55 protein-coding genes and 1 tRNA gene (1 of these 56 only partly in view) are annotated in these 55,907 nt (G+C 68.0%); 12 read left to right on the forward strand and 44 right to left on the reverse strand.

What is annotated here, in order from left to right:
* Positions 1-218: 218 nt before the first annotated feature.
* The gene (locus ASE28_RS20035; protein WP_162262268.1) at positions 219-1,694 is read right to left on the reverse strand and encodes an amidase; all 1,476 of its coding nucleotides are present in this window, start codon (positions 1,692-1,694) and stop codon (positions 219-221) included.
* A gap of 218 nt (positions 1,695-1,912) precedes the next feature.
* On the opposite strand from ASE28_RS20035, the gene ASE28_RS20040 reads away from it, so the two are divergent.
* Positions 1,913-2,857, forward strand: a complete 945-nt coding sequence (locus ASE28_RS20040; protein ID WP_082608171.1) for a LysR family transcriptional regulator — start codon at positions 1,913-1,915, stop codon at positions 2,855-2,857.
* A gap of 286 nt (positions 2,858-3,143) precedes the next feature.
* Here ASE28_RS20040 and ybaL read toward each other — a convergent pair whose 3' ends face one another.
* Entirely contained in the window at positions 3,144-4,883 is a 1,740-nt protein-coding gene (gene ybaL, locus ASE28_RS20045; protein ID WP_057268207.1) for a YbaL family putative K(+) efflux transporter, read from the reverse strand.
* A gap of 156 nt (positions 4,884-5,039) precedes the next feature.
* On the opposite strand from ybaL, the gene ASE28_RS20050 reads away from it, so the two are divergent.
* Positions 5,040-5,609: a hypothetical protein gene (locus ASE28_RS20050; protein ID WP_157422061.1), complete on the forward strand. Its 570-nt coding sequence runs from the start codon at positions 5,040-5,042 to the stop codon at positions 5,607-5,609.
* A gap of 13 nt (positions 5,610-5,622) precedes the next feature.
* Here ASE28_RS20050 and ASE28_RS20055 read toward each other — a convergent pair whose 3' ends face one another.
* Positions 5,623-6,087, reverse strand: coding sequence for a hypothetical protein (locus ASE28_RS20055; protein WP_057268209.1), 465 nt, complete (start codon positions 6,085-6,087; stop codon positions 5,623-5,625).
* Positions 6,088-6,266: 179 nt separating this feature from the next.
* Here ASE28_RS20055 and ASE28_RS20060 point away from each other — a divergent pair.
* Positions 6,267-6,343, forward strand: a tRNA-Arg gene (locus ASE28_RS20060).
* 87 nt (positions 6,344-6,430) lie between these two features.
* On the opposite strand, the gene ASE28_RS20065 is transcribed toward ASE28_RS20060, so the two are convergent.
* The 33 genes from ASE28_RS20065 to ASE28_RS20225 all read right to left on the reverse strand — a co-directional run bounded on the left by ASE28_RS20065 (position 6,431) and on the right by ASE28_RS20225 (position 36,652).
* Complete coding sequence (locus ASE28_RS20065; RefSeq protein WP_057268210.1) at positions 6,431-7,204, reverse strand: 4'-phosphopantetheinyl transferase superfamily protein; 774 nt, start codon at positions 7,202-7,204, stop codon at positions 6,431-6,433.
* The gene (locus tag ASE28_RS20070; protein WP_057268211.1) at positions 7,201-7,641 is read right to left on the reverse strand and encodes a hypothetical protein; all 441 of its coding nucleotides are present in this window, start codon (positions 7,639-7,641) and stop codon (positions 7,201-7,203) included. Before ASE28_RS20070 ends, ASE28_RS20065 begins: the two co-directional genes overlap by 4 nt.
* A gap of 97 nt (positions 7,642-7,738) precedes the next feature.
* Positions 7,739-8,167: a hypothetical protein gene (locus ASE28_RS20075; RefSeq protein ID WP_057268212.1), complete on the reverse strand. Its 429-nt coding sequence runs from the start codon at positions 8,165-8,167 to the stop codon at positions 7,739-7,741.
* Between the two features lie 84 nt (positions 8,168-8,251).
* A complete protein-coding gene (locus ASE28_RS20080; protein WP_057268213.1) occupies positions 8,252-8,674 on the reverse strand; it encodes a hypothetical protein in 423 nt (140 codons plus the stop codon).
* Positions 8,675-8,677: 3 nt separating this feature from the next.
* On the reverse strand, positions 8,678-9,931 hold the full coding sequence (locus tag ASE28_RS20085; RefSeq protein WP_057268214.1) for a beta-ketoacyl-ACP synthase: 1,254 nt from the start codon (positions 9,929-9,931) through the stop codon (positions 8,678-8,680).
* A complete protein-coding gene (locus ASE28_RS20090) occupies positions 9,928-10,698 on the reverse strand; it encodes a 3-ketoacyl-ACP reductase FabG2 (protein ID WP_057268215.1) in 771 nt (256 codons plus the stop codon). Before ASE28_RS20090 ends, ASE28_RS20085 begins: the two co-directional genes overlap by 4 nt.
* A gap of 212 nt (positions 10,699-10,910) precedes the next feature.
* On the reverse strand, positions 10,911-11,393 hold the full coding sequence (locus ASE28_RS20095) for a dehydratase (protein ID WP_057268216.1): 483 nt from the start codon (positions 11,391-11,393) through the stop codon (positions 10,911-10,913).
* 18 nt (positions 11,394-11,411) lie between these two features.
* Complete coding sequence (locus ASE28_RS20100) at positions 11,412-12,611, reverse strand: beta-ketoacyl-ACP synthase (RefSeq protein WP_057268262.1); 1,200 nt, start codon at positions 12,609-12,611, stop codon at positions 11,412-11,414.
* Complete coding sequence (locus ASE28_RS20105; RefSeq protein WP_057268217.1) at positions 12,608-13,192, reverse strand: DUF3261 domain-containing protein; 585 nt, start codon at positions 13,190-13,192, stop codon at positions 12,608-12,610. The genes ASE28_RS20100 and ASE28_RS20105 overlap by 4 nt, the downstream gene beginning before the upstream one ends.
* Complete coding sequence (locus ASE28_RS20110) at positions 13,189-14,466, reverse strand: NAD(P)/FAD-dependent oxidoreductase (RefSeq protein ID WP_057268218.1); 1,278 nt, start codon at positions 14,464-14,466, stop codon at positions 13,189-13,191. Before ASE28_RS20110 ends, ASE28_RS20105 begins: the two co-directional genes overlap by 4 nt.
* Positions 14,466-16,817, reverse strand: coding sequence for an MMPL family transporter (locus ASE28_RS20115; RefSeq protein ID WP_057268219.1), 2,352 nt, complete (start codon positions 16,815-16,817; stop codon positions 14,466-14,468). Before ASE28_RS20115 ends, ASE28_RS20110 begins: the two co-directional genes overlap by 1 nt.
* On the reverse strand, positions 16,814-17,467 hold the full coding sequence (locus tag ASE28_RS20120; protein WP_057268220.1) for an outer membrane lipoprotein carrier protein LolA: 654 nt from the start codon (positions 17,465-17,467) through the stop codon (positions 16,814-16,816). Before ASE28_RS20120 ends, ASE28_RS20115 begins: the two co-directional genes overlap by 4 nt.
* A complete protein-coding gene (locus ASE28_RS20125; RefSeq protein ID WP_057268221.1) occupies positions 17,464-17,904 on the reverse strand; it encodes a thioesterase family protein in 441 nt (146 codons plus the stop codon). Before ASE28_RS20125 ends, ASE28_RS20120 begins: the two co-directional genes overlap by 4 nt.
* Positions 17,905-17,955: 51 nt before the next feature.
* Positions 17,956-18,948, reverse strand: a complete 993-nt coding sequence (locus ASE28_RS20130) for an acyltransferase (protein ID WP_057268222.1) — start codon at positions 18,946-18,948, stop codon at positions 17,956-17,958.
* Positions 18,945-19,721, reverse strand: a complete 777-nt coding sequence (locus ASE28_RS20135; protein ID WP_057268223.1) for a glycosyltransferase family 2 protein — start codon at positions 19,719-19,721, stop codon at positions 18,945-18,947. Before ASE28_RS20135 ends, ASE28_RS20130 begins: the two co-directional genes overlap by 4 nt.
* Positions 19,718-21,430, reverse strand: coding sequence for an AMP-binding protein (locus tag ASE28_RS20140; RefSeq protein WP_057268224.1), 1,713 nt, complete (start codon positions 21,428-21,430; stop codon positions 19,718-19,720). The genes ASE28_RS20135 and ASE28_RS20140 overlap by 4 nt, the downstream gene beginning before the upstream one ends.
* A 54-nt stretch (positions 21,431-21,484) precedes the next feature.
* A complete protein-coding gene (locus ASE28_RS20145; RefSeq protein ID WP_057203375.1) occupies positions 21,485-22,036 on the reverse strand; it encodes a hypothetical protein in 552 nt (183 codons plus the stop codon).
* Between the two features lie 31 nt (positions 22,037-22,067).
* Positions 22,068-22,328 carry an acyl carrier protein gene (locus ASE28_RS20150; protein ID WP_057268225.1) on the reverse strand — a complete coding sequence of 87 codons (261 nt, stop codon included), beginning with the start codon at positions 22,326-22,328 and terminating at the stop codon, positions 22,068-22,070.
* Between the two features lie 29 nt (positions 22,329-22,357).
* Entirely contained in the window at positions 22,358-22,618 is a 261-nt protein-coding gene (locus tag ASE28_RS20155) for a phosphopantetheine-binding protein (protein ID WP_007855388.1), read from the reverse strand.
* Positions 22,605-23,381, reverse strand: a complete 777-nt coding sequence (locus tag ASE28_RS20160) for a 1-acyl-sn-glycerol-3-phosphate acyltransferase (RefSeq protein WP_057268226.1) — start codon at positions 23,379-23,381, stop codon at positions 22,605-22,607. The genes ASE28_RS20155 and ASE28_RS20160 overlap by 14 nt, the downstream gene beginning before the upstream one ends.
* Positions 23,374-24,135: a beta-ketoacyl synthase chain length factor gene (locus tag ASE28_RS20165; RefSeq protein ID WP_082608173.1), complete on the reverse strand. Its 762-nt coding sequence runs from the start codon at positions 24,133-24,135 to the stop codon at positions 23,374-23,376. The genes ASE28_RS20160 and ASE28_RS20165 overlap by 8 nt, the downstream gene beginning before the upstream one ends.
* Before the next feature lie 240 nt (positions 24,136-24,375).
* Complete coding sequence (locus ASE28_RS20170; protein ID WP_057203445.1) at positions 24,376-24,684, reverse strand: hypothetical protein; 309 nt, start codon at positions 24,682-24,684, stop codon at positions 24,376-24,378.
* 5 nt (positions 24,685-24,689) lie between these two features.
* Entirely contained in the window at positions 24,690-25,133 is a 444-nt protein-coding gene (locus tag ASE28_RS20175) for a hypothetical protein (protein WP_057268228.1), read from the reverse strand.
* Positions 25,134-25,154: 21 nt separating this feature from the next.
* Entirely contained in the window at positions 25,155-27,185 is a 2,031-nt protein-coding gene (locus ASE28_RS20180) for a hypothetical protein (protein WP_162262269.1), read from the reverse strand.
* Positions 27,186-27,199: 14 nt separating this feature from the next.
* Positions 27,200-27,898 (reverse strand): hypothetical protein, encoded by a 699-nt coding sequence (locus ASE28_RS20185; protein ID WP_057203382.1) that lies wholly within the window; start codon positions 27,896-27,898, stop codon positions 27,200-27,202.
* An 18-nt stretch (positions 27,899-27,916) separates the two neighbouring features.
* On the reverse strand, positions 27,917-28,258 hold the full coding sequence (locus ASE28_RS20190; RefSeq protein WP_057203383.1) for a hypothetical protein: 342 nt from the start codon (positions 28,256-28,258) through the stop codon (positions 27,917-27,919).
* Between the two features lie 67 nt (positions 28,259-28,325).
* Positions 28,326-29,318: a N4-gp56 family major capsid protein gene (locus tag ASE28_RS20195; protein ID WP_057268230.1), complete on the reverse strand. Its 993-nt coding sequence runs from the start codon at positions 29,316-29,318 to the stop codon at positions 28,326-28,328.
* A gap of 87 nt (positions 29,319-29,405) precedes the next feature.
* Positions 29,406-30,503 carry a hypothetical protein gene (locus ASE28_RS20200; RefSeq protein ID WP_057268231.1) on the reverse strand — a complete coding sequence of 366 codons (1,098 nt, stop codon included), beginning with the start codon at positions 30,501-30,503 and terminating at the stop codon, positions 29,406-29,408.
* A 243-nt stretch (positions 30,504-30,746) separates the two neighbouring features.
* Positions 30,747-31,055, reverse strand: a complete 309-nt coding sequence (locus ASE28_RS20205; protein WP_057203386.1) for a hypothetical protein — start codon at positions 31,053-31,055, stop codon at positions 30,747-30,749.
* A gap of 59 nt (positions 31,056-31,114) precedes the next feature.
* Entirely contained in the window at positions 31,115-33,805 is a 2,691-nt protein-coding gene (locus tag ASE28_RS20210) for a hypothetical protein (RefSeq protein WP_057268232.1), read from the reverse strand.
* A 198-nt stretch (positions 33,806-34,003) separates the two neighbouring features.
* Positions 34,004-34,516, reverse strand: a complete 513-nt coding sequence (locus ASE28_RS20215; protein ID WP_057268233.1) for a hypothetical protein — start codon at positions 34,514-34,516, stop codon at positions 34,004-34,006.
* A 175-nt stretch (positions 34,517-34,691) separates the two neighbouring features.
* Positions 34,692-35,504, reverse strand: coding sequence for an SHOCT domain-containing protein (locus ASE28_RS20220; RefSeq protein WP_157422062.1), 813 nt, complete (start codon positions 35,502-35,504; stop codon positions 34,692-34,694).
* Between the two features lie 173 nt (positions 35,505-35,677).
* Positions 35,678-36,652, reverse strand: coding sequence for a LysR family transcriptional regulator (locus ASE28_RS20225; RefSeq protein ID WP_235516179.1), 975 nt, complete (start codon positions 36,650-36,652; stop codon positions 35,678-35,680).
* A 300-nt stretch (positions 36,653-36,952) separates the two neighbouring features.
* Between ASE28_RS20225 and ASE28_RS20230 the strand changes: the two genes are divergently transcribed.
* From ASE28_RS20230 to ASE28_RS20240, 3 genes are read left to right on the forward strand one after another with little or no spacing between them, the layout of a single operon-like run.
* Positions 36,953-38,098 (forward strand): M20 aminoacylase family protein, encoded by a 1,146-nt coding sequence (locus tag ASE28_RS20230; RefSeq protein ID WP_200963978.1) that lies wholly within the window; start codon positions 36,953-36,955, stop codon positions 38,096-38,098.
* A gap of 60 nt (positions 38,099-38,158) precedes the next feature.
* Complete coding sequence (locus tag ASE28_RS20235) at positions 38,159-39,190, forward strand: tripartite tricarboxylate transporter substrate binding protein (RefSeq protein WP_082608174.1); 1,032 nt, start codon at positions 38,159-38,161, stop codon at positions 39,188-39,190.
* Positions 39,191-39,250: 60 nt separating this feature from the next.
* Positions 39,251-39,643 carry a hypothetical protein gene (locus ASE28_RS20240; protein WP_057268236.1) on the forward strand — a complete coding sequence of 131 codons (393 nt, stop codon included), beginning with the start codon at positions 39,251-39,253 and terminating at the stop codon, positions 39,641-39,643.
* Between the two features lie 41 nt (positions 39,644-39,684).
* On the opposite strand, the gene ASE28_RS20245 is transcribed toward ASE28_RS20240, so the two are convergent.
* Together ASE28_RS20245 and ASE28_RS20250 are read right to left on the reverse strand one after the other, a co-directional pair.
* Complete coding sequence (locus tag ASE28_RS20245; protein WP_057268237.1) at positions 39,685-40,080, reverse strand: VOC family protein; 396 nt, start codon at positions 40,078-40,080, stop codon at positions 39,685-39,687.
* Between the two features lie 13 nt (positions 40,081-40,093).
* A complete protein-coding gene (locus tag ASE28_RS20250) occupies positions 40,094-40,816 on the reverse strand; it encodes a class I SAM-dependent methyltransferase (protein WP_057268238.1) in 723 nt (240 codons plus the stop codon).
* Between the two features lie 217 nt (positions 40,817-41,033).
* Here ASE28_RS20250 and ASE28_RS20255 point away from each other — a divergent pair, with 217 nt between their 5' ends.
* A complete protein-coding gene (locus ASE28_RS20255) occupies positions 41,034-41,483 on the forward strand; it encodes a MarR family winged helix-turn-helix transcriptional regulator (protein WP_057268265.1) in 450 nt (149 codons plus the stop codon).
* A gap of 120 nt (positions 41,484-41,603) precedes the next feature.
* A complete protein-coding gene (locus tag ASE28_RS20260; RefSeq protein ID WP_082608176.1) occupies positions 41,604-42,716 on the forward strand; it encodes an FUSC family protein in 1,113 nt (370 codons plus the stop codon).
* A 15-nt stretch (positions 42,717-42,731) separates the two neighbouring features.
* Here the strand turns inward: ASE28_RS20260 and ASE28_RS20265 are convergent, their stop codons facing one another.
* Both ASE28_RS20265 and ASE28_RS20270 read right to left on the reverse strand, forming a co-directional pair.
* The gene (locus ASE28_RS20265) at positions 42,732-43,241 is read right to left on the reverse strand and encodes a hypothetical protein (protein ID WP_057268239.1); all 510 of its coding nucleotides are present in this window, start codon (positions 43,239-43,241) and stop codon (positions 42,732-42,734) included.
* A 1-nt stretch (position 43,242) separates the two neighbouring features.
* Complete coding sequence (locus tag ASE28_RS20270) at positions 43,243-44,244, reverse strand: alpha/beta hydrolase (protein ID WP_057268240.1); 1,002 nt, start codon at positions 44,242-44,244, stop codon at positions 43,243-43,245.
* Positions 44,245-44,528: 284 nt separating this feature from the next.
* Here ASE28_RS20270 and ASE28_RS20275 point away from each other — a divergent pair, with 284 nt between their 5' ends.
* The gene (locus ASE28_RS20275) at positions 44,529-46,376 is read left to right on the forward strand and encodes a hypothetical protein (RefSeq protein ID WP_082608177.1); all 1,848 of its coding nucleotides are present in this window, start codon (positions 44,529-44,531) and stop codon (positions 46,374-46,376) included.
* A gap of 74 nt (positions 46,377-46,450) precedes the next feature.
* Complete coding sequence (locus ASE28_RS20280) at positions 46,451-48,268, forward strand: hypothetical protein (protein ID WP_082608178.1); 1,818 nt, start codon at positions 46,451-46,453, stop codon at positions 48,266-48,268.
* 60 nt (positions 48,269-48,328) lie between these two features.
* On the opposite strand, the gene ASE28_RS20285 is transcribed toward ASE28_RS20280, so the two are convergent.
* The 3 genes from ASE28_RS20285 to ASE28_RS20295 all read right to left on the reverse strand — a co-directional run bounded on the left by ASE28_RS20285 (position 48,329) and on the right by ASE28_RS20295 (position 50,896).
* A complete protein-coding gene (locus tag ASE28_RS20285) occupies positions 48,329-49,039 on the reverse strand; it encodes a hypothetical protein (protein ID WP_235516180.1) in 711 nt (236 codons plus the stop codon).
* Between the two features lie 194 nt (positions 49,040-49,233).
* On the reverse strand, positions 49,234-50,271 hold the full coding sequence (locus ASE28_RS20290) for a hypothetical protein (RefSeq protein WP_157422063.1): 1,038 nt from the start codon (positions 50,269-50,271) through the stop codon (positions 49,234-49,236).
* Positions 50,261-50,896 carry a hypothetical protein gene (locus ASE28_RS20295; protein ID WP_057268245.1) on the reverse strand — a complete coding sequence of 212 codons (636 nt, stop codon included), beginning with the start codon at positions 50,894-50,896 and terminating at the stop codon, positions 50,261-50,263. Before ASE28_RS20295 ends, ASE28_RS20290 begins: the two co-directional genes overlap by 11 nt.
* Before the next feature lie 424 nt (positions 50,897-51,320).
* Here ASE28_RS20295 and ASE28_RS20300 point away from each other — a divergent pair, with 424 nt between their 5' ends.
* Complete coding sequence (locus ASE28_RS20300; protein WP_057203408.1) at positions 51,321-52,157, forward strand: dienelactone hydrolase family protein; 837 nt, start codon at positions 51,321-51,323, stop codon at positions 52,155-52,157.
* 81 nt (positions 52,158-52,238) lie between these two features.
* Here ASE28_RS20300 and ASE28_RS20305 read toward each other — a convergent pair whose 3' ends face one another.
* Positions 52,239-54,275 carry a tetratricopeptide repeat protein gene (locus ASE28_RS20305; RefSeq protein ID WP_057268246.1) on the reverse strand — a complete coding sequence of 679 codons (2,037 nt, stop codon included), beginning with the start codon at positions 54,273-54,275 and terminating at the stop codon, positions 52,239-52,241.
* Between the two features lie 263 nt (positions 54,276-54,538).
* Between ASE28_RS20305 and ASE28_RS20310 the strand changes: the two genes are divergently transcribed.
* Positions 54,539-55,907 carry the 5' portion of a hypothetical protein gene (locus ASE28_RS20310; RefSeq protein WP_057268247.1) on the forward strand. 473 nt of this gene lie beyond the right edge of the window, so only the first 1,369 of its 1,842 coding nucleotides appear in the window; it begins with the start codon at positions 54,539-54,541; the stop codon falls past the right edge of the window.

Genomic DNA, 55,907 nt, shown 5'->3' on the forward strand with positions numbered 1-55,907 from the left:
GCGATGATAGATGGTGCCTCTCGTGCCGCACTGGACGAATTGTCCAGTGGCGCATGCCCATGGGCCCTATGCGGTCTGGGCAGCAGCGCGACCGGAGGCCGTGATGCCCGGGTGCGGCCAGGGCGGTGGCTTTGCACTGGCCCTGAGCCTGATCGTGATGCGCAGCGGCAATGCGCAGGTCACGGCCCAATTGTCGGCCACGGCCAGAGTTCAGCTATTCATTCATTTATCGCCGCGCCGAGTGCGCCAATGCCGTTGGCTCCACGGTTGGGCCGCAATCTTGCCAGCAGTGGCTCCATTGCTTTGGCGACAGACAGCAAATGCCAGTCGTCAAAGCGGCGGCCGACCAACTGAAGGCCGACGGGCAAACCTTGTGCGGTCTGAGATGCGGGTATGGAGACCACGGGGCCCTCTGTGACACTGAACAATGTCGTGTAGGACTGCGTGACGTTGTAGTACGGCACAGCCTTGCCATCCACTGACAGCGGCTCATCGTACACATTGAAGATTCCGAATGTCCGGCTGTGCTTGTGGTGCGCAAAAGCGGGCACCGGCGAGACAGGGACGATCCATGCGTCATAGCCAATGAGGAATCGCTCCATTGCATTGGTTTGCTGCGCCTGCTCTGTCAGCGCTCGCATGTAGCTTTCAACGGAGATCGGGTCGAGGATCCTGCGCTGGTGGGGGATATCTTTTACCGATTTTCCTGCAAACATGCGCCCGATGCGGCGTGCAAGGTTCGAGCGCTCATAGCCGCCTTGCATCCCTACAAGTGCCCCCCAGGTTTCCCAGGTGCGTTGGTACGAAAAGCCTTGGGGTTCGGCCTTTTCGACAATTGCGCCTGCTGCGCGCAGCGCGTCCACCACCTGTTCAATGGCCTTCTTGACGTCCACACCGACAGGCATTCCCCCCAACTCGACCGCATAGGCAATCTTCAGACCTGTCAACGCTACCGGTTGGGCGGATCGAGGATGCAGCGGAGCGACCGTTGCGTCTTCGGGCGAGGTTCGCGCCAGCACCGACAAGGCCAGTTCGAGATCCTCGACACTATTGGCCAAAGGCCCCAACACAGCCATGGTCCTGATGCCGTCCACCTCGTCGGGCTTGGGTGGGATATGGCCAAGCATCGACACAACACCATGGGTTGGCCGCAAGCCCCAGACACCGGTGTAAGCGGCGGGAAGGCGGATCGAGCCCGCCAAGTCGGAGCCGAAGGAAAGAGGCGACATGTGCGAGGCGACCGCGGCAGCGCACCCACCGCTGCTACCGCCTGTGGTCAGTTTCACATTCCAGGGGTTGTTGGTGGTTCCAAACAGGGTGTTGGTCGTCTGCATATCCATCGCCAGCGTTGCGGCATTGGTTTTGGCCAGGACAATGGCCCCCGCCTGGCGCAAAAGAGCCACCGCAACGGCGTCATTTTCGGGAACGTAGTTGGCCAGATCAGATGAGCCGGCAGTCGTGCGCAGCCCGCGTGTTGCATAGGTATCCTTCACCGTCACGGGAACTCCATGCAACGGGCCCCAGATCTCACCGCGCCCCAACGCCTGGTCCGCAGCCTGTGCACGTTCCATTGCGGCGTTCAGATCCAGCACGACGATAGCGTTGAAATCTTCGTTGTAACGCGCGATCTGGCTGACAAACGCCCGCACCACCTGAACAGAACTGAGCTCCCGTGCCTGGATCTTGCGTGCCAAGTCAGACGCCGTCAGTGTCACGATCTGTGTGTCCTGCTCAGAAACAGGCCAACTGTCGCTGGAGGGTATTGCGCGATGGGGTCCGGGCATTGAATTGCCCGATGCATTGGGTGTCAGTGCTGCTGTTAGGACGGAAGATCCCGGCAAGGTGTGTTTGAGAGTGTTCACGAAGGAGGTTCATCAGTGCTTGATGGCTCAATCATCAAGATCTAGAATCAATGCGTCTATTGCATATTTCAGATGAACCCATTCAGAATATGAAACTGTCAGGACTGGACCTGGATCTGCTGATTGCACTGGATGCGCTTTTGGACACCGGTTCTGTAAGCGCAGCCGCAGGAAGGCTCCATCGGTCCCAACCAGCGGTGAGCAGGATGTTGGGGCGGCTGCGGGAATGCTTTGATGACCCGCTGTTTGTTCCCCATGGGCGAGGACTCGCGCCCACCCCGCGTGCAATCGCGTTGCGTGGGCCGTTGAAATTGAGTTTGAGCGAAGTTCAGCAGTTGTTCAACCCACCGCGTGCGTTCGATCCGTTGCGGGACAAGGCGCATTTCCGCATTGTGAGTTCGGACTACGCAGCGGTCGCGCTGATGGGCTCCATCGTCAGCTGGCTGCACGACCATGCACCCCATGTGCATATTTCTCTGCTCCCTGTTACGGGCAATCCCGAGAACCTGCTTGCCAGTGGCGAGGCCGAAATCATGTTCGGTCCACAAGAGTTCTGTCCTGGGTGGTGTGCGAGTACCCCTTTTATCGAGGACTCCTGGATGTGCGTGCGGCGAAAAGGCGAACCGCTGCCGACCACTTTGAAGGAGTACCTGCAAATGGCACATGTGGCAGTTCACATCGAACGCGCCTTTGGCAATCAGGTGGATGAAGCGTTGCGCAAGCGGGGACGGGCAACGCGCCGGGTACAAGTCACGGTGCCCGATTTTGCGGCAGCTGTTTTTATCACCGCCAACAGCCCACTGCTGGCCACGTTGCCCAGCCCGGTGGCGCGCGCTGCATCGAACCTGCTGTCAATGGAGTTGGGTGAAGTGCCACTGCGCGTGCGCGGATCGTCCGTGTCCATGATCTGGCCACGCCGTCTGGAACGCGATCCGCCTCATGTATGGCTGCGCCAAGCTGTCCTTGACAGTGCAGGCTTGTCTTTCCGGGGCTGAGCGCGTCGCTGTTGCATTGACCGGGTGACGCAACTTGTCTGGGTCAGGGCCAGCAATGGGTTTCAGCGCTTTCATTCTCTGTGCCAACGGTCACGCTGAAAACACGCGAAAGACGCTCGATGTTCCGACGTGCTCAAAGATCGACGTCTGGCGGCCCACAGCGCATGATCTCGGTGCGGGCAATGGTTGAGGTATCCCCTCAAGAGGGGGTGAACTATCGAACGACAGCTCCTGGCCGAAACCTGCCATCCATCACTGGATCGCGCAACAGCACCAGAACAGCCCCTCACCCCGACCCATGCAAGCGCGCCGGCGTCGTCGCCGTCCCATGCCGCGCCATGTCGTTCGCGCGGTCGATCACATGCCGCACCATGGCCTGGGCCAGGGCCTCTTCGGCCAGGAAGACGGTGCTGCCATTCTCTTCCTCCAGCAGGCGCGCCTCCTGCTCGCTGTGGCTGCGGATGACGGTTTCGATCATGGGGTTGAGCAGCTTGGCGGTGGCGATCATCTGGCGCACCTTCAAGGTGTCGGGCGTGGCGATGACCAGCATGGCGGCGCGGGCGATGTGGGCCTGGATGAGCACGGCGGGCTCCACCGCGTCGCCGAACACAGCGGCGATGCCCTTGGCGCGCAGGGCTTCGACCAGCTCGCGGTTTTGCTCGGCGACCACGAAGGGCACGTCGTTGGCGGCCAATGCGGCGGCCAGGCGGCGGCCGACCTTGCCGTAGCCCACCAGCACCACCTGGTGCGCGAGGAACTTGGCGTGCGTGGTCATGGGCAGCTCGGCCAGGGGGTCGTCGCGCTCTTCGAGCCGGCGCGCCAGGGCCGAGCGCGTGCGCAGCCAGCCCTGCAGCGGCGCAATCGCGTGGAACAGCATGGGGTTGAGCGCCATGGAGATCAGCGCGCCGGCCAGCACCAGGCTCGTGCCCTCGGCCGGCAGCAGGCCCAGCGACGCGCCCAGGCCCACCAGGATGAACGAGAACTCCCCTATCTGCGCCAGGCTGGCCGAGACGGTGAGCGCGGTGTTGAGCGGGTAGCGGAACGACAGCACCAGGGCTGCGGCCGCGAGGGTCTTGCCGACCATGATGATGGCCACCACGGCCAGCACCTGCAGGGGGCGGTCCCACAGCACGGCGGGGTTGAAGAGCATGCCCACGGAGACGAAGAACAGCACGGCAAAGGCGTCGCGCAGGGGCAAGGATTCCTGCGCGGCGCGGTGGCTGAACTCCGACTCGCGCATCACCATGCCCGCGAAGAAGGCCCCCAGCGCGAACGACACGCCGAACAGCGCGGCCGAGCCGAAGGCGATGCCCACGGCCGCGGCCACCACGCACAGCGTGAACAGCTCGCGCGAGCCGGTGCGGGCCACTTGCCACAGCACCCAGGGAAACACGCGGCGCCCCACCACCAGCATCAGCACCACGAAGCCGCCCACCTGCAGCAGGGTGAGCCCCAGGGTCCTGGCCAGGTCCGAGGCATCTGCACTGGCCCCGTTGCCGCCCAGCACGCCGGCCAGCGGCGGCAGCAGCACGAGCACCAGCACCATGACCAGGTCTTCGACCACCAGCCAGCCGACCGCGATGCGGCCGGTGTACGTCTCGAGGATGCCCAGGGTTTCGAGCGCGCGCAGCAGCACCACTGTGCTGGCCACCGATAGCGACAGGCCGAACACCAGCGCCCCGCCCAGGCCCCAGCCCCACCAGTAAGCCAGGCCCATGCCCATGAGCGTGGCCACCATGATCTGCACCACGGCCCCCGGCACGGCGATCTTGCGCACCGCCAGCAGGTCACCGAGAGAAAAGTGCAGCCCCACGCCGAACATCAGCAGCATCACGCCGATCTCGGCCAGTTGGCTGGCCATGGCCGCATCGGCCACGAAGCCCGGCGTGAACGGCCCGATCACCACCCCGGCCAGCAGGTAGCCCACCAGCGCCGGCAGGCGCAGCCGCGTGGCGACAAACCCCAGCGCCAGCGCCAGCCCGAGCGCGGCTGCGATGGTGTGGATGAGGTTGACGCTGTGGGGCATGGTGGTGAAAGGCGGTGGAAAAAACTGGGCGGGTGCTTGCCTGGAACACGCAGGCAAATAGCGTGCCTTAGTTCACACAAGCGGTCAGCAATCTTATAACCGCAAGCACGCGCGGTGCAAAAATCAAGGGCAATGCTGCGCCCTGAAATTCACCCCATGCTCCCACTCACCACCACCCCCCTGCCCTTCCCCGCCGGGCATGCCGCAGGCCCCCTCTCCCGCCACCCTCATGGATTCCTGGCCATGGCCGGTCTCGCGCTGGCGCTGGTGCTGGCATCGCCCGCACCGTGCTGGGCCCAGCAGGCGGCGGCACCGGCAGCCAAGGCTGCGCCCAAGCTCACCCAGAGCTACCATGATCGCGTGGAGGAACTGCAGGACCAGGTGAACGAGGGCAAGCTCGCTGAAATCCGCGCTCGCATCGTCCCCACCACCGAGCGCAAGGTCTTCGACGTGGACGATGTGAACGACTCGCAGACCTGGTGGCAGTACGAGGACGACACTACCTTCGTCCACATCGAGAACGGCACCGGCCGCACGATCACGGGCCTGGTGCTGGACTTCTGGGTCGACAGCTGTTCACAAAAGGCGAAGCCCCCCAATACCGTGCATGTTCTGCTCAAGAAGCCCCTGCGCAAGAACGCCCAGGCGGTGGTGGTGGTACCGCCGAGCAAGCTGCTGCACACCAAGAACGAGGTGAGCTGCCTGAGTGTGCGGGGCGGATGGTAGCGCGGCGGATCGGTTAGGGCTTGCGCCCCCAACGGGCTTCGTAGTCGCGCTCCATCTTTTCGCAGGCGCCCGCAACGAACCACGCCGTCGACGCGTCCAGGGATTTGCGGCCCTGCTCGCTCCAACACAGTTTGATGGCGTCCTGCGCCCGCCAGCGCGCATCACGTTCCGGGTTGTCGGGCATCAGGGCCCCGATCAGCATGAGGCCCCCGATGGCGATCACCGGGGCGAGCAGGACCCAGCCCCACCAGGGCAACAGCCGCTTCTTGCGGGGCTTGGCGGCTGGCGGCTCTTCTGCAGCCGCCGTAGCGGATGGCGGCGTGCCGCCCGCCACCTTGGCCCGCATGTAGGCCGCCTTGGCGCGCTGCTCGTCGCCTTCGCTTTCGGCAAAGCACTTGGCCCACAGCGCCGGGTCCCGGTCCTCGGGAGACTCCGCCTCTTTCATGGCCGCCGCCCAGCTGTCTTCCGATCCTTGCATGCACCCTCCTTCAATCAATCATTCAATGTTCTTGCGGATTGGGCAGCGCAGCACGGCCTGCCGTTTGGCCAATCCAGCCCGCCCGAACAGGTATCATTCGGTACCTGCACAGCTTGGATTCGCGGATCGCCCCGCGAACACCATCAAAATAATAGCGCCAAACGCAACGTTGGCGCTGTCTGCCCGTAGCTCAACTGGATAGAGCAATAGCCTTCTAAGCTATAGGTCGGGGGTTCGAGTCCCTCCGGGCAGGCCACATTCCCCCTATGAAAAATCGCTCGTCGGCAATTCCTGGGGAAACTCCAGGGAAGTAACCGCCTACAGCTTGACGCCGGCCACCGGCTCAGCCCGGCAACGCCACCAGAAGCCAGTCGCCGTCGCCCTGCCATGCGACGTCCGCATCGACCTGCAGGGAACACGGCGGCAAGCCCCCGGCCCCCAGCACGCACACCGACAACAGCACCGCATGGCCGCCCGCCGTGGCTCCGTGCCATGCCCTGGCATGCGCCAGAACCTGGCCCTGGCTTGGCAGGCCCGCAGGCTGGCACACGATGCGCCGGATCGCCGCGAAATCCACGCCCGTCCCCGTGCATTTGAAATAGGCCTCCTTGAGGCTCCAGATCTGCAGGAAGTGGCGCTGGCGTGCAGGGCCATCGTCCAGCGCCTGCAGCTGCGCCAACTCCCCTGGCGTGCAGGCCATGCCGGCCAGGGCGAGCACATCGCGCCGGCTGGCGTGCAGGTCTTTCACCTCCAGGTCGATACCCACCGGGTGCGGGGCCGCCGCGCAGGCAAGCCAGGCGCCGCTGTGCGACAGGGACAAGTGGGTGGCGGCTGCTGCTTCATCGCCATGGTGCTGCGCGTTCAGGTGCGGCGCCCTGCCCTCGGGCGCGTCCAGCCGCCAGTGGTCGGGGGTGGTGCCGCGGGCCATGGCCAGCTGGTGGCGCAGGGCGTAACGGCAGGCGATGAACTCCTGGCGCCGGGCCGGGTGTTGCATGCCGGCCAGCCGGGCCGTTTCACTCTCCGTCAGCCACTCCGGTGCGTTTTGCTGCTGCGCGCGGGCCGCCAAAGGGGCCTGTGCGGCGAGCAGCAGTTGCAGCGCCGGGGTGGTAGTCGTCACTGCCCGAAACGGACGTAGGTGCCCTTGAAGGTCACGCCCGTGAGCATGCTGCCCGCGTGGCATTCGTAGTTGACCGGGTCCTTGTAGACCTTGCCCTTGAAGGTGCTGTGCAGGTCCACCACGGCGTTGGCGCCGCGCTTCTTGGCGAATTCTTCGAGCGAGATCAGCGTGGACAGGGCCACCCAGTGGCAGGCCTCTTCCTTGGTCCGGCCGCCGGAGGATGTCTTGCGGTTGGCGGTTTCTTCACCGATGGCGGTGCCGCCCTCGGGCGTGGGCGCACCCGACAGGTAGAACTTGACGCTGCCGTCGAGCTTCTTGAGCTCCAGGCCCAGTTGCACGGCCTCTTCCAGGGGCAGCAGCAGTACCTTTTCTGCGTGGGCGGCCATGCTTGCGCCAGCCAGTAGGGCCAGTGCAAGGATCGTTTTCTTGATGGTCATGCTTTGCTTCCCTCTTTTCGATCTCTTTGTTTTGATGGATGGATGGATGGCCGGGGCGCGCGCGGGCCCGGGCGGCAAGGCCACCCGGCGGGTGGCTTCACACCTTGGCGAATGTGCCCTTGAGCGTCACGCCGATCACGACCGCGCCGGCATGGCACTGGTAGCTGACCGGGTCCTTGACGGTGGCGCGCTTGTAGTAGCTGTGCAGGTCCACCACCGCGTTGGCGCCCTTTTGTTTGGCCGATTCCTGGAAAGCGATCAGCGCCGACAGCGCCGCCCACTTGCAGCCATAGGCATCGTCCTTGCCCACGCCGTTGGTCTTCTTGTTGGCGATGTCTTCGCCCAGGCGGGCGCTGACCCGGGGCGTTTTGGCGCCCGAGAGGTAGAACTTGACGCTGCCGTCAAGCTTGCCCTGCTCCACGCCCATGCGCACCACCTCGTCCAGGGGCAGTGTCAGAACGGTATTGCGGGCGTGCACCGCGCCCAGGGCCGACAGCGCGGCCAGTGCCACGATCCATTGCTTCATGCGGATTCTCCTGTGGTGCCTCTCCGCGTGGGAGGGGCGGTTTCGAATGGTTTGTTTGCGTGCCCCGGCGCTGCGCGCCGGGATTCAGGCACCGCCGCTGATGCGCTGCATGAGGTTGCGGATCCAGCGGTTGTAGTTGGGGTGGATCAGGCGACCATTTCCCCCCTCGGCGTAGTTGAGGTTGTAGCTGTTCAGGTAGTCGATCTTGTAGCCCGTGTGGTCGTAGCGCACCACGATGGCTGCCATGTGCTTGCCGTTCTTGTCGTACTGCAGCTCCACCGTGCCCGGGGTTTCGCGGGTCACCGCCCAGCCCAGCGACTGGCCGGCCAGGATGATGCGGTCGCGCACCTGCGCCGGGGTGGGCACGTAGGCGCTGGTGAAGACGACCTGCGGTGCATCGACAAGTGCCTCGGCGCGCGCATGCACACCGCCGCTGTGCAAAGCCAGCGCCAGCACGGCGCCGATGGCCAGGGCGCTGCCCCGGGCGAAGGATTTCTCAGTTCCCATTACTTACTCCCTCCAACGTTTGAAAATCAAGGATGTGTTGATGCCGCCGAATGCAAAATTGTTGCTCATCACCACGTCGGTCTGCCGCTGGCGCGCCTGGCCCATGATGAAGTCCACCGCGCCGCAGCGCGGGTCGGGCTCGGTGAGGTTGGCGTTCTGGGCGAACCAGCCTTCGCGCATCATCTCCAGCGTCATCCAGGCCTCCAGTGCGCCGCAGGCGCCCAGAGTGTGGCCCATGTAGCCCTTGAGGGTGCTCACGGGCACTGCGCCGCCAAACACCGCGTGCGTGGCGGTGGTTTCGGCGATGTCGCCCTGGTCGGTGGCCGTGCCGTGGGCATTGATGTAGCCGATGGCCTCGGGCGCCAGGCCGGCATCGGCCAGTGCCATGCGCATGGCCTGGGCCATGGTGACCGGGTTGGGGTGGGTGACGTGGGTGCCGTCGGAGTTGGTGGCAAAACCGATGATCTCGCCCAGAATCTGCGCGCCGCGCGCCTGGGCATGTTCGAGCTCTTCGAGCACGAAGGTGCAGGCGCCCTCGCCCAGCACCAGGCCGTCGCGGTGGGCGTCAAAAGGCCGGGGCGTGAGCTCGGGCGTGCCGTTCTTGGTGCTGGTGGCGAACAGGGTGTCGAACACTGCAGCCTGGGTGGCGTCGAGCTCTTCGGCGCCACCGGCCAGCATGGCCAGTTGCTTGCCGCTCTGGATGGCCTCGTAGGCATAGCCCAGGCCCTGGCTGCCCGAGGTGCAGGCGCTGGACGTGGGGATGACGCGGCCTGTGGCGCCGAAGAACACGCCCATGTTCACCGCAGCCGTGTGCGACATCATCTTGATGTAGGTGTTGGCGTTGATGCCTTCGGTGCTCTTCTCGGCCATCATGCGGCCGAAGTCGCCGATGGCGGCCGGCGTGCCGGCCGACGAGCCGTACGAGACGCCCATGTGCCCGCTCTTGACGAAGGGGTCGCCCAGCAGGCCGGCGTTCTCCAGCGCGATCTCGGTGGCGCGGGTGGCCATCAGCGCCACGCGGCCCATGCTGCGCATGGTCTTGCGGTTGTAGTGCGCGGGCAGCTCGAAGGGCGCCACGGTGCAGCCCAACTGGGTGCTCAGGCCCTCGTAGCCTTCCCACTCGTGCATCACGCGGATCACGTTGCGGCCACTGAGCAGTTGGCTGCGCACCGTGGCCCAGTCGTTGCCCAGCGGGCTCAGGGCACCGATGCCGGTGACGACCACGCGCTTCTTGCCTGTTGTTGTTGAAGTGCTCATCCGACCATCCCCCCATTGACCGAGATCACCTGGCGCGTGATGTACGAGGCCTCGGGGCCCAGCAGGAAGGCGACCACGCCGGCCACCTCGTCCACCGTGCCCATGCGGCGCATGGGAATCATCGCCAGGGCGTGCTCCAGCACCTCTTCGCTGACCATTTCGGTGTCGATCAGGCCCGGGGCCACGCAGTTGACGGTGATGTCGCGCTTGGCCAGCTCGATGGCCAGCGACTTGGTGGCGGCGATCACGCCGGCCTTGGCCGCGCTGTAGTTGGCCTGGCCCCGGTTGCCCATGAGCGCCGAGACCGATGCCAGTGTGACGATGCGCCCGGGCTTGCGCCGGCGCACCATGGGCATCACCAGCGGGTGCAGCACGTTGTAGAAGGCGTCGAGGTTGGTGTGCACCACGCGGTCCCACTCCTCGCCGGTCATGGCGGGGAAGGCGTTGTCCATGGCGATGCCGGCATTGCAGACCACGCCGTAGTAGGCGCCGTTGGCTTCGATGTCGGCCTCCAGCACTGCGGCGCAGGCGACGCGGTCGGCCACGTCGAACTGCAGCACGCGCGCACTGCGGCCCAGGGCCTGTATCTCGGCCACGGCGCTGTGTGCCTGGTCCAGGCCGCTCCTGCAGTGCACCACGATGTCATGGCCGTCACGCGCCAGGCGCAGGGCGATGGCCCGGCCTATGCCGCGGCTGGAGCCCGTCACCAACACGGTGGTGGCAGCAGTGGGCGTTGGTGGTGGGGTTGTCTTCGTCAGCTCGTTCATTCTCGGTATCGATGGCCTGTTGTCTGTGTGGGGTGGGCTTGCCTGGGGTCTGGCGGCCCGGTCACCAGTGTCCCGTCCCGCAAATAAATTCCAATAAAGCCGCGTCTTTCACACCAGGGCCGCGTTGCAAATCCTCGCGATAGCTACGGCTATCGCTGCGGTTTGCGCCTTGCCCTGGCACGAAATCCATCGGCTTTATTTTTGGCATCTGTTTACGGGACGGAACACTGGCCCGTGGCGGGCGATGGTGGAATATAGGCGTTCCCGTCGACCGGCTCAAAGACGGAAATGCGCGCGGTTGCCAACTCTTTCGCACCATCGGCTTCGATCCGGCAGTCGAACATGCTCAGGCCGTTGTCGCCCAGCAGCTCGCAGCGCACGCTGACGGTGAGGCGGGTACCGGGCGAAAAAAAGGGCTGCGCGGTCTCGTACCGGCGCGAGCCGAGCAGAAAACCGATCTGTACCGCCCTGCCCTTTTGCAGCGCACGCCAGCCGGCCCAGGCCGCCACCGTCTGCGCCATGTACTCGATGCCCACCCACGAGGGCATGCCGGCGTCGTGCATGAAAAGCCCGTCGCGCGGCACCGTGACCTCGGCAACGGCGCTCTCTTCGTCGGCGGCCAGCAGGCGGTCCAGCAGCAGCATGGCGCTGCGGTGGGGCACGTAGTTCTCTATGGGTAGAAGTTCACTGCTCATCGGCTTGTCGTCACTCTATCAAGCGGCCTCGAACAGCAAGGTGCTGTTGCTGCCGCCAAAGGCAAAGGAGTTGCTCATCACCACGCGCGCCGCGCGCCCCAGCTGCATGCCGGGCGCCACGGCGGCCAGGGCCGGCATGGTGGGGTCGGCTGCGCCATCCCACCAGTGCACGGGCAACACGCCCTGCGGATTGTGCTGCAGCACGTGCCAGGCCACGGCGGCCTCCAGCGCGCCGGCGGCGGCCAGGGCATGGCCGGTGAGCGGCTTGGTGGAGCTTACCGCGACATCCAGGCCCAGAACGGCCTGCACCGCCCGGCTCTCCATGGCGTCGTTGTGCGGCGTGGCCGTGCCGTGCAGGTTGACATAGTCCACGGCGGCCGGCTGCATGCCCGCGCGCGCCAGCGCCTGCTGCATGGCCGCCACGGCGCCCTGGCCGGTGGGGTCGGGGGCGGACATGTGGTGCGCGTCCTGCGACTCGCCCCAGCCGGCCAGGCGCACGGGGCCCGCGTCGCGGCTCAGCACGAAGAAGGCCGCCGCCTCGCCCAGGTTGATGCCCCGGCGGTTGGCCGACAGGGGGTTGCAGCGCTCGGCAGACACCGCCTCCAGCGCGCTGAAGCCGCCCACGGTGAAGCGGCCCAGCGCATCGACGGCTCCGGCCACCACCGCATCGGCCATGCCGGACTGCAGCAGCCGCGCGGCCGAGGCCAGGGCCTTGGCGCCCGAGGAGCAGGCGGTGGAGATGGTGTGCGCAGGCCCGCGGATGCCCAGGTGCTGGGCCAGGAATGCGGCCACGTTGCCCATCTCCTGCACGGGGTACTCGAAGCCGGGGGGAAAGCACCCTTCGCGCGCCAGGTGGCGGGCTGCCGCCTCACCCTCTTCGATGCCCGCCGTGCTGGTGCCCACCACCAGGGCCACGCGCGTGGGGCCACAGCGGGCAATGGCCTGCTGCACCGGGCCCTGCAGCGCCTGCAGGGCGCCCCAGGCCAGCGCATTGTTGCGCGAGCGCTGGTGCGGCGGCGCAAAGGCCAGGTCAGGCAGCACCGCGCCCTCGGGCAGGCAACCCAGCGGCAGGGTGCGGCCGGGGGAGTAGCGGTCGGTTCGCTGCAGGGTCTCAGGGTCGGTGGCGGACAAGAGGTTGGCGCGCATCGCTTGCGCGCTGACGCCCAGCGCGCTGTACGCCGACGCGGCGTTCAAATAGACATGCGGGCGGGTGGTCACGAAGGCTCCTGCGCCGGGGCGCACAGTTGGGAGCCCCCGGGCGATTCGACGCGCAAGGTGAAGGGCCCGCCGGGGTAGATGATCTCGACGGCAGAGTTGCCGATGAACTGCACGCGCACCTGCTCGCGGCCGTCGCGCAGCAGGCGGCGCCCAGTGGGGCCTGCTTCCACGCTCCAGGGCGGCTGCACGGCGCGCTGCACGGCGCGTGCGGGCCAGAAGGCGAGCTGCAGGTCGCTGAGCACCTGCTCGGGGGCGAGCTGCGCGGGCCAGTAACGCGAGAGCTGCTTGTCCCACTGCCAGCCGTCCCACACCAGGGTGCCCATGCCCTGCCCCATCACGAAGAAGGCCAGGCGCACGGCCTCGGCATCCACTTCGAGCAGGGCTTCGAGCTGCTGCGCGGGCCGGCCGGGCACCTCCACGGTGAGGCGCTGCTGCACAGCGACCTCGCAGCGCAGGGCTGCGGGTGCCAGGGCCAGCAAGGGGCTGCGCGTGGCATCGGGGGCGCCCAGCGATGCACAGCCTGCGAGCAGCACGGCACACACCGCAGCGGCCAGGCCACCAGGAATTCGCGCGAGGTTCATGCAGGCACAGCCCCCTGGCCTGGCGCCTGCCGCTGCTGCCGGCACACCTCGCCCAGCACCTGCAGGCGGCGCTGCGGCTCGGCGACATAGGGGTTCTTTGCGTCCCAGGCGTAGCCCGCGAGGATGGAGGAAATCATGCGCCGAATCTCGGGGTTGCTGTGCTGCTCGTGGAAGATCACGTCCTGAAAGCCCCCGTCGTACCAGCCCTGCACGAAGGCGCGAAAGGTGTTCACCCCTGCCTGCAGCGGCACGGCATAGTCCTGCTGCCAGTCCACCGCCTCGCCGCGCCAGGCACGCGCGATGCAGCGCGCGGCCAGGCTGGCCGAGGTGACGGCGATGGTCACGCCGCTGGAGAACACCGGGTCCAGAAACTCGCCCGCATTGCCCAAGAGCGCAAAGCCCTTGCCCCACAGCGCGGTGACGTTGGCTGCATAGCCGGTGATGGAGCGGCCCGGCGTGTCCCACACGGCGTTGCGCAGCACGTGGGCCAGGCTCGGCGTCTCGGCAATGATGGCGCGCAGGCGCTCGACCTCGCTGCCCTCATACCGCGCCAGGAACTCGGGTGTGGCCACCACGCCCTGCGAGCAGCGGCCGCCGGCAAAGGGGATGGTCCAGAACCAGACCTCGTGGTGCACCGGGTGCACCGTGATCAAAATCTTGCTGCGGTCCATGTCGCCATGGGCGATGCCGTCCTGTATGTGGGTGAACAGCGCCCCGCGCACCGGGAAGTCCGACGGGCGCTCCAGCCGCAGCAGGCGCGGCAGGATGCGCGCGAAGCCGCTGGCGTCGAGCAGGAAGCGCGCCTGCACGGTGTATTCCTCGCCCTCGGGCGAGGTGACCGACACCTCGGGCCGCTCGCCCGACACGTCCACGGCGGTCACCGTGTGGCGGTAGCGCACCTCGGCACCGGCCTTGGCGGCGGCATCGGCCAGCACCTTGTCGAAGTCGCCGCGCTGCACCTGGTAGGTGGTGCCCCAGCCGGGCGAGAACTTGTCGCGAAAATCGAAGTCGGTGCGCAGGTCGCCCTTGGCGAAGGCCGCGCCGTTCTTGTACTGGAAGCCCGCCTCCACCACGTCCTGCAGCATGCCGGCCTCTTCGATATAGGCCATGCTTTGCGGCAGCAGGCTCTCGCCGATGGAAAAGCGCGGAAACGTCTCCTTTTCGAGCACCAGCACCTGGCGGCCCTGCTTGCGCAGCAGGCCGGCAGCCACGGCGCCCGAGGGGCCCGCGCCCACGATCAGCACCTCGGTCTGTTCCAGTCGGCGTTGTTGCATCAATGTTCCTTGTTGTCCGTGGCGCCGCGAAACAGCGGCGCCAGCACCAGCACCAGCGGCAGGCCGAGCATGAGTGTGAGGCCAAAGGCCTTGAGTGCCGGCGTGGCCGACAGCCCCAGCAGCCCGAACGACAGCCAGGTGCTGCCGGCGCCGATGACCACCGCCAGCCAGGCATGGGGGTCGTCCTCGTGCTCTTGCAGGAAGATACCGTAGTCGATGCCCACGCCCAGCAGCAGCATCAGCGCCAGCACGTTGAACAGTTGCCAGGGCGCGCCAAAGGCGGTGAGCACGCCCACCACCACCAGGCTGGCCAGCACCGTAGGCATCCAGGCGCGCCAGGCCTTGCGGCCAAAGCGCAGCCACAGGGCGGCCAGCACCAGCACGTGGCCCAGCAGCAGCAGCTCGGTCATGGAGATGCGGTAGCGCTGCAGCAGGGCGGATATCTCGGCCGGCTTGTCGACCCAGGCCACGCCTTCCAGGCCCTCGGCAGCGCCGGCCAGCTCGGGCAGCGATGCGAGGTCCCGCACGCCGCGCAGCATCAGCAGGCTGCGGTAGCTGCCGTCGCGCTCGCCCAGCCACAGCGGCCGCGCGGCGGCCGAGATGGGCTGCGCCAGCCAGGCCTGCACTGTGATGGGCGTAGGCGGCGGCATGGCGGGCCGGGCAAAGCTTTCGCCGAGCTCGGCGTTCACGCCCTTGAACACGGCCTCGTGTGCGCGCGCCACCAATTGGGCATCGCTGTCCTGGCGCCGGGCCGAGGGCACCCAGTCGGACACGCCGCTGTAGCCCACCAGCAGCTGGCGCGCCACCAGGGCGTCGAGCCGGTCCTTGAGTTCTTCCTCGCGCTGCAGCACCTGCTCGGGCGTGTTGCCCTGCACCAGGTAGAACTGCGCGGGGCTGGGCAGGCCCAGGACCTCGCCCACCTGGCGCTGCTGGGCAACGAGCGGGGTGGATGCGTTCTGCAGCTGGCGCACGTCGTCCTGCGCACGCAGGCCGCCCAGCAGCCACAAGAGCAGCGCCATGGCCACGCACACCGCCACCGAGCCGGGCAGCGCATGGCGCCAGCGCGGCCAGGCCATCAGCGTCTGGCCGATGCGCTGGGCCAGGGGGCTGTGCGGCATGGTGCCCCGGTCGAGCCAGGGGAACCAGCAGACCACGGTGAGCATGGCGGCCGTGAGCCCCACCACCGAGAACACCGCCATCTGCCGCAGGCCCGGGAAGGCCGCCGCGCCCAGCGCCAGGTAGGCGATGGCGCTGGTGCCCAGGGCCAGCCACAGCGCCGGCATCAGAGCGCGCATCAGCCCATGCGGGCTGCGCGCCGGCGCGCCCTGGCGGCTGGCGAAGTAGTGGATGCCATAGTCCTCCGCCACGCCCACCAGGCTGGCGCCGAACACCAGGGTCAAGAGGTGCACCTGCCCGAAGAACAGCGCCGTGACCGACAGCGCCACCGCGCAGCCCACCAGCAGCGACACTCCCACCAGCGCCACCGGCCGCAGCGAGCGGAACGCCATCCAGGCCAGCAGCAGCACGCCGGCCAGCGAGCCCCAGCCGATGGTGTTGATCTCCCAGTTGGCCTGCACTGCAGCCGCCTCGGCATGCAGGGGCACGCCGGCCGTGACCATGCGGGCACCGGGCCACTTCGCGCGCACCTGGGCCAGCGCAGTCTGCAGGGCGCCATCGAGCACCGGCTCGCCCGACAGCCGAAAGGCCGAGCCCTCCAGCGTGAACTGCAGCACGGCCCATTGCTGGCCGTCGGCCGCCACCCACAGCTCGCCATCGCGCGGGCGGGCCTGGCTTTGCGCGCCGCGCGCCGTCCACCACTGGGTCCACAGGCCCAGGGGGTCGCTCACCCAGTCGGACAGACGGGCCTGCACGGCGGGCTGGTACAGGTCCTGCAGCGCCTTTTGCACCAGCGCGGCATCGGGCGTGCTGGCCAGCATGCCGCGCTGCGCAGGCGTGAGCAGGCGCTCGCGCCAGGGCTGGTAGAAGCCGAGCGCAGCCTCCATGGAGGTCTTTTGCGCGATGGGGTCCTCGCGCAGGCGTGCACCGGCCCCGGTGGCCAGGGACTGGCGAAACACCTGCACCGCGGCGCGCGCATCGGCCCACTCGCTGGCGCCAAGCAGCACCACCACCTGGCGCGACATCTGGCCCACCAGTTGCTCGGTGGCCACGGCCACGTCGGGTGCCTGCTCGTTCACGGGCAGCAGGGCCATCACATCTGTGTCGATGCCGTCGTGCTTCCAGAACTGCCACTGGTGCACGCCCACGGCGATGACCACCAGCAGCCAGGCCAGCGCGGCCGTGCGCCAGAGCCAGCCGGGGGGGGCGTCTTGCACCGGGGTGTGCGCGGTCATTCGAACTGCGCCGCGTCCTGCGGGCGCAGCGCGTTCTCGGCCACGGGGGTGAGGATGCGGATCAGGCTGCTGTCACCGCGTGCCTCCTGCAGCTTCACCTCCTGCACGAACTGGTTGCCCTGCAGCTCCACGGCGGCAAGCCACTGGGCCAGCGTGGGGTCGCGCGGCACCAGGTGCAGCGACCAGCCCTTGGCGGCCAGTTGCCCCGTCACCTCGAAGTGCTGGGCCAGCTCGGCCAGGTTGGCCGACATGACGGAGAACAGCATGGCGTTGACGGTGCGCAGCACGGGCTCGTCCTGCGCGCGCATCTGCGTGGTGAGCTTGCCGTCGCTGCCGCGCGACTGCAGGCTGTCGGGCCGCACCACCAGGGTGGACTCGAAGGGCCTCTGCACATGCCAGACGATGCCCTTGCCGCGCGCCACGACGAAGTCGCCACTGGAGCGCAGCGGCTGCTTGAAACCCTTGACGGTCTTGAGCTGCTCGAAGCCGCCGCGCACCACGGGTGCGTCGTGCACGCGCTGGCGCACCTGGGCCAGCAGGTCCTGCGCGGCAGGCGTTGCTGAGGGAGCAGTCTGGGCCGTAGCCGACAGCGCCAGGGCGCACAGTGCGGCCCCCAACACGGTTCTTTTTGTCCAGGCGATGAGGCTCATGGCGCCACCCCCAGCCGTTGCCACAGCACGGGCGGGCAGACGAAGCACATGGCACGGGTCTGCATGTCCACCGCCACCTGGATGGTGTGGGCGCTGTTGACCTTCTGGCCCGTGGCGGCGTCGCTGATCAGGTAGTCGATGCGCAGGCGGTTCTCCCACTCGGTGATGGTGGCGCGCACCTTGAGCACCTGGCCGAAGGTGGCCGGGCGCACGTATTTGAGGCGCATGTCCACCACGGGCCAGCCATAGCCCGATTCGCGCATGCGCGGGTAGTCGTAGTCGAATTTTGCGAGCAGCGCGCTGCGCGCCAGTTCGAGAAAGCGCACGTAGTGGCCGTGGTAGACGATCTCCATCACGTCGATGTCGTAGAACGCGGGGGTGATCTCGATCTCATGGCTGAGCCGCTCGCGTGAGGCCAGCTCTTTCTCAGTGGACATGCGGCAGCCTCCGGGCGGGCGTGGGGGCGTAAAGGTGGATCATGCAGGCAATCATGCAACGGGGACGGGGCGCGCCGGGCCCGCCTGATCCCAAAAGGGGAAGAAGTTGAACCAGTCGTAAGGGGCCTTGCGCAGCATGCGCTCGAGCTGCTGCGCGAACAGGCCCGCATACTCGGCCAACGCCTGCTCGCGCCGGGCACGCGGCAGCAGCACGCGCTCGGCCAGCGGCACGAATTCGACCGCGTAGCCTGCGCCATCGTGCACGCAGCCCATGAAATACAGCGGGCATTCGAGCACCGAGGCCAGCACGTAGGGACCACAGGGAAACGGCGCCTGGTGCCCGAGGAAGGTGGCATGCGTGACGCGGCCCTCGCGCACGGGCACGCGGTCGCCGGCAATGGCAATGAGCTCGCCGCGGGCCACGCGCTCGCCGAGCATCATGGCCGTGGCGGCGTTGAACTCGGTCACCTGCAGCAGCTGCACGCCGCTGTCGGGCGCCAGGCGCTGCAGCACGCGGTTGAAGCGCTCCGCATGGGCCGTGTGCACCAGAATGCTCAAGCGCAAGCCCGAGTGCCGCTCGGCAATGGCCCGGCACAGCTCGATGCAGCCCATGTGCGCGGTGACCACCACGGCGCCCCGGCCCTGCTGCTGGAGCAGCGCACTGAACTGCTCGCGCCCGGTGAAGGCCACGCGGTCGAAGCGGTAGCGCCCGGTGAGGGCCAGCAGCTTGTCGAGAATCACCTGCGCAAACATGCGAAAGTGCCGCTGGCTCTGGCGCCAGCCCGGCATGTGGGGCCACAGGCTGTGGGCCGCCTGCATGCGCTGCAGGTACTGCAGCGACGAGCGACGCGCCACCGGGCTGGCCAGCCAGTAGTAGGCGACGATGGGGTACAGGCACAGCAGAAACGGCCAGCGCCCGAGGAACCGGTGCACCTGGTACAGCAGCCACATGCCGGCGACGAAGGTGTTCTCGCCCATCTGCGCCCAGTGCGGCGCTTCGGCCGCTGCGGCAGCAGTTTTGGCGTCGGGCGCCGGTGCCGTCATGCCGCGTGCCCGGTACGGCGCCGCCCCACGAGCTTGCGCGCCAGCAGCAGGGGGCTGCGCAGCAGCATGCCGCCGAACAGCCGCGTGTGCATGCCCGAGATGAGCACGTTGTCGCGCCACACGCGAAAGTGCGAGAGCCCGTCCTGCGGATAGGTCACGGCCGTGCGCTGGGTGACGAAGGGCACGCCCTTCCAGTGCATGCGTACGAGGATCTCGGTGTCGAACTCCATGTGCTTGCCGATGCGCGCGCCGTCCATCACGCCGATGGCCTCGCGCAGCGGGTAGACGCGAAAGCCGCACATCGAATCCTCGATGTCCAGCGACAAGGTGTTGATCCACACCCACACATGCGTGGCATAGCGACCGTACAGGCGCGCCTTGGGCACGCTGGCATCGTAGCGCGGCGCACCGCAGACCATGGTGCCGGGCTGTGCGCGGGCCAGCGCGATGAAGGCGGGGATGTCGGCCACGGCGTGCTGGCCGTCGGCATCGATCTGCAGGGCGTGGCTGTGGCCTGCCGCCAGCGCATGGCGCATGCCGGTCATCACGGCGCCGCCCTTGCCCTGGTTCTGCGGCAGGCGCAGCAAGGTGAGCTGTGCGCCGTGCTGCACGGCCAGCGCGTCGAGCACGGCGGCGCAGCCGGGCTCGGAGCCGTCGTCGACCAGAATGCAGTGCAGGCCCGCACCGAGCACGCCCTGCACCATGCGGGCGATGGTGGTGGGGTGGTTGTAGACGGGGATGATGGCGACGGGGTTGAATGCGGCGTGCGTCATGCAGCACCTCCCTGCACCAGGCGGCCACTGGCGTGCGGGCCTCGGTGGGACGTGAGCGAGAACTGCAGCTGGCCCTTGTCGGGCACCCATTGCAGCTGCACCTGCACGCTGGTGCCGGGCAGGATAGGCTGCTGGAACTTGACCACCTCGGCGCGCATGAAGGCCGCCGGGATGCCGAAGGCCTGTGTGCCCAGGGTCACCACCCAGTGCAGCTGCGCCACGCCGGGCACGATGGGCGCGCCGGGGAAATGCCCGTCGAGCACGCGCAGCCCGGGGTCGACCTGCAGCGTGGCCGTGGCCCGCAGGTCGCCGCGCTCCGTCCACAGCGGCTGCGGCATGAGCGGGCGAAACAGCGCCAGCAGGTCGTGCTGCGTGGTCTTGCCCTGCGCGTTCTGCGGCATGCGCAGCACGTAGCGCCAGCTGCGCGGCAGGGCCACGCGGTCCACGCAAGGCTCCAGCATCGCGCGCAGTGCGGCACCCAGGCCGCGGCGCCCTCGCTGCTGCAGCGCCTGCCAGCCGGCGTCGCTGAGCGCCAGCACCATGCCCACGCGGTCGGCGGCGGGCGGCGCTTCGAGCACCACGGCCCGGGCCGCGGCCACCCAGTCGCTGGCCAGCAGCGTGGTTTCCATGGCGGTCAGCGAGATGCGCTTTTCGGCGATTTTCACGATGCGGTCTGCCCGGCCCTGCAGCACGAAGCCGGCGCCGCCGTCCTGCGGCAGCGCGCGGTCGGCGGTCTCCCACCAGGCATCGGCATCGGGCAGGTGACCCGAGCGCACCGAGAGGCAGCCGCTGTCGGCCAGGCGCACCTGCACGCCCGGCAGGGGCTGCCAGGCATCGCCCTGCTCTGCCCTGCGCCGCCAGGCGATGCCGCCGGTTTCGGAGCTGCCGAAGACTTCGGTGGGCGAATGGCCGAGCAATGCCAGGCAATGCGCCGAGGCCTCGGGCGGCAGGGGGCCGCCCGATGAAAAGATGCCGCGCAGGCCCTGGGATGCGGCCGCCCAGTCGAGCGCATCCGGCAGGCGGCTGAGCATGGCGGGGCTGGAGATCAACACCGCAGGCCCGGGCTGCGACAGCTGCGTCACCAGCTCTTCGGGGTAGCGCAGGAACCCGGTGCCCAGGTGCCGGCCAGCCGCCAGAGGCCACAGCACGCGGAACAGCAGGCCGTAGATGTGCTGGTGCGACACGGTGGCCAGCGTGCGCAGGCCGGGCGCTTGCGCCATGGGGCCGAACACCGCCTGCAGCGCGTGCACCTCGGCATCGAGCTGCGACAGCTGCTTGACGATGCGCTCGGGCACGCCTGTGGAGCCCGAGGTGAACAGCACCACCCGCGCATCGCACAGGGACAGGGGCTGCAGCACCACGGCCGGGGCCCCGGCTGCATCAGGCTGCAAGGCACCGGGCAGCAGGCCCGCGGTGGCCTGCACCTGGGGCAGCAGGTGCGCCAGGGTGTGCGGCTGCAGGTCGCTGGCCAGCACCGGGGTCTTGCCCGCGTGCCAGGCGCCCCAGAGCGCGGCGGCAAAAGCCAGCGGGTCGTCGAAATACAGGCCCACCTCGGTGCCCTGCACCTTTTGGAAGGCGGCGCACCAGGCCTGCACGGACAGCACCCAGTCGGCGTGCTGCACCGTACGACCGCCGATAGCCGCCACCGCATGCGCGGCGGCACGTGCCTGCGGCAAGGCCACTTCAGACAGCGCTGTAAATACGTTCACTTTGCTCGATTCCTGGATTCTTGGAGTTGTTGGACAGGGACGGGAAATTCAAACTCAGGCCAGCGCGCCACGGCGCTTGACCCACTGGCGCACACACCACTCGGTACCCATCAGGCAGCCCATCAGCACATAGGCGATGAGCCCGTTGTACAGCGCCCAGGTAGCATCGCTGCTGAAGGCGGCGGTATAGGCCGCCGCAGCGCCGTTGGCCACGAAGAACACGCACCACACGGCCGTCACCTTGCGGGTGTAGCGTACCCCGGCGGCGGGCAGGTCGGGCTCGGTCAGCCGGGCCAGGCGCTCGACCACCGTGGGTGGGTGGCGCAGGCTGACCAGAAACACCACCAGCAGCACGGCATTCACCAGCACCGGGTAGAGCTTGACGGCCAGCGCATCGCCCTGCCACCAGGCGGCCAGGGCCAGTACCGCCGCGCCCAAGGCCACGGCCCACCAGAAGCGCTGGCGCGTGACCAGGGCGCGCAGCACAGCCAGCGCCACCAGCAGCACGGCCAGCCACTGCGGCGCCACATGGCCCATGGCCAGGTACACGCCCAGCGGGTACAGCACCGTCAGCACCACCAGCACGGCGGTCACGATCTTGTGCATGGCGGGCAGGTCGCCGGGCGCTCGGACCGTCTCAGGCGGCGGGGGCGGCGTCGTTCACCAGTTGGTGCAGCGCATCGACCACGTCCTGCACGGTGCGCACCGACTTGAAGGCGTCGGCATTGAGGCGCTTGCCCACCCAGGGCTTGAGCTGCACGATCAGGTCCACGGCGTCAATGCTGTCGATGTCCAGGTCGTCGTACAGGCGGGCCTCGGGGGTGATGCGGGCGGCGTCGATTTCAAACGTCTCGCGCAGGATGGCGGCGATGCGTTCGTAGATGGCTTCTTTGTTCATGTTGGATTTTTCCGTGAAGGCCGCCCGGTTCAGTGCGTGCGGCTGGCGGCCACGAAGGCGGCCAGCGCCTGCACGCTGCCAAAGTGCTTGCGCGTCTGCTCCGAGTCGGCCGACATGCTCAGGCCATAGCGCTTTTGCAGGGCCAGGCCGAGCTCCAGCGCGTCGATCGAATCCAGGCCCAGGCCTTCGACGAACAGCGGCGCTGCGGGGTCGATGTCCTCGGGCGCGATGTCTTCGAGCGCCAGGCTGGAGATGATTATTTCTTTGATTTCTTGCTCAAGTTGAAGCACAGGCAGGTCCCCTGAATAGTTGTACGGACAGGTGCTCGGTCACATGGCGCGCGGCCAGCGTTTCGCTGGCGGCCGAGTCACAGAATTCTTGCACCGCGATGTCGGGCTGCACCTCGATGGTGAAGTGCGGCTTGCGCACGGGCACCTTCCACCACGGCGTGCCCTTGGTCAGCATGGGCAGGCTGCTGTGGATGTGCACGGGCGTGATGTCGATGCGCCCGCGCACCGCCACATGGGCGGCGCCGCGCTGCAGCCGGTTGGCACCCTGCAGCGGCGTGCGCGTGCCCTCCGGGAAGATGATGAGGTTGTTGCCGTCCTTGAGCGAACGCACGCAGTCCTCCAGCAGCCCCGCACCATCGCCATTGGTGATGAAGCCCGCCGCCCGGATGGGGCCGCGCGTGAAGGGGTTGCTCGCCAGCGCCGCCTTGACGATGCAGTCCGCATGGCGCACGAAGGAGATCAGGAACACCACGTCGATCAGCGAGGGGTGGTTGGCCAGGATCAACAGGCCCCGGCGATTCAGGCGCTCGGCGCCATGCACCTCGTAGGAGATCACGCCCACCCAGTTCATCAGCCCCACGAAGCCGCGAAAGCAGTAATGGATGATGGTCTGCGACAGCTGCTGCTGGCGCGCGGCACCGCGCACGAAGAGCATGGCCACGGGGCACACCACGATACCCAGCACGATGCCGCCCAGGCCAAACACGGAAAAGCAGAAACCCGTGGCCACGATGCGCCAGGCGCGGTTGATCACTTCAAGCATGCACGCGCTCCCACATCCATCGGCCCGAGGCATGGCCACGCACCAGGCTTTGCCGCTCGCCCTGCAGCAGGAAATGCAGCGCATCAAGCCCGTGCGGCAAGCCGCCCACCTGGCCCTCGCCCTGCGGCGCATCGTCGTCGAGCGCCTGCAGCACGAAACCTGCTTCGCCCGCCTGCAGGGGCGCCAGCAAGGCGGCCCAGGCGTATTCGGCTGCGGGCTCATCGTGGAAGGCCGCGTAGTCGGGCGGCAGCACCTCGTCGTAGCAGACCAGCAGCACCTCGGCCGCACCCGGAGGTGCATCGCTGAGCAGGCCCAGGGCTTCGACCACACCGGCCTCGGGCGCGCAGTGCGAGGAGGCAACGCAGACCGCGTTGGCGCGCATGCCGCGCAAAATGGAATGCTGGGCCCCTACGGCGTTGTGCACCGACAGGCCGAAGGCGGTGGGCGACAGGGGTTCATCCAGGGCCTGGGTGCGCAGCAGCGCCAGCGCCTTGTCGGCATCGCCATAGCGCGAGGCCCAGACCACGGGGATGTCGGCGCCGTCTGCGGGCGGCAGCACGGTGTCGGCTACGGCAACCGCCATCTTCGCCAAGTGGCCCAGGCGGCGGCGCGACATGGCGGGCACGTGGGGCAGCTCGACCGCCGTGTCCCCCACGGGGCACACCGGGGCCTTGGCCCATTGCAGCCATTGCTCCTGACTTTGCAGGCCCGGTGCTATCGCAGCCCACGCCCGAACGGCGAACGCAGCGCGCACGGCCCTCTCCTGATTTCATTGGTTAGCGTGTGCACGGCGCACACGGTTCAATTATCTCAGAAAGGCCCTTTGGGGCGACAGTTTTACCGTTCCAAAAGAGCACAAATACCCACCCCTGTGCGGGTTGCGCGTGCTGGCGCAACGGTTTAGGGGTTAGTACCCACCCGTTCGGGTGGGGTCCGCTTCGTTGCATACAGGCGACAGGGCGCCACCCCACCCCTACCCTGCCCCCGCTGCGTCCTACTCCTCGAACCCAAACCCCACCGCCGACACCCCGGCCGCGCTGGCCCGGGCCACCAGGTACTGGCCCGGACCGACCACGATGGCCGTGCGCTCGAGCACGCCCGAGGGTGGCAGGTACACGTCGTATTCGATCCACTCCGCATCGGTGGGTGTGGCTGCGGCGGCCAGCGCCACCCGGGCCAGCACGGCCCAGGTGTTGCGGTTGACCAGCGACAGCGTGAGCGTGCCGGTCAGCGTGGCTGGCTGGTAGAGGGTGGTGGCCGTGGCCGCAGCCAGGTCCAGCGCAAAAAGACGTCCGTTGGCCATGTCGATCAAGCTCCTGAAAGAAAGAAAACCTTGCTGCGCGACTGCACCGGCGCCCACTGGTGCACGCCGGCAACCACGAACAGCGCCAGCGGCCGGGCCTGCACCGGCGACACGGGCAGGCCGATGGCCCCGCCCGCCTGGGCGCTGACCCAGGCCTGCACCCAGTTCGTGCTGGCCAGGGCCTGGCTGTTGTCGCCCGGCGGCACGGGCGTGGCGGCGGTGACGGTGCCGGTCACCGTGACGTTGCCGGTGACGGACTGGTCCCCCGTGAGGGCGTTGCCGCCGGCCAGGTTGGCCTTGGTGGCCAGGCCGGTGGCGAGCTGGCCGGTCTGCCCGGCCACGCCGTCGAAGCCCAGCTCGACGCGCTGGAACTCGTCCTTGAGGACCTGCTCGTCCACGCGCTGGCCGGGCAGCGGGTTGAAGACGCGGTGGTAGAAGGTGTTGGCCATGGGTGTGGTTCCTTTGGTTGGCTATCGGTCCAGGCGCCGCGGCGTGTACACCACCGATACGCTCTGCAGCGTGTGGGGCAGCTCGTCGCGCGCGGTGCTCACGATGTTCAGGCTGAGGTCGGTGCCCACGCCGTCCAGCCGCACCTTGGAGAGCACGTTGGCGGGCACGCTGTAGTAGCTCTGGCCGTAGTTGCTCACGCTGTAGTAGGCGCCGCCGGCGTTCTGCAGCACGTTGACCACGTCGGTCAGGCCCACCTCGGGCTTGCCCAGGCTGTACTCGCCCTGCACCAGCAGGCGGCAGGCGCTGCGGTTCTTGCTCTCCAGGTCGACGCGGCGAAAGCGCTTTTTCTCCATCGGGCTCTTGGTGTGGTTGAAGGCCAGGCGCAGGTAGGCCTGGATCGGCGCACCATCGAAGCTGCGGCCCCGGTCGGCCTCGTAGACAAAGCCGTCGTCGCTGCCGAAGAAGTTGCGCGGCTCGCCGCCGACCACCGCATCGCAGGTGCAGCGCACCGTGCGGCCATAGTCGATGGGCATGAAGGCCAGCGCGCTGCCGCCGTCGGCCGTGGGGATGGGCGTGACGCTCAGGCTTTCGCCCGTGGCGAAGAACAGGCGCATGCGCTTGTCGGCCCGGTTGACCACCGAGGCCGTGACCTGCCGCGCCTTGAGCAACCGCTGGATGCGCGAGGACAGCGGCAGCCGCTCGAAGTTGCCGAAGGCCTGCGTGGCGCTGACCACGGCCACGCCCAGGGTGTCGAACACCAGCACGCGCCCCAGGTTCTGCACGCTGCCGCGCTGGGCGCCCACGTCGTCGGCAAAGTTCACGAAGCGCCAGTCCGCGCTGCTGCTGCCGTACAGCACCCAGGTGCGCTCGGCGGCAAACACCATGAGTGCGCCGCCCTCGGCATCCGACGGCAGCACCTGGAAGCCCGTGACCACATCGCCGGCCGCGATCTCGGCGGCGCCCACCACGGCGGACCAGCGGCAGGGGTCGCCCACGGCACTGTGCTGCACCGAGCCCTCGAAGCTGAAGAACAGGTGGTTCTTGTGCGCCACGCAGTGCACGGGCTTGTCCACCGCCATGCCGGTGGCCAGGGGCACCAGCACCTCGCCGTCGAACTCGAAGCCGCGGTTCACGCCATCGGCGCCGTAGATGCGCTGCTGCCCTGCGCGGCCGTTGAAGTTGTAGACCACGGCATCGAGCCGGCCGCCGGGCAACTGGGTGATGGCCGCCTCGGCGCCGCTGGCGGTGGCGGCCACGCCGGCCGTGAAGGCGCCTGCGGTGAACGGCCCGCCCGACGGCGCCGTGACGATGAAGCGCCCCTTGGCCGTGCCGGCCGCCCAGGTGCCCGACTCCACCACCACGCGCTTGACCATCGCGGACACGGCCCCCTTGGTGATGTTGGCGCCCACGGCCGGCTCTGCCCCGCTGCCGCCGGTGAAGGCCAGCTCGTGGTGATGGAACACCGGCATCCAGCCGGTGGCCGAGCTTTTGTAGATGCTGCAGGCCGTGGCGGCCACGTTGTCGCGCCAGGCGTAGACCGTGCCATTCAATACGGCAATGCCCCGCAGCGGCCCCGACCCCGGCACGGCGCCAATGGCCGCGCGGTAGTGGTCGGCGGCCAGCGCCGCAAAGGCGTTGTCGTCAAAACCGTCGATGTCCGAGGCATCGCCATCGAACACGCCCACAGCGCTGCCCGCCACCGTGAGCGGCTCGCCCACGGCGAATGCGCCCGTGAGCTTGGTCACCACCATCTGCGCCGCATTGCGCAGCGCCAGCACCAGGGCCGTGGCCCCCGAGGTGGCACCCGCCACCGTCTGCCCCACGGCTAGGCCCGTGAAGGCGGTGGCGGCGCGCAGGCACTTGAAGGCCGCATCGCTGGGCCGGGGCCGGCCGTCAAAGCGTTCGTAGCCGCCGATGCGCTCATAGCCCTCCAGGGCCGAGCTTTCGTAGTTGATCGCCCCCGTCACCATGCCGGGGCGCAGGGTGAGCTGCGCCGACTCGGCGTCGAGCCCACCCGCGAGCGGAAAGTACTGGGTTTTGAGCGCTGGCATGCGCACTTCGCCGGTCATGCGAGAGGCCTCGCACCAAAACCCGGGCGTGGAAGCTGCGACTGCGCCAGCGCCGAGAAGCCCATGCTGTAGTTCTGCTCGGCGCGCTGGTAGACCTCGCTGGCCGCGTCGAAGCCGCCGTACTCGCGCAGCGCGCGCCAGCCGATCAGGTTGTGAAAGCGCGCCGGCAGGGCCGGCTCGTCGGCGTCGAGCACCATGTCCACCACATCCTTCACATAGGCCGCGCGCACCATGTGCGCCGCGTCGGGCGTGGGCCCCACCAGCAGCTCGCCGCCGGGCGCGATGCTCCAGCACTGCAGCGCGCCCGGCGCATGCACACCCACCAGAAAGCGCTGGCGGAACGCCTCGTAGTCGAGCCAGGCCAGCGCATGCTCGCTCACCTGCCCGTCGGCCACGCGCCAGGCGCTGGGGCGGTAGCCATCGGCTGCGGGCTTCCAGGCGGCAAAGTCGGCCAGGGCGAAGCCGGGGGCCGCAGCCTCGGGCACCATCAGCAGGGCACCGGCCGCCACTTGGCCCAGCGCCTCACCACGGCGAAACAGCCAGGACTCGTGCGCCAGCGCGATGTCGCGCCAGGCCCAGTTCACCCACTCGAACACGCGGGCATCGTCGCCACTGGCCGTGGTGGCCGATGCCGGCGGGCCGCCGGACAAGCCGCTCTCGCGCTTGACGGCCCGGGCCAGTTGCAGGAAGTTCATGGTGCGCGCCCTCCCCGCTCAGCTTTTGCGCTGCAGGGGGAAGCGGGGCTTGTCCACCCAGCGCATCCTGTCGATGTTCTCGGGCTCTTCGGGATCGGCCTCGCGCACCGTGTAGGCCAGGCCTTCGATGTGGTCGGCCATCTCCACCGGCACGCGCACCCAGCGCTCGCGCTGGATCTGGATCTGGTAGTTGTTGAGCCCGAAGAACGGCTGCTGCGGTTCGTGCAACTCGCCCTTGAAGAGCTTGATCTCGCAGGTCTGGCCCGAGAAGCCGTGCTGCTGCACGGCCACGTCGATGTCGGTGTCTGTGCCGGCGGTGGGTTCGGCCAATGCGGCGGCCTTGGGTTGTGCTTTTGCCATGGGGGTATTCCTTCAAAGGAAGGGGCCGGCGGCTTGCCGGCCCCTGGGTTGCGATGTGAAGCGAAGGTCAGGCGGACACGCCGTGCTCGATGCGCGTCATCCAGGCGTCGTTCAGGATGGCCGCGGCCGACCACATCTTGAAAGCGACGTGCCCGCGCTGGCCCATGGGGTCGATGTCGCTGGGCTTGGGGTTCACCACGATGGGCGTGAGGCCCGAGCCCGATGCCGACAGGTTCACCGTGGCATAGGCCTCCTTGCCGACGATGACCGACTGGTACACGTCCACCGCCGTGCCGCCCAGCATGCCGTTGAGCGTGGCATTGCCGGCGTTGACCAGCGGCGCGTACAGAGTGGACGAGACGAAGCGGATGTTCTCGAACGAGCCGATCTCGTTCTCGCACAGCGGCTTGAAGGTGCCGTAGTTCTGGATGCGCGTGTAGCCGGCCGGGAAGAACGCGGGGTTCTGCAGGTCCATCTCCACGTTGGGGTGCACGAAGCACACGTAGCACGGCGGGATGGGCAGCGTGCCCACGCCATCGGTGGCGTTGAGCACGGTGGTCAGCGCCCGCGCGTCCTGCGCCTTGAGCTGGCGGATCGCGCGGCGCGCCACGTTGGCCGTCATGGTCGTGTTCACCGTGTTGCGCGCCACGCCGTTGGCGTACAGCACCTGCGTGCCGGCCTTGATGGTGTTGTACAGGATCAGCTCCTGCGTCTGGCCCGCGGTCTCGCCCAGCGAGGCGCTCAGTTCGCTGAGCACCGGGTCTTCGTGCGTGTCGGCGATCACGTCGGTGATCTGCACGCGCTGGCCGTATTGCTCCAGGTTGGCCGACACGTCGGTGCTGGTGATGTTGCCCTGCACCGGCGTCACGCCCTCGGTCAACGGCGTGGTGGTGGGCGCCAGGCGGCCATAGCGGCGCCACTTGACCACCTTGGTCTTGCCCTTGGGCACGGCAGTCACCACGGCAAACTTGGCCATGTTCAGGGAGGGCTGGGCGCGCTCCAGCATCTTGTCCACCGCATAGGCGGCGGTACGGGGGGTGATGTCACCATAAACGGTCATATCGATTGCTCCTCATCGGGAAAATTGGGTACAGGTGTCCAGGCGCTGCGGGTGGCCGCAGCGCCTGTCATGGAGCGCATGGGGGCGTCAGCCCGCGCGCGTCAGGCGCTGGCGCCGAAAGAAGTCCAGCGACGCCTCGAAGTCGTCCTCAGGGGGCAGGCCGCCCTTGGCGCCGCTGGCGCGCGAAGGCAGGCCCGCCGCCGACTGCAGCCGCGCGGCATTGGCGCTCGCGCGCTGGGCGGCCGGCTGCTGGGGGTAGTGGGCAATGGGCGCACGGCCCGCGCGGCGCAGGTGCGCGTCGTAGGCGTCCATCACCGCGATGGCCTCGCCCGGGTCCTGCCCCTGGTAGAAGGCCGCCTGGATGGGCTGCGGCTGGGTGTGGATCCAGGCGCTGAAATCCGTGCTGCGCACCACCTCCACGGCATTCGGGTAGGTGGATTGGAAGGTCTGCATCGCGGCCTCGTAGGCGGCGCTGCGTTGCTCCTGCGCGCGCTGCTCCTGCTCGGCACGCAGGCCGTGCAGCGGCTCGACCATGCGGGCGGCGGTCTGCTCGGCCACCGTCGCGGCTTGCGCATCCACGGCCTTCAGGGCCTGCTGCACGGCGCCCACCAGCCCATGCAGCTCGGGGAACTGCTGCACCTTCTGGGACAGCTCGGCCAGCCGGGCTGCGGCGGCGGATCCATCCGCGGCAGCGCCCGGCGCGGCCTTGCCGCTGCCCTTGAGCTGGGTGTTCTCCTGCAGCAGGCGGTCGCGCTCGGCCCGCGCCTGGTTCAGGTAGCGGTTGAGCTGGCCCACGCGGCCCATCTCGCTGCGCGCCTTGTGCAGCTCTTCCTGCGTGCGGCGCAGCAGCTCGGCGGGGTCGGGGTTGCCGTCCCTGCCAGCGTGTTGCGCGGCGCTGGATGCAGGTGCGCGCGCACGGGCCTGCGCGGCATCGGTGCCCGTGGCTTCGGCGCCCATCGCCGTTGCTGCGGGCATGCCCCCGTCGGGGCCTGCCGGCATGGCGGTGGTTGGCGCCTGCACCTGGGCATCACCACCGGTTTCCGCACGCTCCTGGCGCAGCGCATCCAGCGCCTGTGCCATCTGGTCCTCGGCATCCATTGCGCTGGCGGCGCCCTCTCCGGGTTCCAGGCTGGCGGCGGAGGTGGAGTGGTTGCTGTTGCTGTTGCTGCTGTCGGTGGCGTTCATGGTGCGGTCTATCCTTCTTCGGCATGGCCCGCGCGGGCCAGAGGCAGTGGTGGTTGCTGACACCGGGCACATCGCCCGTGAAAGCAATGTCCGCGAAGAGGCGACCGCGCTGAAGGGGTGGCATATATGCCGCCGTTTCAAAGGCCCGCCAAGTCGAGAGGAGTGATGAGGGTGGTGGTTTTTCACGGCACGCCAAGCGAAAAAAAAGCCCGCACTCGGCGGGCTTGATTTATCGGATTCCCATCAGATGTCGGGAAAATTCTGGCTGACGAAAGACTCCACAAAGGCGAGCGCATCGGGCTGCAGCCGGTCGATCTGGCATACCTCCTGGTAGCTCCTCCAGAACATCTGCACCCGATCGGTCACGCCCGGTGGAAAATCCATCTGCCTGGCCACGATCTCCTGCCACGACCCCTGATCGCGGTACACTGCGGCCAGTCGCGGCTGCATGGCAACCAACGCAGCGTTCTGTGCCTCTCCCAACTGGCCGATCACGTCCAGAAAATAGCTGTCCAGCAGCCTCAGAAAGGGCTTGCCTGCGTAGCGATCCATCTCAATCCTCCTTGGGTTTATCGGGGTTCAGCTCTGTCGTGAGCGGAGCCTTGTTTTTACTATCTTTCCGGCAAAGCCTGGCCATTGACTGGCCCTTCTCCACGGTTTTTCGGCTTTTTCTTTTTGTTGGCTGGCGCGCCCGCAGGGATTGCCCATTCCGAATAGCCACCCCGAGCTCCATCGTCGGGGTGAAGAGCTCGCCAAAATGGCGAGCCAGGGGTGTGTTGCTCCTGAGGGACCAAGCGCATCACACCGGCCTCGCCATGAGCAGCCGACCTGGAGGCATGCTCCCACACCCAACCCGCAGGAGTTTTGCGCCCCCCCGTCGATGACACTGCACCCATCACACCCGGGATCAGCCGCTCCATCATCTGTGCAAACTCAGGATCGAGAACAAAGGCGCCATCAAGGGCCGCATTGGCGCGATTGAAATGCACCGCCCGGCTTCTTCCAAAGTCCTCCAGCTTCAACTTCATCTCGAAAGCTACCGTGTAGGCGTGGGAAGCCCAGGGCAATCCGTCAGCCCCCATCTTGGGCCACAACGCCTTGCGAGAATCGGCTTGCGCCTCACCGCTTTCAATCGATGGGCCTGTTCTATCGCCCACATCCGGCATCGCGAGATCTTCCGATCCAGCATACCCACCAGCCATGCCGGACTGCATGGATTCCGCCACCTGCGCGCCAAGGGGCGCAGCCCTTTCCGCAAAGGCGGGTAATGGGACGTCTTGTTCCTGAGCCAGCACTTTCTTTGCACGCGACGCGCTGCGTGGTGCCACATGCAGCTGGTTGCCAGGCATCTCGAGAAGATCGCCTTCGGGGATTCCAGCCTTTCTCAGCCGTGCCAATGCCGACTGCCCGTTGCTCACCACCGACAGGGTCCCTTCGCTGAGCAACTTCATGCGCGTTGGCAACGCCGGTGCAGCACCGTCGGCGCCGCCCAACGGATCGAAGGAGCGTTCGGCCGGCTCAGACACCTCTTGCCTGCTGGCAAGAAGCTTTCCAGGCAACAACGACAAAACCTCCTGCGCTCGCCTCGCGCTGCCTGGCTCCACCATCACCCCGCCTGGACTTGCAAAGATATCCGAGAGCGCTATTCCCGCCTGCTGAAGTGCTTCACCTACGAGGACGGGGTCCCCCCGCACGGCCAAGGTACCGCTGTCCAGCACCTCCATCCGGGATATGGCGGCCATTGCAGACGGCGAGTCTTGCGCGCCCCGCTCCCGTTGCACCGAATCCGCCTGCACAGGCGTGGACTTCATGGCGCTCGCTGTCGCGGCCTGCGGCGCCTCGAAGGGCAGATCGTCGGTACGTGGCCAGCCTGCCTCACGACCTTGTGCTTCATTGGGACCACCGTGCCGACTGCGGCCATGGCCACCCAACTCCTTCGGTCCTGCCGAACTCTCACGCTCGGGGGCAGGCAGGTGCGGCGATGGCTGATACGGCGTCTCGGGCGGAATATCACCTCCGGGAACATCGTCTTCAGAAACGGACGCCACAGCATCGACACTCCCGGGGCGCCTTCGCCCCCTGGCGCCCGACGCAATGCCGAACAGTGCGCCTGCAGCAGCTTCGTCGAGGTACTGAGCCACCTGGCCCTGGCCATACGGATCACGGCCGGCCCCCCACTCCTCGGGCACACGCTGCACAGCCTCGGTACCGCCCTGCACGGCCATCTGGGTGCCCATGGACTTGCCCAGGCGCTCCAGTGCATTCCCCTTGAAGGTCTTGGCGGTCAAGGCATCCAGGCCGATCCTGTTCGCGAGCGTGTCGATGGCCGTGGAGACCGTGGCACCGGTCAGCATCGTTGGCAGGTCGAGCAGCTTGCCAGTCCTGCGCGCCTCCTCGGCCGCATCGGCGTAGACAGAGCCAAAGGTCTGCATCGTGCTGTTCAAGGCAATGCCAACAACCTCTCCCAGGGCCTTCTTGCCCACCGTGTTGGCAATCAGGCCGCCCATGCCGGCCGAGAGAATGGTGGTTGCCGCCTGAAAGCCCGCGTAGCCGCTGTTTTCCAACGCCCACTCCAACGCGTCGCCTGTGCTGCGAATACCGGTGAAGGTCGGCGCAAGGCTGATGTTGTTGACGCCGCGCATGGTCTCCCGGTACCCCTCCAGACCCCAATCGCGCAGTTCCTCGCTCCCGGTCAATTCACCCGCCAGGCCGGCCGCGCCCATGGCGGTGGCATAGAGCCCACCCGCCCCCTGCGCCAGCCCTCGTACGACGGACGGCATCTCCTGCGCTGCGGCGCGCTGGCGGGCATCGGCGCGCAAGGCACGCATTTCCTTTTCTTCGGCGACAACGCGCTCGCGCTCAGAATTGGGGTTGTAGTGCTGCACGATGCGCTCGCCTGTCACGGCGTCGGGGCGCGCCTTCTGCGTCCGCGCATTCAGGCGCTGTTCCAGATTGGCGTCGAACCGCGCGTTGCCAGCGGCATCGGCAGCCGCATAGCCCAGCGCCATGTACTGCGCCCCCCGGTCCACAGGCTTCTGCTCGATGGCAGGCTGGGATAGGTTGAACTCCGCCAGCGCGTGCAGCCGCTCACGGCTGGCAGGGTTGATCTCCACAAGCCGCTGCACCTCCTGTTCCAGCGCCAGTTCGCGCCGGCCAGCGTCGGTATCAAGCCGCATGCCTGAAGCAGCCCCCCGCCCTCCACCGGCGCCGCGCCAGGCGTGGGCCGACGTGATGACCTGCTGCTCGGACATATCCTCCTGGTCATCGGCAGCGCCAGGCCAGGCCAGCTTGAAAAGGTTCATTGGCAGCCCTCAAACGGGACGAGTGGATCGGCTTACCACTGTCCACGCCGGCAGGTTGGCCGCACAGGATCTGCATATATGCGCAGGCAGGGCTGCGCCGCGCTCCAAGGCCCTCAACCTGACCGAAGCAGCGGCCAAAAAGAAGCCCGCACAGGGCGGGCTACTTGGGGAGGGGTGTCGCGTATGGCCGCGCAATCATCACCACAGCACCCCAATCAGCGCAAACGCCCCGCCCAGCACGAACATGGTCTGGAACAGCATGCTGCGCAGCTTTTCATCGGCGCTTTCGCCGGACCACGACTCCACGCCAGTGAGCTGGATCACCGAGCCCCAGGTGGCGAAGATGGCGCCCAGGGCGGCCAGGACCTTGCCCATGTCGTCCGGAAAGATCAGCTCCAGCGGCCGGCCCAGGCCCGAGTACATGATGACCAACAGCATGAACACCCCCACGATGGTCAGGCCCGAGCGCCAGAACTGGGTGCGCGTACGCAGCAGGCGCGCGAGCGATGCCTGGCGCATGGCCTCCAGCTCGGTGCCGGTGCTCCATGCGCCCGCGTTGTAGCGCGCCAGTTGGTCTGCGGGCTGGATGATGATGGCCAGGTCATGCGCGGCCGCCATGTCGGCGAAGCGCTGGCGGCTGAACAGAAACGCCCACAACGTCGGGAAGGTACTGAGACGCTTGGGCACCACGGGGGGCACCGGGGACGGCATGCTAGGTTTCCGCCCTCTTTTGCGCTGGCAGCAGCAGCCCATGCACGGCGCCCTGCGAGGGTGCGGTGCAACGGTGCGTGAAGTGGGAAATGCGATCTACTGCCATCCCTGGATCATAGGGGCAGGTGGCACAGGTGCAATAAAACAATGGCCGGCTCGGCGCACCCGCCCGAGTTCACTTCGCCAGCAGCCTGCCCTTGAGGTTCTGGAATTCCAGCTCGGTGATCGTGCCATCGGCCCGGAGCTTGCCCAGCTTCTGCAGCTCATCGGCCACCGAAACCGGCCCTGCAGCGGCAGGCGCTTGCGCGGCTGGCGGTGCCAGCACGGGTGCCGCAACCGGCATCACCGCCGCCGCCGGAGCACTCACCTTTCGGTACTTCTCAGCCTCCACGCCCGCCTGGGCCACCAGGTCGTTCACCACCTGCGCATCGATCTCGATCGGGGTGGGGTTGGCGCCCAGGCCCGACAGCTGTATGCGCAGGGGCTGCGTGCGGGCCCGCTCCACGGCAGCGGGCGTGAGGTCGATGAAGATTTCTTCCGCGTAGGAGCAGCCGCTGCGGCACGACACCACCCGTGCGCCCAGGCGGCCGAGCTTGAGGCCTTCGCCAGCATCCGTCTGCGCCACGGAGAGCGCCTTCCACGAGCTTGCGCGGTAGATCTCATAGTAGTGCACGTAAAAGTCGACGTCGCCCGTGGCCTTGCTCACCAGGGCCGACAGTGTCCAGCGCCGCACGTCCATCGCACCGGCTTCGCGGCTGACGGGCTGCGCCTCCAGCTTGGCGAAGCGGTAGAAATCGCCAGTACCCGGCTGGAGGGCTCCGCGCTTCTTGGCCGCCGCGTCCTTCACACTGCCGCCGAGCGGCGGTGCAGGCGTATCGGAAAACACGCCCCGGTTCATGGCCTCCATGTTCGTGGCCTGCTGGGCAAAGGCCGCAGCGGCGCTCAGCGCCATGGCGGCCACGGCCAGATTTTTTGCAAGTCCCTGCATGCGTCTCCCTCTCGACTTTGTTGTGTGGGCCCGGCTCTCACCAGGCAGCCGCGCGATCATAGAACCTGCCTACAGCAACGCCGCAGATGCCGCGGCAGATGACACAGGCGCTAAAAGGACAAAGGGCCCACCCGCGCAGGGCCGATGCAGAGGCAACCCCGCCTTGCCCGGCATCACACCCCGGCGCCCACGCCTGGCGCCATTTCCACCGAATAGAACACCCGCCGCAGCTCCGCATCGTCCGACTGCACACTGGCCTGCACCTGCTCGGCAAAGTGCGCCAGGAAGCGCTGTGCGGCGAGCGACGGGGTTTCGTTGCTGCGGCGGATGATGCCCACGGTGCGCGGGGCGAACTGCTCGCGCAGCTGCAGCGCCACCATGCTGCCGCGCAGCGACGCGGTCTCGGCCAGCGGCCAGGGGCAGAAGGTGAGCATGTCGGTCTTTTGCACCAGGGTCAGCATCAGCGCGGCCGACTGGGCCAGGTGGATGTGGTGGCGCGGCACGGCGGCGCCGTGCTGGGTGAAGAGCTGGTCCATCAGCTCTTTTTCACCGCCGGGGCCGAAGTTGAGCACCCAGTCATCGCCCAGCAATTCGTGGATGGACGATGCGCCCGCACGCGGGTGGCCGGCGCGGGCCATCACTGTGGCCTCGTAGGTGAAGAGCGGCGTGGACTGCAGGCCCAGCATCTCGTCGGACGCGGCGATGCGGCCGATCATCAGGTCCAGGCTGCCCTCGCGCAGCTTGGGGTAAGCCAGGGCCGAGAAGCCGTCGAACAGCTCCAGCTGCACATGCGGCATCTCGGCGCGAAACGGCGGCAGCACGCGCGCCAGCAGGGTCTGCGCCACCCAGGGCGTGATACCGATGGACAGGCGCTGCGGCGCGCCCGCGTCGCGGTGGCGGGCCAGGTCCTGTTCGGCCTGGTGCATTTGCTCCAGGATGCGCTGGGCGTGCTGCACCAGGTCGCGCCCGGCGGGGGTGAGGCCAATGCCGCCGCTGTGCCGGGTGAACAACGCCAGCTGGCAATCTGCCTCCAGCTCGCGCATGCCCTGGGTGACGGCCGCCTGCGTAACGCCCAGCGCACGCGCCGCCGCGCGGATGCTGCCATGCGCGGCCACCGCGGCGATGTAGCGCATCTGGTGCAATTTCATGGTGGCCATTATGGGTGCCCGCAGGCCCAGGCCGCCCTTGCAGCCCGGCCACAGCACAACCCTGTGACAACAGCAAGACAAGCACCGCCATGCGGTGCAAGGCAACCCCTGTCTGCCGCCGAGAGGGTGGGGTTTCTAGACTTTGCCTGCATACCGCACACCACTCCAAGAACCGCCATGAACCAGGTCACCGAACGAGACAACGAAAAACAACAGCAACCGCACCAGCTCGCCCATGCGCACGGCAGCGCCTGCGCCGCCGACCCCGTGCTGCCCGGCATCCGCGCCATCGAGGCAGAGATGGTGGCGCTGCGCCATCACATCCACGCGCATCCCGAGCTGGCGTTTGAAGAATTCGCGACCGGCGACCTGGTGGCCGAGCGCCTTGCCGAGTGGGGCTACACGGTGCATCGGGGCCTGGGTGGCACCGGCGTGGTGGGCACGCTGCGCCTGGGCAGTAGCCCGCGTGTGCTGGGCCTGCGCGCCGACATGGATGCCCTGCCCATCCACGAGGAAACCGGCCTGCCCTACGCAAGCACCCACCAGGGCAAGATGCACGCCTGCGGGCACGATGGGCACACCGCCATCCTGCTGGCCGCGGCGCGCCACCTGGCAAAGGAGCGCAGCTTCGACGGCACGCTGCACCTGATCTTCCAGCCTGCCGAAGAGGGTCTGGGCGGGGGCCGCAAGATGATCGAGGACGGCCTGTTCGAGCAATTCCCCTGCGACGCCATCTTCGCCCTGCACAACATGCCCGGCCACCCGGTGGGCACCTTCGGCTTCATGGGCGGGCCGTTCATGGCCTCGTCGGATTCGGTGACCATCACCGTCAAGGGCCGGGGTGGCCACGGCTCGGCCCCGCACCTGGCGGCCGACCCGGTGGTGGCGGCCGCGCACATCGTGCTGGCGCTGCAGACAATCGTCTCGCGCAATGTGGACCCGCGCGAGATGGCCGTCATCTCCGTGGGCGCCATCCACGGCGGCGATGCGCCCAACGTGATCCCCGGCAGCGTGCTCATGCGCCTGACGGTGCGCGCCTACCGCCCCGAGATCCGCGCCATGCTGCGCGAGCGCATCACCGCGCTGGTACAGGCCCAGGCCGCCACGCTGGGCGTGCAAGCCGAGGTGGACTACCACTGGCGCTACCCGGCTCTGGTGAACGACGTGGCCAGCACCGACTTTGCACGCCAGGTCGCGCTCGACTGGCTGGGCGAGGACGGCCTCATGCCCAACCTGCAGCCCCTGACCGGCAGCGAAGATTTCTCCTTCATGCTGGAGCAGTGCCCCGGCAGCTACCTCATCGTGGGCAACGGCGTGGGTGATACGCATGGCAGCGGCGGCTGCATGGTGCACAACCCCGGCTACGACTTCAACGACGCATGCCTGCCGCTGGCATCGACCTACTGGGTCAAGCTGACGGAGCGCTTTCTGGCAGCGCCGGCCTGATCCCTGCTTGCCCCGCCCCCTCACCCTGTTCGCAACCCCTCACCTCCACGGCCCCCGACCATGCACATGCCCATCTCCCGTTTGTTGACCCCCTTCCTCGCCGTGCGGCCCACGCGCCGGGGCGCCCTCGGGCTTGCCGTGGCTGCGGCGGCATGGGCCTGCCATGCGCCCGCCGCCCTGGCCCAGGGCGCGCCAGCCTGGCCCACCAAGCCGGTGAAGATCGTCATTGGCTACCCACCAGGCGGCTCGGTGGACCAGGCCGCGCGCATCATCGGCGACGCGCTGGGCCCCAGGCTCGGCGCCACACTGGTCATGGACAACCAGGGCGGCGCTGCCGGCGCCATTGCCGCGCAGCGCGTGGTCAGCAGCCCGGCCGACGGCTACACCCTGCTGGTGGGCTCCAGCAACGAGATGGCCGCCACCGGCCTGGTGAACCCGGCGCAGAAGTACGACCCGCTCAAGGACCTGGCGCCCATCGGCCTCATCGCCACCGCCCCCGTGCTGCTGGTGGCCGGTCCCAAGACGGGTGTGAAGACCCTGGCCGAGTTCATCGACCTGGCCAAGCGCAACCCCGGCAAGTTCAGCTACGGCAGCTCGGGCGTGGGCTCCACGCTGCACTTCGCGGGCGAGCTCATCAAGCAGCGCGCCGGCATCTTCATGGCGCACATCCCCTACCGCGGCACCGCCTCGCTCACAAGCGACCTGGCCGGCGGCACGCTGGACTTTGCGATGCTGTCGCCCACCGCCGCCCTGCCCTTCATCCAGAGCGGCCGCCTGGTGCCCCTGGCCATCACCAGCGCCGCGCGCAGCCCGGCCCTGCCCAACGTGCCCGCGCTGGCCGAGCACCCGCTGCTCAAGGGCTACGATCTGGTCGGCTGGTTCGCCATGGCAGCGCCGCGCAACCTGCCGCCCGCCCTGGCCCAGCAGCTCACCCAGGGCCTCAAGGCCACCCTGCAGGACCCGGTCGTGCGCCGCCGCCTCGAAGACGCCGGCATGGTGCTGCCCACGCCCCAATCCGACCTGGCCACGCTGATGCGTGACGACATGGCGCAATACGCCAAGCTGGTGGACTTTGCCAAGATGAAAGACTGACCGCCTCGTCAGGGCGTGCGATCATGCGGCAGACCTATTTGTTCTTCCAACGACCTGCCCATGACGACCACCCCCGCCACCCCTGAACAATGCGCGGCCCTGCGCACCGCCCTGCTGGCGCTGCACCGCCACCTGATCGAGCTGGAGCGGCGCGACTATGAGAAAGTCCACGGCCGCCAGTCGGCCGGCGAGTTCCTGCAGGTCATGGCGTATGCCGAATCCATGCGCTGGCTGGAGCCGCTGAGCCGCCTCATCGTGATGCTCGACGAGGCCATGGAGCCCGACAACGCCGATGCCGCCGAGGCACCCCACATCGTGGCACGCCGCGTGCGCGAGATGCTCAAGCTCGAACATTCGGCCGAGGCGGATTTTTCAGGGCACTACCAGCGGCACTTTCACACATCGCCGGAGCTGGCGATGGCGCATGCGGCGGTGATCAAGGCGCTGGGGTAGGACTGCACCTGGGCTCGCAGGGGCGCTTCCTGCGGTGCAGCTCAGCCAGCCTCATCGGGTTGAACGAGATTGATCAGGTTGCCACAGGTATCCTCCAGCAGCACCATCGTGATCGGCCCCGCGCGCATGGGCTCGCCGCGGAACTGCACCCCATTGGCCTTCAGCCGCGCGTAGTCGCCCGCCAGGTCCTTGGTGATGAAGGCCGTGGCCGGAATGCCCGCCTCGAACAGCGCGCGCTGGTACACGGCCGAGGGTGGGAAGGCCATGGGCTCGAGCACCAGTTCTACACCCTCGACCCCCTCGAGCGAGTGGACGGTGAGCCAGCGGAAGGTACCCATGGGGATGTCCTTGTCCTTCACAAAGCCGAGCTGGGTCGTATAGAACTTCAGGGCCTTTTCCTGGTCGTCCACAAGGACGCTGGCGAGTTTGATCTGCATGGTGGTCAGCTCCTCAAAGCGGTTTGCGCGCTACTGCATTGAGCAGGGTTTCCTCGCGCTCCTTGGGCACGCCAAAGCCCATCCATTCCAGGGCGCCCAGGTCCTTTCGGCTCCACCACAGGTAGGGCATGCTGATGTGCTCGGGCTTCACCTCGAAGCCGGCTTCGCCCAGCATCGCCAAAAACTCCGGCGCGCTGCGCTGCACATGCATGGGGTGGCGAAACAGCAGCCGGATGGCCAGGCTGTGGATGTACGCCCGGGTACTTTCGGCCAGCAGCAGGTGGCCGCCCGGCTTGAGCACACGAAAGATCTCGGCCAGCGCGGCCTGCTGGTCCACGATGTGGTGCAGGGTCTGGTGGCACAGCACCAGGTCCACCGATGCGTCGGGCAGCGGGATGTGCTCGGCATGCGCATGGTGCAGTGTGACGGGGGGGCTGACCGTCTGGCGCATCGCCGCGCTGCGCGCGGCAAAATCCGGCTCGGGATCGAGGGCATGGATCTGGCTGGGGCGAAAGCGCTCCGCCAGCTCCGGGATGGAGTGGCCCAGGCCGGTACCGATGTCCAGCACGGCACCGCCCTTGTGCAGGTCGGGTGCCAGGCGCTGCAGGTCGTTGAGGGCGCGCTGCAGCACATGCACGCGCCAGGTCGCGGTGGACAGGAACCACAGGCCGAAGCGGGTCTCGGGGACAAAGGCGTGTGCCGGTGTTGCGGCCGGGGGGGACGAAAGAGAAGGCATGGATGGGCTTTGGCGCAGGGCCTGTGCGATGTTCTGGTGGGCGAGCCGGAGGACAGTTGTCACATCGGGCGGCTTTTCTCCAATAGATGATAGGTCAAGAGAAGGCCCAGCCCCCTATCCCCTGGTTCATGGAACGGTAACAGGCGCCTTCACCCAGACAATACACCATTGCACCACAATCATTTGAATTCAAATGATTGTGGTAAAATCGTTTCCCATGAAAGAAGCCCTGCCCGACCCACGCCACCGCATCGGTATCCGCCTTGTGGGCCTGGCACGCCGCTGGCGCCAGGCGCTGGATGCTCGACTGTCTGCCAGCGGCTTGAGCGACGCCACCTGGGCGCCGCTGATGCACCTGCACGAGTTGGGGAGCGACAACGACGTATCGCAGAGCGCGCTGGCCGCGGCCGTGGGGCTTGATGGCTCCAGCCTGGTGCGGCTGCTCGACATCCTGGTGGAGCGCGGGCTGATCGAGCGCCGCCCCCACCCCGAGGACCGCCGCGTGAAGCTGGTGCACCTGACGCCCGCCGGCCGGCGCACCGTGGCCGCGCTGCGCAAGCAGCTGCAGGCCATTGAATCGGAGCTGCTCGCCGACATTGGCAAGCAGGACGCGCTGGCGATGCTGCGCGCCTTCGAGCGCATCGAGGCGCGCATCGCCGCACAGTGAAGCACCCCCTGAGTCGCTTCGCGCCTTCACCCCTCTCTCGACTCGCTGCGCGAGTCGGGAGNCCTGGGCTGCGCCAGTTGCAGAGGTTATGGGCAGCACCTAACACCATTGAAAACTGACATGCAGAACCGCGCCGTACCTTCATCATCTACCCATTCCACCAGCTCGCACCTGGCGAGCCTCCTGAGGCTGCTGGCACCCGCGCGCCTGCGCGAGAGCTGCGCCATCACGCCCCTGCCCTCGCTGCGCAATGCCGCCGTGGTGGGCCTGCAGACCTGGCTGGCGGTGCTGATCTCCGCGGGGGCCACGCACCTGTCGCCGTGGGCGCACCTGGTGGGCTATGCGGCGCTGGGCGCGCTGGCGGCGCTGCTGGGGCGCTTTGCACCCGTAGGCCAGCGCATGCCTGCCGTGCTGCTGGCGGGCGTGCTGCTCGTCGGCGCGGTCGCGCTGATGTCCCTGTTGGGCCTGGCAGGTGCAACACCGGCTGCCCTGCTGCTGTGCCTGGGGTTGCTGGCCGGCACAGTGTCGTGGCTGGCAGGCCGCTGGCGCCTGGGCCCGCCGGGCGCGGTCATCTTTGTCTTTGCAGGCTGCGCAGCCATGGTGCCGGTGGACGGCTGGCAGGCCGCCGCTGACCGCGTGCTCTTCACCCTGGCCGGTGTCGCCACGGCCCTTGCCGTCTGCCGCGCCACCGACCGGTTGCGCTCCGCCCCCGCAGCGCCGCCTGCCGCACCCGCGTTGCAGGCACCGTGGCTGGCCTTTGCCCGCATTGCCCTGTGTACTGCCTGCGCGGGCCTGGTGGCCCTGGCCGCCGGCTGGCAGCACCCTGCCTGGGCCGCCATCGGCGCCATGGCCGTGCTGCAGGGCGGCCCCCTGCATGCCGCCATGCACCGCGCCCTGCAACGCACCCTCGGCACCCTGGTCGGCGCGGCCCTGGCCTGGCTGATCCTGGCGCAGCACCCCTCGTTCTGGCCGCTGCTGGCGGCCGTCATCATGCTGCAGCTGGCCACCGAGGTGGTGATCGGCGCCAACTACGCGCTGGGCCAGGTCTTCGTGACCCCCATGGCCCTGCTCATGACCTCGCTGGCAGCGCCTGCGGCGAGCAGCGGCATGCCACTGGCGCGCGTGCTCGACACCGTGCTCGGCGCGCTGGTGGGCATGGCGTTTGCGGTGGTGTTCTCGACGCTGAAGGACAGGGTCCATCTGGCGCAACACCATGAGAACGCGCGGCCATAGAAGCGCGCCCTCAGGTCAGTTGGCACCGCCCGCTACATAGGCGCGCAGGGCTTGTGTGAATTCAAGGTCCGGGCAGGCATGGCCGCCTTCATCGGCGCGCAAGATTCTCGCGTGCGGCGCCATGGCCCAAACCTGCCGCAACAACTCCAGCAAGGCACGCAGCGTCTGCTCGTTCCAGTCCGGCCCCATGCGATAGTCCATCGAGAGACCACCGGACTCCACACTCACCGTGAGCGGCGGCAGCTCCACGTCCCCCACTCGCAGGCCGACAAGGCAGTGCCGAAAACTGTCGACCCTGCCCTGCACGAAGTCCCTTGCAGGATGGGGCACATCGCGCACCAGAACATCCTGCTGCAGGTCGATGCGCCACAGTGTTGAATCGCCCGTTCCAGAGGACTCGCCCCTGAGCCATTCGTACACCGCGACGATCTGCTCTGGCGACAGATCCTCGACGAAGATGTCCGGCAGCGAGCCGTCGTCCACCTCAAAAAGATGCCGCAGAATCGGCCACCATGGCGTGGTCATATCATGGCCTTGGCTTGCCCGGCGCAACAAACCGTGCGACCGCATCCACCACCCCTGGCGCCAGCGGCTGGCCCGGGTTGGCATAGGTCGCCATGTTCGCTGCGGGGTCGTCCGTCACCACCACCTTGAGCACATGGTTGGTATCGGGCAGCAGCACCAACTGGGCAGCGGGCTTGGCCTGGGCCAGCAGGCGCGCGTCCTGCACACCCACCTGCAGGTCGCGCTCGCCCTGCAGCACCAGCACGGGCTTTTGGGTGGTGGCAATGAGCCCGGCCGGGTCTTGCGCAAAGGCGCTGATCAGAAAGCCCTGCACTGACTCGTTGAACAAGGGCTGCAAGGCAGGGTGCAGGCTGGCAGTGTCCACACGGCCGCCGCCCTCCAGCTTGGTGATCGCGGCCAGCGCCTGGTCCAGGATGGGCGCGTTGGCCGGGTTGGCGCGCCATTGGTCACTCAATTGGTCGCGCAGCACCTGGCCCAGGGGCCGGCCGGGTGTGGCCACCAGCAGCAGGCCGCAGATGCCCTGCACCTCGCTGCCCCCTTGCGCTGCGGCCAGCGCAACCAGTCCGCCCTCGCTGTGGCCCAGCACCCACACGCAGGGCACACCGGTGGTGCGGCGGATGGCGCCCACCCAGCTGTGCACGTCGGCCGCATAGTCGGGGATGGTGACGGCATTCGCATCGGCCACGGCCTTGGCACTGCCGAACATGCCGCGCTTGTCGATGCGCACCGTGGCAATGCCCCGGGCCGCCAGGTCCTGCGCGAGCAGCTTGTAGGTGGCGGCATTCACACCCAGGGGGTTGTTGCCGTCGCGGTCCGTGGGGCCCGAGCCGGGCACGATCAACACCACGGGCGCGCCCGGCTTCGCAGGCGACAGCAGAGTGCCCTTGAGCGGCCCCAGCGGACCCCGGGCTTCGATGGGCTTATCCCGCGGATCGGCGGCGGGCTGTGCTGCGGCGGCCAGCGATGCGGCCACAGCCGCCAGGGCCAGGAGGAGTACTTTCATGTGGCCAAGTATTGCCGATGTGCAGCCATCGGCCGTTACAAGTGGTGGCTTCGTGGGTGCACCGGCAGGGCTACCGTCAAACCCGTGGGCTACCCATCAAGCCCCGGCCTTGCCCCCATCCACGCCTTTGACATCGCCATCGCCGCCGTGCGGAACCGCGCCGCGGGCCGCACCACCAGATGTAGACCTACCGCAGGCGCCCGCGTCGACACCGACCCACCCGAACGGGTGATCACGTGTCTTTCGTCTGTCCACAAGGCGCCAAAGCTGCTAGAACACGCGCCATGAACCGAACCCGCCCTTTACCCCAGCGCATCACCCCCTGGCTTCTGGCACTTACGGCCTGGTTGCTGCTCGCCGCGACACCGGCACCCGCCACGGCCACCACCGTCAGCGCTGGCTATGACACCTCGTGCTCGGTGTCCGATACCGGGGCCGCGCAATGCTGGGGGGCCATGGCGCTGGCAAAGACCAGCACGGCCGGCATTGCCGACGTTCGCGTGGGCAAGGGCTTCGGTTGCGCCCTGCTCAAGACCGGCACCGTCAGTTGCTGGGGCACGATGGGTGGCCTCTCGCTGGGCGCAGCGTCTGCGGACACGCTGGGTACACCGATCACCGGCATCTCGGATGCAATACAGCTGGTGGCAGGGGCCAGCCATGCCTGCGCACTCAGCCGTTTCCGCGAGGTGTACTGCTGGGGTGACGGCAGCCAGGGCCAGTTGGGCGAGCCGCTGCGCGCGACACCCACGGCCGAGGCGACCAAGGTGCCAGGCTTCTCGGGTACATGGCGCATTGCAGCCGGCAATGGCAGCACCTGCGCAGCGCTGACCATTCGCACCGTGGTCTGCGTGGGCGCCGGCAGCCTGTTGGAAGGGGCGCAGTCCGATCCAGGCAAGGCCCGCACGGTGCCAGGCATCCGCAATGCATACGACGTATCGATCTTCGATGGCCATGCCTGCGTGCTGCTGGGCAATGACAAGGTCGCCTGCTGGGGCAACAACCAGCATGGAGAATTGGGCGCGCCCGCCAGTAGCGGCGTGGCCACCAGTCCTTTCGACGTGGAGGGCCTCTTGGGCCCCGTCAAGGCCCTCACGGCGGGCCACCGCTTCACCTGTGCGCTGCTGGCCAACGCCACACTCCAGTGCTGGGGCAACAACGCCAACGCCCAGTTGGGCACGGGCCTTCCCTACGCAGATAGCCAAGCGCCCACCCAGGTCGTGGGCATCACCGAGGCCGCCGAGGTCAGTGCAGGACAGGGGTATGCGTGCACCGCCCTGTACGGCGGGTACGTCAACTGCTGGGGGAAGCCAGAGCCCCTCCAGGCGATGGGCCATGGACTGTGCGATACGCACATTGCCACGTATCCCGGCTTCGACTATGTCGCATCCCGCGACAACCTTCCGGTGTGCCATGCCAGGCTCACCGGTGCGATCACCCCCTATTCCGTGCAGGGCCTCGGGCCCGCCCACGACATCGGCCTGGTGCTCGACTGGGCCGAAAAGACCTTGCCCTCGCTGTTTCCCGCGCGGTCGCATTCTCTGGCCGACCCACTGCAGGACTTCTACACCGAGAACTACCCAGGCGGCCACACCCTGGCTGTCACGGGCCATGGCACGCCCCGCCTGTTCTACCAAGGGCCGGAAAGCGGCGGCAGCGTGGTGGAGCTGGGAACCCTGGCCCACTGGGCGCAACTGGCCGCCCGGCCCGCCCTGGCACTGCAGGCCACCGTGTGGATCGACTACATGCCAGGCCCTCCCAGCCCCGGCTGCAACAACCTGTTTGCCGCCTACGCGGTGCGCGCCGGAACCACCGGTTTTCCCGCCGGTTTCAGGGCTACGTCGGTGCGGCTGGAAAAGCCCGGCCTGGTGGTCGATGTGCCCGTGCGGGACCGGTATCTTTACGCACGTTTGACGACTGCCGCCGACTGGCTCTCCAACCGCGGCCGGTTGCCCGGCGCACCCATCCCGCCCGGAATGATGGAAGAGCCGGTTTACAGCGGCGTCGCCCAAGGCTGCCCCCCGGCCGGACTGACGCCCGGCGACGACGTGGATGTAGTGCTCTTCTACACCACGGACCAGGGGAGCGGGTCGCTGCGCGTCAAGGCCAAGGGACCGATTCTGGCGACTTCCTGAACCTGAGGGCCTGCGCTGGTCGCCAGCGAAATCTCTTTGGCCAAACCCGCTTTCCCACCCATGAAGTCCTTGCCATGAACGCCCACCGATTTTTACTACAGCGGCAGCGCATTGAAGTCTGGCTTCTCGCCCTGGCCGCCGGGCTATTGCTGCTGCTGGCCGCGGCGCCATCCCCCGCCCGGGCAACCACGCTCAGCACCGGGTACGACACCTCGTGCTCCGTCTCCAACGACTGGGTGGCGCAGTGCTGGGGTGCGGTGCCGCTGGCCAAGACCGGCACCGCGGGCATTGCCGACCTGCGCGCAGGCAAGGGCTTCAATTGCGCGCTGCGCAAGGACGAGACCGTGAGCTGCTGGGGCGACATGGGCAGCCTGTCGTTCGGCCCCGCAACGGGCGACACGCCGGGCCAGGCCATTGCGGGCGTGCGGCAGGCCACCCAGTTGGCCGTGGGCGCCACCCACGCCTGCGCGCTCAGCCGGGGGGTGGTGTACTGCTGGGGCGATGCCAGCCGGGGCCAGCGCGGTGCTCCGGTGAGCCCTACACCCTCGGCCCAGGCCACCTACGTGGAGGGCCTGTACCAGGTGGTGCGCGTGGCCGCCGGCAACGGCAGCACCTGCGGGGTCAAGGTTGATGGCACCGTGTGGTGCTACGGCAGCGGTAGCCAGCTCACCGCACCGGGCGGCATGGCCCCCGCGCCCGGCACGGGCACCATGGTGCCGGGCATCAGCGACGCGGTGGACGTATCGCTCTTCGACGGCCACGGCTGCGTGCTGCGCAAGACGGGGGCTGTGGCCTGCTGGGGCAGCAATGCCAAAGGGGAGTTGGGCACGACGCCTAGCACCACGCCGGTGACCGCTCCATTGGACGAACCGGACCTCGGCGGCGCAGCCAAGGCCGTTGCCGTGGGACCGGGCTATACCTGCGCCGTGCTCGCCGACGGAACGGTGAAGTGCTGGGGTGGCAATCCCAACATGCAGTTGGGCGTAGGCTACCACCGGGACTCCGCCACGCCAGAAACAGGCAAGGTGCTGGGCATCGCCGATGCCACCACCATCAGCGCAGGCGCAACGCATGCCTGCGCGGTGCTCGATGCTGGCTACGTCAACTGCTGGGGCACCGGCGTCGGCCGTGGCGATGGCCTTTGCGATACCGTGGGAGCCTACTACCCAGGCGTGCAGTACAGCTACCCCAGCTCCAACCTCGCGGCCTGCTTCAGTGGGGCATCCGCCACGCCCTATGCCGTGCGGGGGCTTGGCCCGTTGGCCGATGCGAACCAGGTGATGGACTGGGCAGAGGCCAGCCTGCCACAGACCTTTCCACCCCAGTTCCAGATCCCCTCTTTGCCTGACCGCATCCCCAACTACCTGGTCCGCGCCTACCCCGGCAACACCTACCTCGCCGTCAACGGCCACGGCACGCCGCACCTGATGTACCTGGGCCCCGACAGCGGCGGCCAGCTGCGCGACCTGGGCCGTCTGGCCCAGTGGGCGCGGCAGGCGCGCGCCTCGCAGCCCGTTACGCCGCCCATCAACACCACGCTGCAACTGCTGCGGACACTGGTCACCGTGGACTTCTTTCCCGGGGCTCACCGCACCGGTTGCGACAACCTGTACGTCTGGTACCAGTTGAGCGCCACCGCTGGCAACGCCCTGCCCGCGGGGTTCACGCCGACCTCGGTACGGCTGCTCAAGGGCGACACCTATGTCGATATACCGAGCGTCCGCGAGGACAGCAGATCCCCTGTGTCACCTGACACCTACCTGGGCACGGCCGGGGGCTGCCCCGCCACGTTGATCCGTGGCGACGACGACGTGGAGGTCGTGCTGTACTTCACCATCGGCGGCGAGGCGGGGCAGGTGCGGGCCAAGGTGAAAGTGATGGAAACGTCCTGAGGGCCAGCCCCCACGGCGCCATGCCGAATCAGGCCCGCAGGCCTGGCGGGCGCTGATCCGTCAAAAATCGTACTTGATGCGCGCGGTCAACATATTGCCGCGCTGCCCGTAGGTCTTGCCGTAGAGGTAGGCAGCCTGCCAGCCGAACTCGTGGTCGCCGAACTTGAAGCTGCCGAACAACGCCGGGCCTGCACGGTGCGACTGCTCGCGCCGCGGCGCCCAATCGTCCCACCGACCCACCTCGCCGAAGCCCTGCGCACCGAAGTGCAGATCTGGCCTCCAGCGGTGGCGCACCTGCCACTGGTACTTGAGCTGCGTCGGCCGCCGCGAGAAGCCGCCGTAGCCCTTTTCGAAGAACACATTGAAGTTCAGTTGCGTGCGGCCGATGTCGGTCTGGAAGGCCGGGCCGAACTCCAGTGTGTGCCCATCACCCAGGTGCTTGGGTGCCGATACCAGCGCGTGGATCGCCAGGTCGAACGGGCACTCCCCCTGGGTCAGCAGCACGTCGTTCTGCCAGTTCCAGCTCGACAGCGTGGTGGGCGTGTCGGACGCGGTGATCCAGCTGGCAATTACCTCGGTGTACCAGCGGGCGTTGACGTTCCAGCCCAGCCCCACCTCGGGCCACTTGGTCAGCGCCGAGCCCCGCGAGGCCACGGTCCAGTAGCGGAAATCAATGGTCATTTCACCGGGATCACTGTACGCGGTGACCACGTAGTAGCCCGGCTCCGCCAACGCGGCCCCGCCGGCCAGGGTGGCAGGGATGCACAACACGCGGAGTATCGAGCGCAACAACCGGGGCCTTTCCGGCACGCAGGCACATGGACAGCGCGCCCATGCGAATGGATGAACAGCCCATTGTGCGGGTCCCTGGCAGCGCGGTCGAGCGCTGTTACCTGGGTGAGGCCCTGGCGTTGCAAATGCGAGAAAGGCGCGGGCGCTCGCTCAGCAGCCCCTGTGGTGTGAACTCACCGCCCGTGCACCTGCTCCACATACAACCCCAGCCGGGAGATGCGCCCCGACACGGCAACCATCTCACCGGGGCCCGGCAACGTGCCCCGCACGCGCCCTTCCAGGCAGATGCGCGAACTCGTTCCCTTGAATTCAACCTCTGCAGATTGGTCGCAGCCTTTGGCCCCGGGTGAGAGTCTGCCCAGGGAAACAAGCCGCACCTCGGTGCGCGAGAAGGTGCCTAGCCCCCACCCCAGTGCCGCACTCCACCCCATGGGCGAGGCCACCAGCATGCCCGCAAAAATCAGGACCATGCAGGGATACACGAAAAGCCAGCGCACGAACCAGGTCGGGTACCGGTTCCGCAAACCGTGGCCTGCCCGCTCAGCGCAATACAAGGCCAAAGCGACAAGGGGCAGTGCAGCAAGAAAAATCCACGGTGCCACGGTGCCATAGCCCGCGCCACTGGACCAGATGAAGGCATCACCAAGAGCCATCCCAAGCATCCCGCCTGCAATCCCCAACATGCCGGCAACTGCCAGTGGTACGCTGACCGCCCTGGGCAGTGGCGGGCCTCGATGGGCCGGTTCGGCGAACCCATACTCTGCCCGGAGCGCCTGGATTCGGTCTTTTGCTTCTTGCAGACTCCGGTCCATTTCGCGCCGGTCTTCATCCAACCGGTGCAGCAAGGCCTCCCTGCGGGCGGTAGCGTCGGGATCCGGTGCCCTGTACCCCGGACGCCGCTCCTCACTGGACGTGGATTGCGCTTGCCCGGAGCGGCTCTCGCCGGCCGATGGTACGCTCCCTTGCCGGTCCCTCAAGTCTTGCATCTGGGCCTCGTAGAGCGCGTGCAGCCGTGCCTCGATGCGCTCAGTCGCCTGCGCATCCAGAAGCCCCTTGCGCTCCAGCGCGAGGCCTTCCCGCAGGACGCTCGCCACCTCGGGCCCCAAGCTGTCGATGGCATCGCCCGCACCGGGGCTCAGGGCCGGGTCCTGAGGCGCATCGCCGAACGCTGGCGACGATGCCGGTCCATGGGTAGAAGACTCACTTCGCATGGACCGACTCCACATGCACGCCCCAGCGCGAAACGCGACCGGACACCACCAGGATATCCCCCGCACGCGCCACTACACCGGCAGTGGCGGAGTGCACGCAGACACGGGCCATGGCGCCCCGAAGCTCCACGCTAGCATGCTGCTGGCAGCGGCCGGAGCGACGTGGTGCGTCCACCGACATGACGCGCACCTCCATGCGCGAGGCCGTGCCCGACAGCCCCCCCAGGTAGGCGAGCCAGCCCCAAGGCGCAGCGCCAACTGCAGCCGCCCCCAGCAACGTGGCAAAGGGGATCACCACCATGCGCCGCACGAACCAGGTGGGCATGTCCTCGTACAAGCGGGGCGCCCAGACCTCCGCCCGGCACAGCGCCCAATACCATGCGGGCAGTGCCGCCAGCACCAACCACGGGGTTGCCGCGCGCAATGCGGCGTTGCCCGTGGCCAGGAATTCACCGCCCCGCGACATCTCGAACCACGCGCCACCGAAGATGAAGACCAGCAGCGCCACCAGCGGTACGGCAAAGCGGTAGGGCAGCCGCAGAGGCCTTGCAGCCGGCCTGCTCAGCACTTTCTGGTGGAACCGCTGCTGAACCTTGCGCACCAGGTCGCGACGCTCTGTGTCCATCTGCCGTTGCACCTCGGTACGCACCCGTGCCTGGGCACGCTGGTGGGCCGCGGCGAGCTCTTCCCGGCTTCTGCGACGGGCAGGCGGCTGCTTCTCCTGCTCTGCGGTGCGATGGGGCGTGGTGGAGACGGTCTCCGGCAACGCTTGCGCCAGGGCCCCAGGACTGCTGTGGTCTCTCATGTTGTCGTCTTTGTTGTGGCTGAAAATTCCCTCGCAGCCATCCTAAGCGCAGCCCCTGAATCGGCAAATTTCGCGTTTGCCATGCAGGTTGTGGGTGCTTTGGGCCGCCCTCAAGACGAGGGAGCAAGCGCATGCAGCCCATGTGCCCAGGCACCGCACAACAGAGCCTGCAGCATTCCTGTTTGTCACGTACCATGGCACGCCCTGCCGCAACTGTTTTTGACCGAAAAGGAGCTGGACCACCATGTGCGATTCGAATGACGACCTCCACAAGTACACCCGCCGCGACTTCACCGCGTGGGCTGCGTCGGCCGGTTTGCTCACCGCCTTGCCTGCGGTGGCCAACGCTGCAGCGGTGGCCGAGCGTGAGGTGACCATCACCACGCCAGACGGAAGCTGCGATGCCTACTTCGTCGCGCCGACCTCGGGCCCGGCCCCTGGTGTGCTGGTGTGGCCCGACATCTTCGGCCTGCGCCCGGCTTTCAGGCAGATGGGCAAGCGCCTGGCAGAGTCGGGCTACAGCGTGCTTGTCGTCAACCCTTTTTACCGGCAGAAGAAGGCGCCTACCGCAGCACAGGGCGGCCAGACGCCGATTGCCGAAGTGATGCCGCTGATGCAGGCCCTGACGCCCGCCATGCACTTGAGCGACGGCAAGACCTTCGTGACGTGGCTCGACGCCCAGGCCGAGGTGGACAAGGCGCGCAAGATCGGCACCACCGGCTACTGCATGGGCGGGCCGATTGCGGTGCGCACGGCCATGGTGGCTTCGGGCCGCGTCGGTGCGGTGGCCAGCTTCCATGGCGCCGCCATGGTGACGCCAGCGGCTGACAGCCCCCATCGGCTGGTGGCACAGACCAAGGCGCAGTACCTCATTGCGATTGCCGAGAACGACGATACCAAGGACCCCGAGGCCAAGGCCAGCCTGCGCACCGCGTTCGACAGCGCCAAGCTGCAGGCCGAGGTGGAGGTCTACCCCGCCGCCCACGGCTGGTGCCCGTCCGACTCGCGGGTCTACGACGCCGCCCAGGCAGACCGCGCCTGGGCACGCCTACTCGCCACCTTCGGCAAGGCACTGGCCTGATACCGGGCTGGACGCATGCATCCCGGGCGCTGCAGCGTCCGGGCATGCATGTGCCGGGCTGCCGCACGCCCCTTGGCTCTCTCACTCCCGCCCGCGAAACGACCGGAACAGCATCCACACGCTCACCGCCATGCCCACCATGGGGATGGCCGCTACCACCGCCACTGCGGCGCGCGCGGCAGGCGGCCAATCGAAGTCGCGCCCCGTGCGCCAGGCGCCGAAGGCGGCGATCAGGCCCATCACGGCCATGCCCGTGCGAAAGCTCGCACCCTCCTTGAAGAACAGGATCAGCAGCACCACGTTGGCCGCGCCAATGAGCAGGGCCAGGTGGCCCAGGTGCAGGGAGAAGGTGGTGCGCTGGTAGCTGCGGTCGCGCTCCGGCATGCGGTCGCCGTCATCCTCGCCATCGTCCTGCGCCAACTGGCCGCGCGCTCGGCCCGGCGGCGGGCTTTGCGGGGATGCGGCAGCGGCCGGTGGAGTCGGCGCGCCGCCGGCGCGGCCCCAGTCCGTGCCAGACAGCCCGGCCGCTGCGGCAGCGCCGACACCAGCCGCCACAGCGGCGCCCGCCGCACCCTTCGGGGGCGCGCCGATGCCTCCCGCGCCGGCCTGCAGCCCCTTCTCGCGCAGCACGGCGCGCAGGCGGCCTGGTTCACGCAGGGCCGCCACCAGGGAGCGCACGGGGCCCTGCTCATGCGGCGCAATCTTCAGGTCATCCACCCGCATGGTGGTGCCGCGCGTGTTGGCCAGCATGAACAGCGCCTTGGCGACCTGCTTGTCCCTGGGGCCTCCGGTGCCGTTCTCGATGGCGACCCCAAGGTTGTAGGTGCCGTCGGCATGGCCGGCCTCGGCCGCCTGGGCATACCAGTCGCGGGCCTGAGCCAGGTTCACCAGGCCGCCGTCGCGGCCGTGCTCGTCCAGCGTGCCCATGTAGAACGCCGCATGCGGGTTGCCCTCGCGGGCAAACCAGCCCACCAGGTCACGCAGCACCGATCCGGTCCACACCACCGGGGCTGTGGCGGGCGCCGACGGTGCCATGGGCGCCAGGCTCAGGCCGCCGGGGGATTCAGCCTCTTCCTTCGCCTGCCGCAGCTTTTGCTCCTGCTGCCACTGGTCCCTGGCTGCTGCATTCCATTTGGCGGCCTCGGCAATGTCCACCGGGCCGCCCCAGCCGCGCTCGTGCATCAGTGCCAGCAGCCGCTTGGCGGGCTCGTGGTCCCAGTCCACGGCGCGCTGGCACCAGTAGCGGGCGTTCTCGTAGCTGGGCTCCTCCCAGCCGATCACCGACTCCAGCGCGGTGTAGAAGGCCGCCAGCTCGTGGCCCATCGACGCCGCAGCCTTCATGCCATCCGCCGCCTCGATGCGCTTTCGGGTGTACAGCAGCATCTGCTCGTTGTGCACATAGGCATCGTCCACCGCCTTGCGCTCGCCATCCACAACCGTGAGCAGCATGCTGCCCGATGCGGATTTGAGGCGCGCCATCAGGGTCTGTATGCGCCCTTTGGCCTCGACGGGAAAGCGCTCGTAGAAGGCCTGCGCGTCCTGCCGGGTCGGCGCATCGTGCGCGCCCAGCAGCTGCAGCGCGGCCGCCAGGTCAAAGTGCCGGCGCTGGCCCATGGTGCCAAAGCGCAGCGCGCGTCCCATGGCATACAAGGCGTGCAGGTTGCCGCGCGCGGCATGGGCGCGGTACCCGGCCCAGGCCGTGGCATCGTCGCCAGCCTTGCGGGCCTGCTCGGCGCGCTTGAGCTGCAGGTCCGGCTCCTCGGGCACATCGCCATTGCCCAGGTAGTGCACGCCGCTTTGCGGGTCGTACAGGTTCAGGCCCAGCCGGGTGGCCTGCGCCCAGGCAAACTCGAAGGCATCTTCCCAGTGTTCGGTGCGGGTGTTGATGCCAAAGCCGAGCGTGGCATCTTCGGTGACGCCTTCTTCGCTGCCGTCCAGCCACACGTCCATCGCTTCGGGGTAGCGCTCCTGCAGCGCCCTGCCCCACACCAGAAATCGGGGGTTCTGCCCCGGCGGCGGGGTGGCGAACACGCGCTCGAACTGCGCGTCGGCCTCCGCCTTGGTGGCGGGCCACGGCCAGTCGGCCGGCTTTTCCCAGAGCTGCAGCGTGTAACTCATCCTCGGTGCCCTCCCCAGGCTCAGCAGTGTTTGTCGCGGATTTTAGGGCGACAACGCAAGCTCTTGTTGCGTGCTGAAAGGCCAGCCGTCGCGGGCCGGCAACGCCACCGGGCGCAGCGCCGGACCCCTTGCAAAGGCCAGTTTTGCGGCACTTCGTTACATCGACCCTGTGATCGCGGCCACATGTGCTGCGGGCCCTTCGTTCCTAGAATGGCCGAAAACACATTGAGAGGTTGAGGACTATGGACGACAGACACACCCCGATGCTTGCATCGCGACTGGTGCGCAGGGCACTTGGCATCGCAGCGCTGCTGCTGCCCGCTGCCTTCACACCATCAGCCTCCATGGCCACCACCGTGAGCGTGGGCCACAGCCACGGTTGCTCGGTGCCCGACACCCACCAGCCCACCTGCTGGGGCAGCCTGCCCATACAGGACCAAGCGCCTGACACGGTGCTCGACGTACGGGCCGGGCGCGATTTCAGCTGCGCTCTGATGGCGGGCCGCACCGTGCGCTGCTGGGGCAACAACGATTTCTCGCAGTTGGGCGTCAACTCCCCCTCCTCCGCCGGCCCGAGCGTAGGAGGCCTGTGGCGCATCACGCAGCTGGCCGTAGGCGCAACGCATGCCTGCGCCCTGCTCGACACCCAGGCCTACTGCTGGGGTGACGGCAGCCGAGGGCAATTGGGTGCCGGCAGTGCTGCCAGCTCGGCGGCGCCCATCGCGGTGGAAGGGTTGTCCAAGGCCGTGCACCTCGCGGCGGGCCAGGGCGCCACGTGCGTGGTGCAGTGGGACGCCAAGGTCGCCTGCGTCGGCCTGGGCAGCGAGCTCTCCGGCGGCCTCGATGAGCCCCGCGTGGCACGCACCGTGCCCGGTATCACCGATGCACGCGAGGTTGCACTCTTCGACGGCCATGCCTGCGTGCTGCGCGCCGGGGGCAAGGTGTCGTGCTGGGGGCAAAACAGCCATGGCCAGTTGGGCATACCGGCCGGTGGCGACATCCAACGCAGCCCTGTCGAGGTGACGAACCTGGGCGCTGCGGCCAAGGCCGTCACCGTGGGCAACGGCTTCAGCTGCGCCCTGCTGGTCAACGGCACTGTGAAGTGCTGGGGCAACAACGCCAACGGCCAGCTGGGCACGGCCCTGGGGGGTGCCGCCACCGGGCTGGTCACCGGCATCACCACCGCCACCGCCCTCAGCGCCGGGCAGACAGCGGCCTGCGTGGCCTTGCAGGGTGGCTACGTGCAGTGCTGGGGCCAGGGCGCGGGTTGGGGCAACGGCATCTGCGGCACACTGGGCGGCACCTACCCGGAGCACCCCGCTTCGTGGGGGCCCATCGTCGACATCGCCATCTGCCGTCCGCCTGGCTCGTTCGCGCCCCTGGCCATCAAGGCCCTGGGCGTGGCCAGCGACGCAGGCCAGGTGCTGGACTGGGCTGAGAAAGCCATGCCCGGCACCTTCCAGGCCCAGGCGTCCAGTGATCCCGATCCAGGCAATACCCAGTTCTACCTGCGCCAGTACCCGGGCGGGCACACGCTGGGCGTCAACGCCCACGGCACACCGCACCTGCTGTACCTGGGGCCCATCAGCGAGGGCCGGCTGCTCGACTTGGGCCCGCTCGACCGGTGGCTGA

Origin of the sequence: Acidovorax sp. Root219 (assembly GCF_001428665.1) — a bacterium.
Lineage (GTDB): Bacteria > Pseudomonadota > Gammaproteobacteria > Burkholderiales > Burkholderiaceae_C > Acidovorax.

Bases quoted from the DNA above. Each gene is read 5' to 3' on its own strand.
- ASE28_RS20080 (WP_057268213.1), bottom strand. From the start codon at position 8,674: ATGGGAACTGAGAAATCCTTCGCCCGGGGCAGCGCCCTGGCCATCGGC.
- ASE28_RS20125 (WP_057268221.1), bottom strand. From the start codon at position 17,904: ATGTCCACTGAGAAAGAGCTGGCCTCACGCGAGCGGCTCAGCCATGAG.
- ASE28_RS20235 (WP_082608174.1), top strand. From the start codon at position 38,159: ATGCACATGCCCATCTCCCGTTTGTTGACCCCCTTCCTCGCCGTGCGG.
- ASE28_RS20195 (WP_057268230.1), bottom strand. From the start codon at position 29,318: ATGACCGTTTATGGTGACATCACCCCCCGTACCGCCGCCTATGCGGTG.
- ASE28_RS20095 (WP_057268216.1), bottom strand. From the start codon at position 11,393: ATGAGCAGTGAACTTCTACCCATAGAGAACTACGTGCCCCACCGCAGC.
- ASE28_RS20135 (WP_057268223.1), bottom strand. From the start codon at position 19,721: ATGACGCACGCCGCATTCAACCCCGTCGCCATCATCCCCGTCTACAAC.
- ASE28_RS20110 (WP_057268218.1), bottom strand. From the start codon at position 14,466: ATGCAACAACGCCGACTGGAACAGACCGAGGTGCTGATCGTGGGCGCG.
- ASE28_RS20200 (WP_057268231.1), bottom strand. From the start codon at position 30,503: ATGAACGCCACCGACAGCAGCAACAGCAACAGCAACCACTCCACCTCC.
- ASE28_RS20120 (WP_057268220.1), bottom strand. From the start codon at position 17,467: ATGAGCCTCATCGCCTGGACAAAAAGAACCGTGTTGGGGGCCGCACTG.
- ASE28_RS20225 (WP_235516179.1), bottom strand. From the start codon at position 36,652: ATGAAATTGCACCAGATGCGCTACATCGCCGCGGTGGCCGCGCATGGC.
- ASE28_RS20075 (WP_057268212.1), bottom strand. From the start codon at position 8,167: ATGAAGCAATGGATCGTGGCACTGGCCGCGCTGTCGGCCCTGGGCGCG.
- ASE28_RS20230 (WP_200963978.1), top strand. From the start codon at position 36,953: ATGGTGGCGCTGCGCCATCACATCCACGCGCATCCCGAGCTGGCGTTT.
- ASE28_RS20220 (WP_157422062.1), bottom strand. From the start codon at position 35,504: ATGCAGGGACTTGCAAAAAATCTGGCCGTGGCCGCCATGGCGCTGAGC.
- ASE28_RS20245 (WP_057268237.1), bottom strand. From the start codon at position 40,080: ATGCAGATCAAACTCGCCAGCGTCCTTGTGGACGACCAGGAAAAGGCC.
- ASE28_RS20090 (WP_057268215.1), bottom strand. From the start codon at position 10,698: ATGAACGAGCTGACGAAGACAACCCCACCACCAACGCCCACTGCTGCC.
- ASE28_RS20205 (WP_057203386.1), bottom strand. From the start codon at position 31,055: ATGGATCGCTACGCAGGCAAGCCCTTTCTGAGGCTGCTGGACAGCTAT.
- ASE28_RS20105 (WP_057268217.1), bottom strand. From the start codon at position 13,192: ATGAACCTCGCGCGAATTCCTGGTGGCCTGGCCGCTGCGGTGTGTGCC.
- ASE28_RS20280 (WP_082608178.1), top strand. From the start codon at position 46,451: ATGAACGCCCACCGATTTTTACTACAGCGGCAGCGCATTGAAGTCTGG.
- ASE28_RS20130 (WP_057268222.1), bottom strand. From the start codon at position 18,948: ATGACGGCACCGGCGCCCGACGCCAAAACTGCTGCCGCAGCGGCCGAA.
- ASE28_RS20170 (WP_057203445.1), bottom strand. From the start codon at position 24,684: ATGGCCAACGGACGTCTTTTTGCGCTGGACCTGGCTGCGGCCACGGCC.
- ASE28_RS20295 (WP_057268245.1), bottom strand. From the start codon at position 50,896: ATGGACACAGAGCGTCGCGACCTGGTGCGCAAGGTTCAGCAGCGGTTC.
- ASE28_RS20260 (WP_082608176.1), top strand. From the start codon at position 41,604: ATGCAGAACCGCGCCGTACCTTCATCATCTACCCATTCCACCAGCTCG.
- ASE28_RS20265 (WP_057268239.1), bottom strand. From the start codon at position 43,241: ATGACCACGCCATGGTGGCCGATTCTGCGGCATCTTTTTGAGGTGGAC.
- ASE28_RS20305 (WP_057268246.1), bottom strand. From the start codon at position 54,275: ATGAGTTACACGCTGCAGCTCTGGGAAAAGCCGGCCGACTGGCCGTGG.
- ASE28_RS20040 (WP_082608171.1), top strand. From the start codon at position 1,913: ATGCGTCTATTGCATATTTCAGATGAACCCATTCAGAATATGAAACTG.
- ASE28_RS20070 (WP_057268211.1), bottom strand. From the start codon at position 7,641: ATGACCATCAAGAAAACGATCCTTGCACTGGCCCTACTGGCTGGCGCA.
- ASE28_RS20145 (WP_057203375.1), bottom strand. From the start codon at position 22,036: ATGCACAAGATCGTGACCGCCGTGCTGGTGGTGCTGACGGTGCTGTAC.
- ASE28_RS20300 (WP_057203408.1), top strand. From the start codon at position 51,321: ATGTGCGATTCGAATGACGACCTCCACAAGTACACCCGCCGCGACTTC.
- ASE28_RS20085 (WP_057268214.1), bottom strand. From the start codon at position 9,931: ATGAGCACTTCAACAACAACAGGCAAGAAGCGCGTGGTCGTCACCGGC.
- ASE28_RS20290 (WP_157422063.1), bottom strand. From the start codon at position 50,271: ATGCGAAGTGAGTCTTCTACCCATGGACCGGCATCGTCGCCAGCGTTC.
- ASE28_RS20215 (WP_057268233.1), bottom strand. From the start codon at position 34,516: ATGCCGTCCCCGGTGCCCCCCGTGGTGCCCAAGCGTCTCAGTACCTTC.
- ASE28_RS20270 (WP_057268240.1), bottom strand. From the start codon at position 44,244: ATGAAAGTACTCCTCCTGGCCCTGGCGGCTGTGGCCGCATCGCTGGCC.
- ASE28_RS20255 (WP_057268265.1), top strand. From the start codon at position 41,034: ATGAAAGAAGCCCTGCCCGACCCACGCCACCGCATCGGTATCCGCCTT.
- ASE28_RS20185 (WP_057203382.1), bottom strand. From the start codon at position 27,898: ATGAACTTCCTGCAACTGGCCCGGGCCGTCAAGCGCGAGAGCGGCTTG.
- ASE28_RS20175 (WP_057268228.1), bottom strand. From the start codon at position 25,133: ATGGCCAACACCTTCTACCACCGCGTCTTCAACCCGCTGCCCGGCCAG.
- ybaL (WP_057268207.1), bottom strand. From the start codon at position 4,883: ATGCCCCACAGCGTCAACCTCATCCACACCATCGCAGCCGCGCTCGGG.
- ASE28_RS20275 (WP_082608177.1), top strand. From the start codon at position 44,529: ATGAACCGAACCCGCCCTTTACCCCAGCGCATCACCCCCTGGCTTCTG.
- ASE28_RS20240 (WP_057268236.1), top strand. From the start codon at position 39,251: ATGACGACCACCCCCGCCACCCCTGAACAATGCGCGGCCCTGCGCACC.
- ASE28_RS20115 (WP_057268219.1), bottom strand. From the start codon at position 16,817: ATGACCGCGCACACCCCGGTGCAAGACGCCCCCCCCGGCTGGCTCTGG.
- ASE28_RS20190 (WP_057203383.1), bottom strand. From the start codon at position 28,258: ATGGCAAAAGCACAACCCAAGGCCGCCGCATTGGCCGAACCCACCGCC.
- ASE28_RS20160 (WP_057268226.1), bottom strand. From the start codon at position 23,381: ATGCTTGAAGTGATCAACCGCGCCTGGCGCATCGTGGCCACGGGTTTC.
- ASE28_RS20180 (WP_162262269.1), bottom strand. From the start codon at position 27,185: ATGCCAGCGCTCAAAACCCAGTACTTTCCGCTCGCGGGTGGGCTCGAC.
- ASE28_RS20210 (WP_057268232.1), bottom strand. From the start codon at position 33,805: ATGAACCTTTTCAAGCTGGCCTGGCCTGGCGCTGCCGATGACCAGGAG.
- ASE28_RS20250 (WP_057268238.1), bottom strand. From the start codon at position 40,816: ATGCCTTCTCTTTCGTCCCCCCCGGCCGCAACACCGGCACACGCCTTT.
- ASE28_RS20050 (WP_157422061.1), top strand. From the start codon at position 5,040: ATGCTCCCACTCACCACCACCCCCCTGCCCTTCCCCGCCGGGCATGCC.
- ASE28_RS20055 (WP_057268209.1), bottom strand. From the start codon at position 6,087: ATGCAAGGATCGGAAGACAGCTGGGCGGCGGCCATGAAAGAGGCGGAG.
- ASE28_RS20150 (WP_057268225.1), bottom strand. From the start codon at position 22,328: ATGAACAAAGAAGCCATCTACGAACGCATCGCCGCCATCCTGCGCGAG.